Below are 57,671 nucleotides of genomic sequence, written 5' to 3' on the forward strand. Positions count from 1 at the left end.
GGCCGGGCAACATCACGCCGTACCTCGACAAACTGTCGAAGGAAGGCCTGCTTTTCGACCGCTTCTTCTCCAACGGTACCCATACCCACCAGGGCATGTTCGCCACCATGGGTTGCTTTCCGAACCTGCCTGGTTTCGAATACCTGATGCAGACCCCGGAAGGCAGCCACAAACTGTCTGGCCTGCCGCAGTTGCTCAGTGCCCGTCACTTTGACGACGTGTACGTCTACAACGGCGATTTCGCCTGGGACAACCAGTCGGGCTTCTTCAGCAACCAGGGCATGACCAACTTCATCGGCCGTAACGATTTCGTTAACCCGGTGTTCTCCGACCCGACATGGGGCGTGTCCGACCAGGATATGTTCGACCGCAGCCTGCAAGAGCTCAAGGCTCGGGAAAACGGCAAACCGTTCTACGCCTTGCTGCAAACCCTGTCCAACCACACGCCTTACGCCTTGCCGACGCCATTACCGGTCGAGCGCGTGACCAATCGCGGCAGCCTGAACGAGCACTTGACCGCCATGCGTTATGCGGACTGGGCGCTGGGCCAGTTCTTTGAAAAGGCCCGCAAGGAGCCGTACTTCAAGGAAACCCTGTTCGTCATCGTCGGTGACCACGGTTTCGGCAACGAACAGCAGATCACTGAAATGGACCTGGGCCGCTTCAACGTGCCGATGTTGATGATCGCGCCGGGCATCCAGGAGAAGTTCGGTCAGCGTGACCATACCGTGGGCACCCAGATCGACATCGTGCCGACCATCATGGGCCGCCTGGGCGGCGAAACTCGCCAGCAATGCTGGGGCCGCGACCTGCTCAACCTGCCTGAAGGCGATAAGGGTTTTGGTGTGATCAAACCTTCGGGTAACGAGCAGACCACGGCCATCCTCAGCGACGACCGGATCCTTGTACTGCCGAAGGAAAAGGACATGGCGCCAAAGTTGTACCAGTACGAAATGGGCGCTACACCGCATGCCGAGATCATTGCGGATGCACCGGGTACCGCTGAGTTGAAACTCAAGCTCGAAGCGTTCCTGCAAACCGCGACCAAGAGTCTGCTGGACAACACTGCCGGTGTAGTTCACGGCACGCCGCAGTAAGTTGTGACGCAATAGAAAAAGAGGCTCTTCAAGAGCCTCTTTTTTTTGCCTGGCGGGTCTCTATCTTTTTTTTGCTGCATTGGTTACTTCAAAGGCTCCCGCGGTTTGCTCGGGCCATTCAGCAATCTGATGGAGCGTGGGTCGGGCAATATCCTTCGCTACACTCGGTGCATCTTCCGAGAACAACAAGGCTGTTCGCTATGCAAAATCGCATGATGATCACTGGTGCAGGCTCTGGCCTGGGTCGCGAAATCGCGTTGCGCTGGGCGCGTGAAGGCTGGCAACTGGCGTTGTCGGACGTCAGCGAGCCCGGTTTGCAGGAAACCCTGAAGCTGGTCCGCGAAGCCGGTGGCGACGGATTCATCCAGCGCTGCGACGTGCGCGACTACAGCCAGTTGACGGCGTTCGCCCAGGCCTGCGAAGTCAAACTCGGCGGCATCGATGTCATCGTCAATAACGCGGGTGTGGCGTCTGGCGGGTTCTTCAGTGAGTTGTCCCTGGAGGACTGGGATTGGCAGATCGCGATCAACCTGATGGGCGTGGTCAAGGGCTGCAAGGCTTTCCTGCCGCTGCTGGAAAAAAGCAAAGGCAAGATCATCAACATCGCGTCCATGGCCGCGTTGATGCAAGGCCCGGCGATGAGCAACTACAACGTGGCCAAGGCGGGCGTGGTGGCGTTGTCCGAAAGCCTGTTGATCGAACTGGCGCATCAGGAAGTCGGCGTGCATGTGGTGTGTCCATCGTTCTTCCAGACCAACCTGCTGGACTCCTTTCGCGGTCCGACCCCGGCCATGAAAGCCCAGGTCGGCAAGTTGCTGGAAAGCTCGCCGATCAGCGCCGCTGACATCGCCGACTACATCTACCGGCAGGTCGCCGCCGGCGAGTTCATGATCCTGCCCCACGAACAGGGCCGCATGGCCTGGGCGCTCAAGCAGAAGAACCCGCAACTGCTCTACAACGAAATGACCGTCATGGCCGACAAAATGCGCGCCAAGGCCAGGCAATCCGCAAGCTGATCTTGCTCGCAGGCATCGCTGTGGTTAGGGTGGCCGCCATCGGCCATCCTCGCGAGACGCTTGCATGCTCAATTACCTGTGGTTTTTTCTCGCCGCGCTGTTCGAAATTGCCGGTTGCTTCGCCTTCTGGATGTGGCTGCGCCAGGGTAAAAGCATGTGGTGGGTGGTGCCGGCGCTCCTCAGCCTGACCCTGTTCGCCCTGCTGCTGACCCGAATCGAAGCCACCTACGCCGGCCGCGCCTACGCCGCTTACGGCGGCATCTACATCATTGCGTCAATCGGCTGGTTGGCCGTGGTCGAGCGGATTCGTCCGCTGGGTTCGGACTGGCTTGGCGTGGCGTTGTGTGTGATCGGCGCGAGCATCATCCTGTTCGGGCCGCGATTCTCCGCGTCCTGACAGATCGGTCCTACAATCAGCCGGATTGTCAGACCTTTCCGTAAGCTTGGTGCGTCATGGCTGTCAGTCCGGTCTGGTTTGCTGTCGGAGCATTGTAGGCATACCGCGGGCCGGGCATCTTCAAGGGCCAGTAACCCCTGAAGGACACTCCTCATGCTCGTACTCACTCGCATTGTGGGCGAAACCATTTCCATCGGTGACAACATTTCCGTGTGTGTTCTCGCGATCAACGGAAGCAGCATTCGCTTTGGTGTCGAAGCGCCGCAGGACGTCAAAGTGCACCGTTCGGAAATCTACGAACGCATCCAGAACAAACTGGCGAAAACCAAGGAGCGCTGAAGGCCTCAGTCAAACAGGTGCTTGGGCACGTCGTGCTTGAGCATCAGTTGGCATTGCTCGCTTTCCGGGTCGAAGACAATCAGCGCCTGGCCCTTGGTCAGCGCTTGGCGCACGCGCAGTACGCGGGTTTCCAGTGGCGTGTCGTCACCATTGTCCGTGCCGTCGCGGGTCACGAAATCCTCGATCAGGCGGGTGAGGGTGTCGACTTGAAGTTGGTCGTAGGGAATCAGCATAGGCACCTCGGTTGGATCAATGTCGGGATGCTACGGCGATTGGGCTGTTGCGGCTAGCCTTGGGCTAATGTGTTGTCTGGTCCGGCGTCTTCGCGGGCAAGCCCGCTCCTACAGGTGACCCGGTTCTTCCATAAGAATGCGGGCGAATGTGAGAGCGAGCCTGCTCGCGAAGGCGGTTTACCTGGTGAAGAAGAACCCGGATCAGTTCTCAGACCGCTGCCCCACCAGGCTGTCCACCGAAGGCACCCGCGTATCGCTTTCCATCTGGGTGTCATGTTCAAGCTGATGGCTGAATCGGTCCAGTGAGCCCTTGGCCGGTTGCGCATCGCTGGCAAACACGGGCGGGCTGAGGATGTATGCACCGAGCAGGCGGCTCAGGGCGGCGAGGCTGTCGATGTGGGTGCGTTCGTAACCGTGGGTGGCGTCGCAGCCGAAGGCGAGCAGGGCGGTGCGAATGTCGTGGCCGGCGGTCACCGCCGAATGGGCGTCGCTGAAGTAGTAGCGGAACAGGTCCCGGCGGGCGGGCAATTCGTTGTCGCTGGCCAGGCGCAGGAGGTGGCGCGACAGGTGATAGTCATACGGCCCGCCGGAATCCTGCATCGCGATGCTCACCGCATGCTCGCTGGAGTGTTGGCCTGGCGCGACCGGTGCGATGTCGATGCCGACGAATTCACTGACGTCCCAGGGTAACGCCGCCGCGGCGCCGCTGCCGGTTTCCTCAGTGATGGTGAACAGCGGATGGCAGTCGATCATCAACTCTTCGCCACTGTCGACAATGGCTTTGAGCGCCGCCAGCAGCGCGGCCACCCCGGCCTTGTCGTCGAGGTGGCGGGCGCTGATGTGGCCGGTTTCGGTGAACTCCGGCAGCGGGTCGAAGGCGACGAAATCGCCGACGCTGATGCCCAGCGACTCGCAGTCGGCACGGGTGGCGCAGTAGGCATCCAGGCGCAACTCGATGTGATCCCAACTGATCGGCATCTCATCCACGGCAGTATTGAACGCGTGCCCGGACGCCATCAGCGGCAAGACACTGCCGCGAATCACGCCGTTGTCGGTAAACAGGCTGACCCGGCTGCCTTCGGCAAAGCGGCTGGACCAGCAGCCGAGCGGTGCGAGGGCCAGGCGGCCGTTGTCCTTCACCGCCCGCACCGCCGCGCCGATGGTGTCCAGGTGGGCGGATACGGCTCGGTCGGGGCTGTTCTTCTTGCCCTTGAGCGTGGCGCGAATGGTGCCGCGACGGGTCAGCTCGAAGGGAATGCCCATTTCTTCAAGGCGCTCGGCGACGTAGCGCACGATGGTGTCGGTGAACCCGGTGGGGCTGGGAATGGCGAGCATTTCCAGCAGGACTTTCTGCAGGTAACCGAGGTCCGGTTCGGGGATTTTGCTGGTCATGGAAACTCCTGATGTATTGAGGCCATCGACGGTTTCGATGAGGGGATTTTTGTTGCCTGGGCTGGCCCATTCGCTGTAGGAGCGAGCTTGCTCGCGAATGGGCCAGCCCAGGCAACACATCACTAAGAGATCACCGGCTGGCTGTACGGAAACAACAGATCCACAAACCGCTCCGCCGTGGGTTGCGGTTCGTGATTGGCCAGGCCGGCCCGTTCGTTGGCTTCGATAAATACATACTCCGGCTGGTCAGCGGCGGACACCATCAGGTCGAGGCCGACCATGGGAATGTCCAGCGCCCGCGCGGCCCGCACGGCGGCGCCCACCAGCGTTGGATGCAGGATCGCCGTTACATCCTCAAGAACACCGCCTGTATGAAGATTCGCCGTGCGTCGTACGAACAGGTGCTCACCGGCCGGCAGAATGCTGTTGTAGTCGTAACCGGCGGCACGCAAGGTACGCAGGGTTTCCCGGTCCTGCGGGATCTTGCTTTCGCCACCTGTGGCCGCTTGTCGCCGCCGGCTCTGGGCTTCGATCAATGCACCGATGGAGTGCTGGCCGTCGCCGACCACTTCGGCCGGCCGGCGAATGGCGGCGGCGACCACTTCAAAACCGATCACCACAATGCGCAGGTCCAGGCCTTCGTGGAAACTTTCCAGCAGCACGCGGCTGTCGAAGTGGCGAGCGGCTTCTATGGCTTGCTGCACTTCCTCAAGGGTGCGCAAATCCACCGCAACCCCTTGCCCCTGTTCACCATCCAGTGGCTTGACCACCACGCGCTGGTGTTCATCGAGGAATGCCAGATTGTCATCGGCGTTACCCGCCAATTGCTGCGCCGGCAGGTTCAACCCGGCTGCCTTGAGCACTTTGTGGGTCAGGCTTTTGTCCTGGCACAGGGTCATGCTGACGGCGCTGGTCAGGTCGCTCAGGGATTCACGGCAGCGTACCCGGCGCCCGCCATGGCTGAGGGTGAACATCCCGGCGTCGGCGTCATCGACGTGCACATCAATGCCACGACGATGTGCTTCCTCGACGATGATCCGCGCGTACGGGTTGAACGCGGCTTCCGGACCGGGCCCGAGAAACAGCGGCTGATTGATGCCGTTCTTGCGCTTGATGGCGAAGGTCGTCAGGTTGCGAAAACCGAGCTTGGCGTAAAGGTTTTTCGCCTGTCGGTTAGTGTGCAGCACGGACAGGTCGAGGTAGGCGAGCCCGCGACTCATGAAGTGCTCGATCAGATGCCGCACCAGCACCTCTCCGACACCCGGTCGCGCACAGTGCGGGTCGACCGCCAGGCACCACAGGCTGCTGCCGTGTTCGGGATCGTTGAAGGCCTTGTGGTGGTTGAGGCCCATGACGCTACCGATGACTGCGCCGCTGTCCTCGTCTTCGGCCAGCCAGTACATCGGGCCGCCCAGGTGACGCGGAGTGAGCAGGGTGGCGTCGATCGGCAGCATGCCGCGCGCCTGATACAGCTGATTGATCGCCTGCCAGTCGGCATCGCTTTGCGCGCGGCGAATGCGGAAACCGCGAAACACCCGGGTCGCCTGACGGTAATCGCTGAACCACAGGCGCAAGGTATCGGACGGGTCGAGGAACAGCTGCGTCGGCACCAGCCCCAGCACTTGTTGGGGCGCGGCGACGTACAGGGCAATATCCCGTTCGCCGGGCCGCTCGTTGAGCAACTCTCCGGCGAGGCTCGCGGCATCGGCGAAGGTGTGCCCGATCAGCAAGCGGCCCCAGCCGCAATGCACGGCAATCGGTGCCGCGCCGAGCGCACTGCCGTCTTCGGCCAGGCGTGCCTGCAGGCGTTCGTAGGAGGGCGACTGGCCGCGCAACAGGCGTTGGCTGATCGCTGTGGCATGAGGTTTCATCGGTCAGATTCCTTGTTCGCTGAGCCACAGGTTGAGGGCCGCCAGTTGCCATAGCTTCGAGCCGCGCAACGGCGTCAGTTGTCCCTGTGGGTCAGTCAGCAGAAGGTCGAGCATCGCGGGATTGAACAGGCCGCGATCCTGGCTGGGATCGAGCAGCAACTCGCGCACCCACTCCAGCGTATCGCCCTGCAAATGCTTGAGGCCCGGCACCGGGAAGTAACCTTTCTTGCGGTCGATCACTTCACTGGGAATCACTTGTCGCGCGGCTTCTTTCAAGACTTGCTTGCCGCCGTCCGGCAGTTTGAAACGCCCCGGAATTCGTGCCGACAGCTCCACCAGGCGATAGTCGAGAAACGGCGTGCGGGCTTCCAGGCCCCAGGCCATGGTCATGTTGTCGACGCGTTTGACCGGGTCGTCCACCAGCATCACCGTGCTGTCCAGGCGCAAGGCCTTGTCCACCGCCGCATCGGCACCGGGTTGGGCGAAATGGGTTTTGACGAAGTCACCGGCGGCGTCATTCGCGGTCAGCCATTTCGGTTGCACGGTGGCGGCGTAGTCGTCGTAGCTGCGGTCGAAAAACGCTTCGCGGTACGCAGCATACGGATCACTCGCGCCGTCCACTTGCGGATACCAGTGGTAACCGGCGAACAGTTCGTCGGCGCCCTGGCCGCTCTGTACCACCTTGCAATGTTTGGCCACTTCCCGGGACAACAGGTAGAAAGCGATGCAGTCGTGGCTGACCATCGGCTCACTCATGGCGCGGAAGGCGGCGGGCAGTTGTTCGATGATTTCTTTTTCGTCGATGCGCAGTTGATGGTGCTGTGTGCCGTAGTGTTGGGCGATCAGGTCGGAATACTGGAACTCGTCGCCGCGTTCGCCGCCGGCATCCTGGAAGCCGATGGAGAAGGTCGACAGATTGTCCACGCCGACTTCCCGCAACAGGCCCACCAGCAGGCTTGAATCGACACCACCGGACAGCAGCACGCCGACATCGACCGCCGCGCGCTGACGAATCGCTACCGCTTCGCGGGTGCTGTCGAGCACACGGTCACGCCAGTCTTCGAGGGTCAGGTTCTGCTCATCGGCGTGAGGGCCGTAGGGCAGGGTCCACCAGGTTTTCTGCTCGGTGCGGCCGTCGGCTTCGATGCGCATCCAGGTGGCCGGCGGCAATTTTTCAATGCCCGCCAGCAAGGTGCGCGGTGCCGGGACCACGGCGTGGAAATTCAGATAGTGATTGAGCGCCACCGGATCGAGGAGCGGGTTGATGTCGCCGCCCTTGAGCAATGCCGGCAGCGCCGAGGCGAAGCGCAGGCGCTGGCCGGTGCGCGACAGGTACAGCGGTTTCACGCCGAGTCGGTCGCGAGCGATGAACAGGCGTTGGGCATCGCGCTCCCAAACGGCAAAGGCAAACATGCCGTTGAGTTTCGGCAGCAAGGCTTCACCCCAGGCGTGATAGCCCTTGAGCAGCACTTCGGTGTCGCCACCGGAGTAGAAGGCGTAACCCAGGCTTTCCAGTTCCGCGCGCAATTCCGGAAAGTTGTAGATCGCCCCGTTGAAGGCCAGGGACAAGCCCAGTTGCGGGTCGATCATCGGCTGCGCCGAGCCGTCCGACAGGTCCATGATTTTCAGGCGCCGATGGCCCAGGGCAACCGGCCCCTGGCTATGAAAACCCCAAGCGTCGGGGCCGCGAGGGGCCAGGTGATGGGTGATTCGTTCAACGGCTGCAAGGTCTGCAGGTTGATGATCAAAACGTAACTCGCCAGCTAATCCGCACATAAATTCCTTACCGGTTTTTCCGTTGGGGAGGGTCAATCGATACCGCGCCAAAACGGCGGGTACTCAGAAAGTGACCCTCCTCGGTAAGGGGAGTTTTAGACCGATGAGTTATATGTGTGACAGACCACGGCCGAATCGCCCCGTAAGTGCGACTTCGACTACTTGCCCCGGATCAGGCGTCGCAAGGCAAACCGGTTGGGATGGCAGGCTTCGGCCACGCTTCTGGGCAATGGCAGGGGTTCGTTGTCCAGCCAGGCCGCCAGCAGTTCCCCGGACAGCGGCGCGGTGATCAGGCCGCGCGAGCCGTGGCCGCTGTTGATGTACAAACCGTCAAGCCATGGGCATTCGACGTCCGGCACTTGTCGGGCATCCTTGCCCAGCGCTGCATACGCCTGAGCGAACGCCTGGGTGTCGGCCAAAGGTCCGACGATTGGCAAGTAGTCAGGGCTGGTGCAGCGAAAAGCGGCGCGCCCCTGGAGGCTTTCAGGCGCAAGTTTGTCGGCCCGTAGACGCTCGACCAGATCGTGGGAAATCTCTTCGAGCATGGTCAGGTTGCCCAGGTGTTCGGCCGTGGTCGGCGTCAGGTCATCGCTCTTGAAATCGAAACTGGCCCCCAGCGTGTGTTCGCCCAAACGTGCAGGGGCGACATAGCCTTCGGCACACACCACGGTGCTCAGGGCCTGGCTTTGCGGGGTTTGCGCCAGGCGGGTGATTTGCCCGCGAATGCGTTTGAGCGGTAACTCGGCACTCTCGGGGAATCGCCGGATTTCAGCTGCGCCGGCGAGCACCACCACGGGGGCGCTGGCGAGCAGGCGTTCGCCGTTCCAGGCTTGCCACTGATCGTCAACCTTGCGTAGTTCCAGCGCATCGCGATGGGTGAGCAATTGAATTCGCGGGTGTGCGGCCTGCCACTGGCACAGCGCCGGTGGGTGAACCCAGCCGCCTTCGGGATAGAACAGGCCCCCCTGTGCCAACCCGATACCGGCCACGGCCTGTGCCTCGGGTTGATCCAGCAGGTGCAGCAAGTCCGCTGGAAACGCCGCGGCCAATTGCACTTGGCGTTCGGCTTCCTTGGCATCGAAGGCCAGTTGCAACACGCCGCAATCGTCCCAGTCGCGACCCCGTTGCAAATGTTCGAGCAGCCGTCGGGTGTAGCCGAATCCGCTGACGATCATTTGCGACAGCGCCGTGCCATGGGCCGATAACTTCAGGTACAGCACGCCCTGTGGGTTGCCCGAGGCTTCCTGGGCGATATCGTCGTGGCGCTCCAGCAATGTCACTTGCCAGCCCCGCGCGGCGAGGCTGGCGGCGCTGGCGCAACCGGCCAGCCCGGCCCCGATCACCAGTGCCTGGCGTTCGCCGGTCAGTGGAGCCGGGCGGGCAAACCAGGGTTTATCGGGCGCTGGGGCGGGCACGTCCTGGGGCCAGCCGAGGAACTCGCCGCGCAGGATTTCCCATTTGTGGCCGATGCCTGGGGTGCGTTTCATCTTGAAACCGGCGGCGTTGAGCAAGCGCCGCACCCAACCGGTGCTGGTGAAGGTGCTGATGGATGCACCGGGAGCGGCCAGGCGCGCCAGTTCGGCAAACAGTTCGGCGGTCCACATGTCGGGGTTCTTCGCCGGAGCGAAACCGTCGAGGAACCAGGCGTCGATTCGGGCATCGAGTTGAGGCAGTTGCTCCAGTGCATCGCCGATCAGCAGCGTCAGGGTCACGCGACCGTTATCCAGCGTCAGGCGCTGAAAACCCTGATGGATCGCCACGTACTGCGTCAGCAATTGATCGGCAAACACCTTGAGTTCCGGCCACAGCGCCAGGGCTCGTTGCAAGTCGGCCGGGCTCAACGGGTACTTTTCGACGCTGACAAAATGCAGCCGCGCTCCGGCCGCCGCGTGTTGTTCGAACACCTGCCAGGCACACAGAAAATTCAGCCCGGTGCCGAACCCCGTTTCACCGATGACCAGGCGTCCGCCCTCCGGCAAGGCAGCGAAGCGTTCCGCCAAGCGGTTCTGCTCGATAAACACATAGCGGGTTTCGTCCAGCCCCGACTGGTCGGAGAAATACACGTCGTCGAATACTCGCGAATACGGACGACCTTGGTCATCCCAGTCGAGCTGGGCGTGGGGCAATTCAGGTTTCATGGCAGGCTCGGCAACGGCAAGGCCGTCATTCTATCCGATCGATGGCGTGGTGCTTGATCCGTGGCAAGGCATGCACTGACCATGTCATCGAAAATCGATGACATGGTGAGGCTTTTTGTGGCGAGGGAGCTTGCTCCCGCTGGACAGCGAAGCTGTCCCAACGTTTGCAAATCTGCGTTGGGAACAGATCTGCCAGTTTGCGGCTGCTTCGCAGCCGAGCGGGAGCAAGCTCCCTCGCCACAGGTTTCGTATCTGCTCCATGAATGGATTTCTTTCCCGCAGAATAGGTCCGTCCGCTAGTCTTGCTCACATCCGGAAGGGAGCCGCTCATGTTTGAATCCGCTGAAATCGGTCACGCCATCGACAAAGACACCTATGACGCCGAAGTCCCGGCCCTGCGCGAAGCGTTGCTCGAAGCGCAATTCGAATTGCAGCAGCAACGCCGCTTTCCGGTGATCATTTTGATCAATGGCATCGAAGGTGCGGGCAAGGGCGAGACGATCAAGGTGCTCAACGAATGGATGGATCCGCGTCTGATCGAGGTTCGCACCTTCGATCAGCAAACTGACGAAGAGCTGGTGCGGCCACCGGCCTGGCGGTACTGGCGGATGCTGCCGGCCAAGGGGCGCATGGGGATTTTCTTCGGCAACTGGTACAGCCAGATGCTGCAGGGGCGGGTCCATGGCGAGTTCAAGGATCCGCGCCTCGACCAGGCGATCAACGGCGCCGAGCGCCTGGAAAAGATGCTCTGCGATGAAGGTGCGCTGATCTTCAAGTTCTGGTTTCACCTCTCCAAGAAGCAAATGAAGGCGCGACTCAAGGCGCTGGCCGACGACCCGCTGCACAGCTGGCGCATCAGCCCGCTGGACTGGCAGCAGTCGCAAACCTACGACAGGTTCGTGAAGTATGGTGAGCGGGTGCTGCGGCGCACCAGCCGTGACTATGCGCCGTGGCATGTGATCGCCGGGGCGGATGCGCATTATCGCAGTCTGGCCGTGGGGCGGATTCTGCTGGCGGGCCTGCAGGGCGCATTGCAGCGGCCGACGATCCACCCGGAAAAGGTCAGCGCCGCGCCAGTGTTCCCCAGCGTCGATCAAGTGAACCTGCTCGACAGCCTGGACCTGACCCTGAACCTGGACAAGGATGATTACGAAGAACAGCTGATCACCGAGCAGGCGCGGTTTTCCGGGTTGATGCGCGACAAGCGCATGCGCCGCCATGCACTGGTGGCGGTGTTCGAGGGCAACGACGCGGCGGGCAAGGGCGGGGCGATCCGTCGGGTGGCGGCAGCGCTTGATCCGCGCCAGTACAGCATCGTGCCGATTGCCGCGCCCACCGAAGAAGAACGGGCACAGCCCTATCTGTGGCGCTTCTGGCGGCACCTGCCGGCCCGGGGCAAGTTCACTGTGTTCGACCGCTCCTGGTATGGCCGGGTGTTGGTGGAGCGCATTGAAGGTTTTTGCAGCCCGGCGGACTGGCTGCGGGCCTATGGTGAAATCAACGATTTCGAAGAGCAGCTCACCGACGCCGGGGTGATCGTGGTCAAGTTCTGGCTGTCCATCGACAAACAGACGCAACTGGAGCGCTTCGAGGAGCGCGAAAAGATTCCCTTCAAACGCTTCAAGATCACTGACGATGACTGGCGCAACCGTGAAAAGTGGGATGATTATCGCGCGGCGGTTGGCGACATGGTCGACCGTACCAGCACCGAGATTGCGCCATGGACCTTGGTGGAAGCCAACGACAAGCGCTGGGCACGGGTCAAAGTCTTGCGCACCATCAATCGCGCACTGGAGGAGGCTTTCGAAAAATCCGACCGGCGTGAGAACAAGAAGCGTAAGGACAAGGATTGAAGCGATGGTTACGCATACGCGAGGTGAATGATTGTCGCGGTCGGTGAAGAGCTGGACTTATGCTCGGTCCACTCTCAACCGATAACAACAATGAGGTATGTCATGCGTGAAGTGGTGATCGTCGACAGCGTGCGGACCGGCCTGGCCAAATCCTTTCGCGGTAAATTCAACATGACCCGCCCGGACGACATGGCGGCACACTGTGTCGATGCACTGTTGGCGCGTTCCGGTATCGATCCGGCGAGCGTCGAGGACTGCATCGTTGGCGCCGGTTCCAACGAAGGCGCCCAGGGTTTCAATATCGGTCGCAATGTCGCGGTGCTGTCGCGCCTGGGCATCGGCACGGCCGGCATGACCCTCAACCGCTTCTGTTCCTCGGGCTTGCAGGCGATCGCCATTGCCGCCAACCAGATCGCTTCGGGTTGCAGCGACATCATCGTCGCTGGCGGTGTCGAGTCCATCAGCCTGACCATGAAGAGCGTCAACACCGACAACCTGATCAACCCGCTGCTCAAGGAGCAGGTGCCGGGCATCTACTTCCCGATGGGCCAGACCGCTGAAATTGTCGCGCGTCGGTACAGCGTCAGCCGTGAAGAGCAGGACCTGTATGCGCTGCAAAGCCAGCAGCGTACCGCAGTGGCGCAAGCCGCCGGGCTGTTCTCTGATGAAATCGTGCCGATGGCGGTGAAGTATCGCGTCGAAGACAAAAGCACCGGTCAGGTGCAGATCGTCGACGGTGTCGTTGATCGTGATGACTGCAACCGCCCGGACACCACCCTGGAAAGTCTGTCCGGGTTGAAACCGGTGTTCGCCGAAGATGGCTCGGTCACGGCCGGCAACTCGTCGCAACTGTCTGACGGCGCGTCAATGACCCTGGTAATGAGTCTGGAAAAAGCGCTGGAACTGGGGCTCAAGCCGAAAGCGTCCTTCCGCGGTTTTACCGTGGCCGGTTGCGCACCGGACGAGATGGGCATCGGCCCGGTGTTTTCGGTACCGAAACTGCTCAAGGCCAAAGGCTTGCGGATTGACGACATCGACCTGTGGGAACTCAACGAAGCCTTCGCCTCGCAGTGCCTGTACAGCCGCAACCGACTGGAAATCGACAACGCCCGGTACAACGTCAATGGTGGCTCGATTTCCATCGGTCACCCGTTCGGCATGACCGGTTCGCGTCAGGTCGGGCATCTGGTTCGTGAATTGCAGCGACGCAATCTGCGTTACGGCATCGTCACCATGTGCGTGGGGGGCGGGATGGGGGCTACGGGGTTGTTTGAGGCGGTGCGTTAAGCCTCGATATTTTTCGTTGTCAGTTAGATAGCCATCGCGAGCAGGCTCGCTCCCACAGTGTTCAGCTGCGATCACAAATGTTGTGTACGCCACAAAACCTGTGGGAGCGAGCCTGCTCGCGATGGGCGCGCCGCGGTCAAAAACATCCCCCAAACATTACGACCCGCACAGTTTCATTCGCGGCCAGACCCAAACTGTGCCTGTGTACGCCACCGCTGCGGGCCTAGAATGGCGACTCCTGTCAGTTGGCGTTGGGGTTCACATGCACATTTCATCGGGTCGCTGGGGTTACGGTCTGTTCCTGGCCTTGTTGACCGCGTTGTTGTGGGGAGTCCTGCCGATCAAGCTCAAGCAAGTGCTGCTGGTGATGGACCCGGTGACGGTGACCTGGTTTCGCCTGTTGGTGTCTGGCGGCTGCCTGTTCATTTATCTGGCGGCCACCAGGCGTCTGCCCAGCCGCAAAGTGCTCGGTCCTCGCGGTGGCTGGCTGGTACTGATGGCGGTGCTCGGCCTGGTCGGTAACTATGTGCTGTATCTGATGGGCCTGAACCTGCTCAGCCCCGGCACGGCGCAACTGGTGGTGCAGATGGGGCCGATCATGCTGCTGATCGCCAGTCTGTTTGTGTTCAAGGAGCGTTTCAGCCTGGGGCAGGGGATTGGCCTGCTGGTGCTGCTGATCGGTTTTGCGCTGTTTTTCAACCAGCGCTTGAGTGAATTGCTCACGTCGCTGACCGACTACACCGCCGGCGTGCTGTTGGTGCTGTTGGCGTCCACGGTCTGGACCTTCTATGCCCTGGGGCAGAAGCAATTGCTGACGGTGTGGAATTCGTTGCAGGTGATGATGGTGATCTACCTGTTTTGCGCGCTGCTGTTGACGCCGTGGGTGCATCCGCTCGAAGCGTTGCAATTGAACCCGTTGCAGGGTTGGTTGCTGCTGGCGTGCTGCCTCAACACCCTGATTGCCTATGGCGCGTTTGCCGAGGCCCTGGCCCATTGGGAAGCCTCCCGGGTCAGCGCGACGCTGGCCATCACGCCGCTGGTGACCTTTGTGGCGGTTGCCATGGCTGCGTGGCTGTGGCCCGACTACGTGCATGCCGAGACGATCAATGGTCTGGGATATGGCGGCGCGGTGCTGGTGGTGCTGGGGTCGGCGCTGGTGGCGTTGGGGCCTTCGTTGATTGCCGGGTTGAAGGCCAGAAAAGCCAAAATGGTCGTTGGCTGAAAATCTTCATCGCGCCCTTCGCGAGCAGGCTCGCTCCCACAGAGATCCAGTGTGGGAGCGAGCCTGCTCGCGAAGACGGACTTTCAATCACCGCAAAACTCAGCCCTTGGCCCCAGCCTCCAGCATGTTCTCCGGCCTCACCCACGCATCGAACTCTTCGTCAGTCAGATACCCGAGCTGCAACGCCGCCTCGCGCAAGGTCAGCCCTTCGCTGTAGGCCTTCTTGGCGATCTGCGCCGATTTGTCATAGCCAATGTGCGGGTTGAGCGCCGTCACCAGCATCAGGCCTCGCTCCAGGTGTTCAGCCATCTTTTGCGCATCAGGCTCCAGACCGGCCACGCAGTGCTGCTGGAAGTTGCTGCAGCCATCACCCAGCAAACGGATCGATTGCAGCAGGTTATGGATGATCACCGGTTTGAACACGTTCAGCTGCAAGTGGCCCTGACTGGCGGCAAAGCCGATGGCGACGTCGTTGCCCAACACCTGGCAGGCCAGCATCGACAAGGCTTCGCACTGGGTCGGGTTGACCTTGCCCGGCATGATCGAACTACCCGGTTCATTGGCCGGCAGCCTGACTTCGGCGAAGCCGGCGCGCGGACCGGAACCCAGCAGGCGCAGATCGTTGGCGATCTTCATCAGGGTCACGGCGAGGGTTTTCAGCGCGCCCGACAGCGTGGTCAGCGGCTCATGGCCGGCCAGTGCGGCGAACTTGTTCGGTGCGGTGATAAACGGCAAGCCGGAGAGGGCGGCCAATTCTGCGGCGATGGCCTCACCGAAGCCGTGGGGTGAATTGAGCCCGGTGCCGACGGCCGTTCCGCCCTGGGCCAGCTCGCAGACCGCGGGCAGTGCGCTGCGGATCGCCCGCTCGGCGTAATCGAGTTGCGCGATGAACGCCGAGATTTCCTGACCGAAGCTGATCGGAGTCGCATCCATCATGTGGGTGCGGCCGGTCTTGACCAGTTTCATATGGCGGGCGGACAGCTCGGCCAGCCCGCCGGACAGTTCGCTGATCGCCGGCAGCAAGTGCTGTTGCACCGCCTGGACGGCGGCGATGTGCATGGCAGTGGGGAAGCAGTCGTTGGAACTCTGGGAGCGATTGACGTGATCGTTGGGGTGCACCGGGGACTTGCCGCCGCGCGGGTTGCCCGCCAGCTCGTTGGCGCGACCGGCGATCACTTCGTTGACGTTCATGTTGCTCTGGGTGCCACTGCCGGTTTGCCATACCACCAGCGGAAACTGGTCGTCGTGGTCGCCGCCGAGCACTTCGTCGGCTGCCTGCTCGATCAGGCGGGCGATGTCGGCGGGCACGTCGCCGTTGCGATCGTTGACCCGTGCCGCGGCTTTCTTGATCAGCGCCAGGGCATGCAACACCGCCAGCGGCATGCGTTCGTTGCCAATGGCGAAGTTGATCAGCGAGCGTTGCGTCTGAGCGCCCCAGTAGGCTTCATCCGGGACTTCAACCTCGCCGAGGCTGTCGGTTTCGATACGGCTCATCTTGCTCACTCCTGTAGGTCCGATTGCGCAGTTTAGGCCGTGATCGACGGCCGTGGTTCCATTAGTCTGAATTTGACCATTCAACCCCTCTAAATCAGGTGCGACAAGGCTTGGGGTTGAGCGACAGACTTTTTTAGGCGCAGAATGGACGCCCTTGGGGTCTTACCTCGCCAGCTAGATAAGGAAACTCGATGACTCGTCTTCGTGCCATCTGTACCGCCGTTGCTTTGGTCTGCGCCAGCGGCCAGGTTCTTGCCGACACCGCCAGCCATAACGCCAGTGCCGAGGCTTTCCTGACCATGGCGCACGCTGACAAACTGGGCACCCCGGTGTACATGCAAGTACAGCAGATGTTTGCCCAGCGTTTCGAACAGACCAAAGCCCCTGAGTCGAAAAAAGCCGTGCTGGAAACTTACCAGGCCAAGGCCAACGCCGCTCTGGACCAGGCCATTGGCTGGAACAAGCTCAAGCCGGACATGATCAAGCTCTACACCACCAACTTCACCGAGTCCGAGCTCAAGGACCTGGTTGCGTTCTACCAGTCGCCACTGGGCAAGAAAGTCCTGGAAAAAATGCCCCAGCTGACCCAGCAATCGGCCCAGATGACCCAGGCCAAGCTGGAAAGCGCGGTGCCGGTGGTCAACAAGCTGTTGGCTGACATGACCGCCGAACTGACGCCGAAAGACGCGGCTGCGCCAGCCAAGAAAAAGCCTTAAGCGGAGTTCGGTATGACCATGCAACAACGCATCGAATCGACACTGGCCCTGCTTCAGCCCGAGCATCTGCAAGTGCTGGATGAGAGCCATATGCACAGCCGTGGGCTTTCGACCCATTTCAAGGCTGTGGTGGTCAGCGCGCAGTTCGAAGGCCTGAACCGGGTCAAGCGCCACCAGAAGGTCTACGGCACGCTCGGCGAGCTGATGGGCGAGTTCCATGCGTTGGCGCTGCATACCTACACGCCAGACGAATGGGCACAGATCGACGCGGCCCCGGCCTCGCCGACCTGTGCCGGCGGCAGCAAGCACTAACGCTGCCCTGTAGGAGCTGGCTTGCCAGCGAAAGCGATCTCGAGGACGCCTTCGCTGCGATGCGGCGACCCGACAAGCCAGCTCCTACAAATATTTGTTAGACTACGCAACGCGCCGCTCCCTCGGCGCGTTTTTTTTCGCATCCGGTTCACCCCTTACGAGGGTAGCCACCTGGAGATTTACCCATGACACAACAGATTGTCGTGGCGGCACTGTATAAGTTCGTCACCCTGGAAGATTACGTCGCCCTGCGCGAGCCCCTGCTGCAGGCGATGGTCGACAACGGCATCAAAGGCACGCTGCTGATCGCCGAAGAAGGCATCAACGGCACCGTGTCCGGCAGCCGCGAAGGCATCGACGGGCTGATGGCCTGGCTCAAGAACGACCCGCGAATGGACGACATCGATCACAAAGAGTCGTACTGCGACGATCAGCCGTTCTATCGCACCAAAGTCAAACTCAAGAAAGAAATCGTCACCCTCGGCGTGGATGGCGTGGACCCGAACAAAAAGGTCGGCACCTACGTCGATCCGCAGGACTGGAACGCGCTGATCAGCGATCCCGAAGTGCTGTTGATCGACACCCGTAACGATTACGAAGTCTCGATCGGTACCTTCGAAGGCGCCATCGACCCGAAAACCACCAGTTTTCGCGAATTTCCCGATTACATCAAAGCCAACTTCGACCCGGCCGTGCACAAGAAGGTCGCGATGTTCTGCACCGGCGGCATCCGCTGCGAGAAGGCCTCGAGCTACATGCTCAGCGAGGGCTACGGTGAGGTCTTTCACCTCAAGGGCGGCATCCTGAAGTACCTCGAAGAGGTGCCGCAGGAAGAAACCAAGTGGCAGGGCGACTGCTTCGTGTTCGACAACCGCGTGACCGTTCGTCACGACCTCAGCGAAGGCGACTACGATCAATGTCATGCCTGCCGCACGCCGGTCAGCGTGGAAGACCGCGCGTCCGAGCATTACGTGGCCGGCATCAGCTGCCCGCATTGCTGGGATAAGCTGAGTGAGAAGACCCGTCGCAGTGCGATCGACCGGCAGAAGCAGATCGAGCTGGCCAAGGCTCGAAACCAGCCTCACCCGATCGGCTACAACTACAAGCAAGCATCTTCCGAGGCCTGAACCATGTCTGCGCGCCTGCTCTATGTGATGGACCCGATGTGTTCCTGGTGCTGGGGGTTTGCCCCGGTGGCCAACGCACTGGTCGAGCAGGCGCAAGCCGCAGGCGTGGACGTGCACCTGATTGTGGGCGGTCTGCGCACTGGCAGTGGTGCCGCGCTGGAGCCGAGTACCCGGCGCTATATCCTTGAGCACTGGCAGGCGGTCACCGAGGCCACCGGCCAGCCCTTCAAGCTTGAAGGCGCATTACCCGATGGCTTTGTCTACGATACCGAGCCTGCCTGCCGGGCACTGGTGACGGCGCGCACACTGGCGCCGGATTGTGCCTGGAAACTGCTCGGGCTGATTCAGCACGCATTTTATGCCGAAGGACGCGACGTCACCCGCGCCAGCGTTCTGGTGGAACTGGCCGAACAGGCCGGTCTGCCGCGCATCGAATTCGCCGCCGCGTTTGACCGCGCCGATATGCACACCGCGACGGCAGCTGATTTCACCTGGGTCCAGGACCTGGGCATTGCCGGTTTCCCCACCCTGCTGGCTGAGCGTAACGGCCAACTGGCGCTGTTGACCAACGGCTATCAGCCATTGAGCGAGTTGTCTGCGCTGCTCGGCCGCTGGCTGGAGCGTGCTGCCTGTGCATGACCTGCCCGATGATGTTGCACCCGCTAAACGTGTCGACCGTCTGAGCTGGGCGGAAATCCGTCGCCTGGCCCTGCATCACAAGAAATCCCTGTGGATCGCCAACGGCGTGGCCGTGCTGGCGACCTTGTGCAGCGTGCCGATTCCCTTGCTCCTGCCATTGCTGGTGGACGAGGTGTTGCTGGGGCACGGTGATGCGGCGCTGAAGATCATGAACCTCGCGCTGCCTGAAGGCTGGCAGAAAGCCACGGGCTACATCGGCCTGATGCTGCTGGTGACTCTGACCCTGCGCTGCGCGGCGTTGATGTTCAACGTAGTGCAGGCGAAATTGTTCGCCGGACTGGCCAAGGACATCGTCTATCGCATTCGCATACGCCTGATCGAACGGCTCAAGCGTATCTCGCTGGGTGAATACGAAAGCCTGGGCAGCGGCTCGGTGACCACGCATCTGGTCACCGACCTGGACACCCTGGACAAGTTCGTCGGTGAAACCCTCAGCCGTTTCCTCGTGGCCATGCTGACCCTGGTGGGCACCGCCTCCATCCTGATGTGGATGCACTGGAAACTCGCGCTGCTGATCCTGCTGTTCAACCCCCTGGTGATCTACGCCACGGTGCAGTTGGGCAAGCGGGTCAAACACCTGAAGAAACTCGAGAACGACAGCACTTCGCGCTTCACCCAGGCGCTGACCGAAACGCTGGATGCGATCCAGGAAGTTCGCGCCGGTAACCGCCAGGGGTTTTTCCTTGGTCGCTTGGGGCAGCGCGCCCGGGACGTGCGCGACTATGCGGTGAACTCGCAATGGAAAACCGATGCGTCGAACCGCGCCAGCGGCTTGCTGTTCCAGTTCGGCATCGATATTTTCCGTGCCGCGGCGATGCTTACCGTACTGTTTTCCGACCTTTCAATCGGCCAGATGCTCGCGGTGTTCAGCTACCTGTGGTTCATGATCGGTCCGGTGGAACAACTGCTGAACCTGCAATATGCCTACTACGCAGCCGATGGTGCGCTGTCGCGGATCAACGAACTGCTGTCCCGTGACGATGAGCCCGAGTACTCGGGTGGAGTCGACCCGTTCAGTGGTCGCGAGACGGTCGGGCTGGAAGTACAGGGGTTGAGTTTCGGCTACGGTGATGAACTGGTGTTGAACCGGATGAACCTGTCCATCGCCCCCGGCGAAAAGGTCGCGATCGTCGGTGCCAGTGGCGGTGGCAAGAGCACGCTGGTGCAACTGCTGCTGGGCTTGTATACGCCGTTGGCCGGCACCATTCGCTTCGGTGGTTCAACCCAGCAAGAGATCGGCCTGGAAACCGTGCGGGAAAATGTTGCCGTGGTCCTGCAACATCCGGCGCTGTTCAACGACACCATCCGCGCCAACCTGACCATGGGCCGCGAACGCAGTGACGAGGCCTGCTGGCAGGCACTGGAAATCGCCCAGTTGCACGCTACGGTCCGGGATTTGCCCAATGGCCTGGACAGCATCGTCGGTCGCTCCGGCGTGCGTTTGTCCGGCGGGCAGCGCCAACGCCTGGCCATCGCCCGGATGGTCCTGGCCGAGCCCAAGGTGGTGATCCTCGACGAAGCCACCTCCGCGCTCGATGCCGCCACCGAATACAACCTGCACCAGGCACTGGCGCGGTTCCTGAGCAACCGCACCACGTTGATCATTGCGCACCGGTTGTCGGCCGTGAAGCAGGCCGACCGGGTGCTGGTGTTCGATGGTGGGCAGGTTGCCGAGGATGGCGACCATCAGCAGTTGATTGCCGATGGTGGGTTATACGCCAAGCTGTATGGGCATTTGCAGCAGTTGTAGCGAGCCGCCGATTCACTACGATAAAAAAACATGATCGCGACCGAATACAGCGGCCGCGATGTTCCCCCCAGGCAAAGCTTGTCGCTTGCCGGGACCGGGATCGCAACCTAGTCTAGCTGTAGCGATTTCGTCCGGAAGACGAGCAAGCAGTGCTAATACAAGGGACCTCATGAATCAAAAGCGGACTCTCGGAACGCCACGGCTGTTGGGCATCGTCTGGCCATTTATCGCCGTTGTGGTGTTTCAGGCCCTCTTGGGCGGTGTCAGCCTTTATGTACTGTCGGCTGTTCGCGGTTATGTCGCCGGTGAGAGCCTGTGGTCCAAGGGCCAGAAAGACGCCATCTACTACCTCAATCTCTACGCCGACAACGGCGACGAAGCGATTTTTCATAAATACCAGAACGCCATTTCCGTGCCTCAGGGTGGGCATGAATTGCGTGTGGCGCTGGATCATCGGCCGCCGAACATCGAGGCGGCACGTGTGGCGATCCTCAAGGGCGGCAACCATCCGGATGACATCACCAGTGTGATCTGGCTGTACCTGAATTTCCGGCACTTCAGTTACCACGAGAAAGCCATCGACCTTTGGATGGTGGGCGACGCGTATCTGGTGCAACTCGATGCCATTGCGCGGGAGATGCATCAGCGCATCACCACCAGACAGGCCACCGATGCCGATATCAAACGCTGGAAGGATCAGATTTTCGTCATCAACGAAAGTGTGACACCGGCGGCGAAGGCCTTCAGCGATGCCTTGGGCGAAGGCTCGCGGATGATCCTGCGACTGTTGCTGGTGATCAACCTTGCCACCGCCCTGGGCTTGATTGTATTGGCCTTGATGCGTACCCATAAACTGCTCAAACAGCGCCATGCCTTCGCCGATGCGCTGCAACTGGAGAAAGAGCGGGCGCAGATCACTCTGCAATCGATTGGCGACGGCGTGATCACCACGGATGTTTCCGGTGCGATTGCCTACATGAATCCGGCGGCCGAGGCATTGACCCACTGGAAGGCCGAGCAGGCGACAGGGTTGCCGCTGGCGGCGCTGTTCAACCTGCTGGATGAAAATGCACAGACCGACGGTTTCACCCTGATCGAGCATATTCTGAGCGGCCAACTCAGTGGCGGCAGTGAGCACTCCAAGTTGATTCAACGCCTGGACGGCAGCACGGTGTCGGTCACGCTGGTGGGGGCGCCGATCCGCAATGCCGGCAAAGTCAGCGGAACGGTGCTGGTGCTGCATGACATGACCCAGGAGCGGCAATACATCGCCAATCTGTCGTGGCAGGCGACCCACGACGCCTTGACCGGGCTTGCCAACCGCCGCGAATTCGAATATCGCCTGGAACAGGCGCTGCACAACCTGACCCGCCATTCGGGTCGCCATGCCCTGATGTTCCTCGATCTGGATCAGTTCAAGCTGGTCAACGATACCTGCGGTCACGCGGCGGGCGACGAACTGTTGCGGCATATCTGTGCCTTGTTGCAATCCGGGTTGCGCGAAGGCGATACCCTGGCGCGCCTTGGCGGCGACGAGTTCGGTATCCTGCTGGAAAACTGCGCACTGGAAGCGGCGGAGAAAATTGCCGAGAGCCTGCGTCAGACGGTGCAGAATCTGCATTTTGTCTGGAAGGGCCGGCCTTTCGTGACCACTGTCAGTATCGGGCTGGTCCATGTTGCGCAGAATCCGACGACGCTCGAAGCCTCGCTGCGTGCTGCCGACATGGCGTGCTACATGGCCAAGGAAAAGGGCCGGAACCGGGTCCAGGTCTATCATCCGGATGACTCGGAATTGTCCCTGCGCTTCGGTGAAATGGCCTGGGTGCAGCGTTTGCACATGGCGCTGGAGGAGGACCGCTTCTGCCTGTACGCCCAGGAAATTGCCCCCTTGGGTCATGTCGAACGGGGCGGCGGGCACATTGAGATTCTGCTGCGATTGCATGACGAAGCCGGGCGGATGATCTTGCCCGACAGCTTCATTCCGGCAGCTGAACGCTATGGCCTGATGAGTTCGCTGGATCGTTGGGTTGTGCAGAATGTGTTCAAGATCATTGCCCAATGCCGGGCCGAGCCACACCGTGGGCCGCTGGCCATGTGTGCGATCAATCTGTCAGGCACGACGATCGGGGATGAGGCGTTCCTGGACTTCCTGCGCGAACAGTTTGTGACGTATTCGATTCCGCCTGAAATGATTTGTTTTGAAATTACTGAAACCAGTGCTATTTCAAATCTTGGCAGCGCCATTCGATTCATTAATGAACTCAAAGGCTTAGGATGCTATTTTTCACTGGATGATTTTTGTGCCGGAATGTCCTCATTCGCGTACCTGAAACATTTGCCTGTAGACTTCCTGAAGATCGATGGGAGTTTCGTAAAGGATATGCTGGACGACCCGATCAACCGCGCCATGGTCGAAGTGATCAATCACATCGGTCATGTCATGGGTAAGCGCACGATTGCCGAGTTTGTCGAAACGCCCCAGATCGAGCAGGCATTGCTGGAGATTGGGGTGGATTACGCTCAAGGGTATGTGATTGAACGCCCGCATTTGTTTACCTTTGATAGCCTGCTAAGTCGTCCCGCCAGGCCTCAGCCGCTGTTGTTCAAGGCCCCTGGCACGTTCCGTTGAAACTCCTGCCGGTCTTACAATCACAATCAAAAGGAGCTCGACAGTGATCGACACATTCAACCGAACCGGACCGCTCATGGAAGCTGCAAGTTACCCTGCCTGGGCTCAACGCCTGATCCAGGATTGCAGCGAGAGCAAGCGCCGGGTTGTCGAACACGAACTGTACCAACGCATGCGAGACAACAAACTCAGTGCAAAGACCATGCGCCAATACCTGATCGGTGGCTGGCCGGTGGTCGAACAGTTCGCGTTGTATATGGCACAAAACCTCACCAAGACACGCTTTGCCCGTCATCCCGGCGAAGACATGGCCCGTCGCTGGCTGATGCGTAATATCCGCGTCGAATTGAACCACGCCGATTACTGGGTGCACTGGAGCCGCGCGCACGGTGTCAGCCTGGAAGACCTTCAGGCGCAGCAGGTTGCACCGGAGCTTCATGCCTTGAGTCATTGGTGCTGGCATACCAGTTCAGCCGACTCGCTGATCGTTGCGATTGCCGCCACCAACTACGCCATCGAAGGGGCGACCGGGGAATGGTCGGCGGTAGTCTGTTCCAACGGCATCTACGCCACCTCGTTCCCCGAGGAGGATCGCAAGCGGGCGATGAAGTGGCTGAAGATGCATGCCCAGTACGACGATGCCCATCCTTGGGAAGCCCTGGAAATCATCTGCACATTGGCAGGCACCAACCCGAGCAAGTCCCTGCAGGTGGAGTTGCGCCAGGCTGTGTGCAAGAGCTACGACTACATGTACCTGTTTCTCGAACGTTGCATGCAGTTGGAGCACGCAGAAAGAGCGCCGGTCGCGCGTGAGCGGATGGCACTGGCTGAAGGCTGATTCAATCGCTGCTTGAAAAAACTGTGGGAGCGAGCCTGCTCGCGAATTCGGACTGTCAGTCAACATCATCGTTGAAGGTCAGATCCCATTCGCGAGCAGGCTCGCTCCCACATTGTCTTGTGTCGCGGCTAATGACTCAGCCCGCCATCTTCAGTCGGTTACGACCTTCGCGCTTGGCTACATACAATGCGCTGTCTGCCCGTCGCAACAGGCTTTCGGCAGACTCGCCGGGTAACAGTGTCGAACAGCCGAGGCTGACTGTCAGTACGATCATATGACTATCGGCCAGGTACTCTTGCGACTGCACTGCAAAACGCAGCCGCTCGCCGACCATGGCCGCCGCCTCACGGCTGGTGTTCGACAGCAGGATCAGGAACTCTTCACCGCCATAGCGAAACACCATGTCCACGTTGCGCAGCTGGTTTTTGATCGAGGCAGCGACCGCCTTGAGCACGTCATCGCCTGTGCTGTGGCCGTGGGTGTCATTGACCTGCTTGAAATGATCGATGTCCAGCATCAACACCGATAACGGTTGCAGATGGCGCCTGGATAGCTCGATTTCCCTTTGCAACGTCTGGTCCATGGCGATTCGGTTGCCGGTGCCCGTCAGCGGGTCGCGCAGTGCGCATTGGGTGGCGGTACGGTAAAGCAGCGCGTTGCGCATCGGGAAAAGCAGCGCGGCCAGCAGTGATTCGAGATTGCCCTGTTCCTGTTCGCTGAAACGCTGATTGCGGCGGAAAATCAGCTCACCCAGGTGTTCGCCTTCGTGGCTGAGGCTGTAACTGATGGAATGGTGGCCGCGTTGGCCGAACTCCAGACGCAAGTCACTGCTCTTGTGCAGGTAGCACAAAGCGTCCAGCGGCACCAATCGCTGAATCTCGCGATAGAACGTCCCAAGAATGCGTTGCGGTTCCAGACTGGTTTGCAGCTGCAGGCTCAGTTGCTGGCGCAATTGTGCAAGACTGACAGGCCTTGTCAGAGGAGGCGGCTGCTGACCAAAGCCCAGGCGCTGCAATTTGGCGCTATCGAAGTCAATTGCGTTGGTCTGGGAAGGTGGTTTCATAAGGTGTGCGCCCCTAAGCGGTAAGGCTGTCTTACAAGCAGGGTGAGAGCGGCTTAGGCTGCGCGTCGTACTGGTCCGTCAGTCCCGTAGGACATTTCGTACAAGTTTAATCTGCTTTGTAGGAGATAAGTAATCGCCGCACTCAAGCTTCGTCCCGTCTGCTTTCACGTTTCGTGTCTGAGCAAACTTGGAGCGAAAGTCGTGCCATTTGGTTCATCTGAGTAAAAGCTGTGTTAAATCAACGGATTGTTGTTTTTTTGTTGCCTGTGTAGCACAGCGTGTGACGTTTGTTTGACAGGTGCCTGGCTCGAGTCCGGGAGCCTTCGAGTGCCGCGACAGTAAGCTGGCGCGGCACTTAAAAGCGACGTACGGTCGCTACTGGGCGTTGAACGCCTGGCCGTTGATACCGGTGCTGTCCGGGCCCATCAGGTAAAGGTAGACCGGCATGATCTCCTCGGGCGTCGGGTTGTTCAGCGGATTTTCGCCCGGGTAAGCCTGGGCGCGCATGCTGGTGCGGGTAGCGCCCGGGTTGATGCTGTTGGAGCGTACCGGGGCCACGGTATCGACTTCGTCGGCCAGGGTTTGCATCAGGCCTTCAGTGGCGAATTTTGAGACGCCGTAAGCGCCCCAGTACGCACGTCCCTTGCGGCCGACGCTGCTGGACGTGAACACCACCGAAGCATCTTGCGACAGCTTGAGCAGCGGCAGCAGAGTGCTGGTGAGCATGAACATGGCATTGACGTTGACTTGCATGACCCGCATGAAGTTTTCGCCGGACAACTGCTCGATCGGCGTGCGCGGGCCGATGATCGAAGCATTGTGCAGCAGGCCGTCGAGATGCCCGAATTCGCTTTCGATCATCGCCGCTAGCTCATCGTATTGATGGGGCAGGGCGGTTTCGAGGTTGAAGGGGATGACTGCCGGTTGTGGATGGCCGGCGGCTTCGATTTCGTCGTAGACCTGGGTCAGATTAGCTTCGGTCTTGCCCAGCAGCAGCACGGTTGCGCCGTGGGCCGCGTAGGTTTTTGCCGCTGCGGCGCCAATACCACGTCCTGCACCGGTGACCAGAATGACCCGATCCTTGAGCAGTTCGGGGCGGGCGGAATAATCAAACATAAAAAAACCTCAACAAATCAGAAGACAGGCGCTGCCCTTGTAGGAGCGAGCTTGCTCCGGGCGGCGTTCCGACGATGGTCGTCAACGATTACGCGTAAAGCCTGACACCCAGCGGCGTTCTCAGGTTTTTCGCGAGCAAGCTCGCTCCTACAAAAAAGCGATTCGACTTAGCAGCTGCACAGCGCGCTATCGAGCACCTTGCGCAACTCCAGCGGATGATCGACCACCACATCTGCACCCCAATGCCGCGGGTTGTCATCCGGGTGGATATAGCCGAAGGTCACCGCAGCAGTCTTGGTGCCGGCATCGCGGCCCGATTCGATGTCGCGCAAGTCATCACCTACGAACAGCACGCTGGCCGGGTCCAGGTCGAGCATCTTGCAGGCCAGAATCAGCGGCTCGGGATCCGGTTTGCTGTTTTTCACGTGATCGGGGCAGATCAGCAGTGCCGATCGCTCGGCCAGCCCCAGCTGTTGCATGATCCGCTCGGCGAATCGCAGTGGCTTGTTGGTGACCACGCCCCAGACCAGGTTGGCTTTTTCGATGTCGGCGAGCAATTGAGCCATGCCGTCGAACAGCTTGCTATGAACGGCGCAACCCACGAGGTAGCGCTCCAGGAACTCCAGGCGCAACGCTTCGAACCCCGGCGATTCCGGGTCCATGGCGAAGGTCACTGCGACCATTGCGCGGGCGCCGCCGGAAATCTCGTCGCGGATATGCTTGTCGTTCATGGGTGGCAAGCCGCGGTCGGCACGCATCGCCTGGCAGATCGCAATGAAGTCCGGCGCGGTGTCGAGCAGGGTGCCGTCCATGTCGAAAAGAACTGCTCTGATTGGCATCGGCTTACTCCTCGCGCAGGGTCTGGATCATGTAGTTGACGTCCACGTCGGCCGCCAGTTTGTAGTGCTTGGTCAGCGGGTTGTAGGTCAGGCCGATGATGTCCTTGACGGTCAGGCCGGCCATGCGGCTCCAGGCGCCGAGTTCGGACGGGCGGATGAATTTCTTGAAGTCGTGGGTGCCGCGCGGCAGCAACTTCATGATGTATTCGGCGCCGACGATGGCGAACAGATACGCTTTCGGGTTGCGGTTGATGGTGGAGAAGAACACCTGGCCGCCGGGCTTGACCATGCGGAAGCAGGCGCGGATGACCGACGAAGGGTCCGGCACGTGCTCGAGCATTTCCAGGCAGGTGACCACGTCGAACTGCTCGGGCATTTCCTCGGCCAGGGCTTCGGCGGTGATCTGCCGGTATTCGACGTTGACGCCCGACTCCAGCTGATGCAACTGCGCGACCGCCAACGGCGCTTCACCCATGTCGATACCCATCACGGTCGCGCCGCGCTGAGCCATGGCTTCGCTGAGGATGCCGCCGCCGCAACCGACGTCGAGGGCCTTCTTGCCGGCCAGGTTGACGCGTTCGTCGATCCAGTTGACTCGCAGCGGGTTGATATCGTGCAGCGGTTTGAATTCGCTTTCGCGGTCCCACCAGCGATGGGCCAGGGCCTCGAATTTGGCGATTTCGGCGTAGTCGACGTTGCTCATGGTCTAGTCCTCTAAAACTTGAAAAATCCTGTTGCCCCGGGTTGTGCTCCAGGGGGCTTACGATTCGGTACGGCCGCTGATGCGCTGGCCCCAGGCCCTCGCGACAGTGCCAAGCTGTTGTTCATCCAGGCGTGTCAGGCGACGGTCGTCGAGTAGCTGCTTGCCGGCAACCCAAAGGTGTTTCACGCAGTCCCGCCCGGTGGCGTATATAAGCTGCGAAACCGGATCGTAGACCGGTTGCTGGGCCAGGCCGGAGAGGTCGAACGCGACCATGTCCGCGGCTTTGCCGATTTCCAGTGAGCCGGTTTCGGCCTCGATACCCAGTGCCCGGGCTCCGTTGAGGGTGGCCATGCGCAAGGCACGATGGGCGTCCAGCGCGGTAGCCGAGCCAGCGACAGCCTTGGCCAGCAAGGCCGCGGTGCGGGTTTCGCCGAGCAGGTCCAGGTCATTGTTGCTGGCTGCGCCATCGGTGCCGACCGCGACATTGACCCCAGCCTGCCACAAACGCTCGACCGGGCAGAACCCGCTGGCCAGCTTCAGGTTCGACTCCGGGCAATGAATCACACTGCTGTTGCTTTCTACCAGCAGTGCCAGGTCTTCCTCGCTGATCTGGGTCATGTGAACCGCCTGGAAGCGCGGCCCCAGCAAACCCAGGCGCGCCAGTCGGGCCAGTGGTCGTTCACCGCGCTGTTCGACTGATTGTTGTACTTCGAAGGCGGTTTCATGCACGTGCATGTGGATCGAAGCGTCCAGTTCCTCGGCGATCATCCGGATTTTTTCCAGGTTTTCGTCGCCTACGGTGTAGGGGGCATGGGGGCCGAAGGTGATTTTGATGCGTTCGTGGTGCTTGAAATCGCCAAACAGCTCAACGCCCTGACGGATGGCTTCGTCCGCCGTACCAGCGCCAGGAATCGGGAAATCGAGGATCGGAATCGCGATTTGTGCGCGAATGCCACTGTTGTGCACGCGCTCGCTGGCAATCTTCGGGAAGAAGTACATGTCAGAGAAACAGGTGATGCCGCCTTTGATTTGCTCGGCGATGGCAAGGTCGGTGCCGTCGCGCACGAAATCTTCATCGACCCATTTGGCCTCGGCGGGCCAGATATGGTTTTCCAGCCAGGTCATCAATGGCAGGTCATCGGCCAGGCCACGGAACAGTGTCATCGCCGCGTGCCCGTGGGCATTGATCAGACCGGGGCTGAGCAACATGTCGGGCAATTCACGGATTTCGGTTGCGTTAAGCTTCAGTGCGGCAGAACGTGGGCCGATAAACACGATGCGTCCATCACGGATGCCCACGCCATGTTCCTTGAGGACAACACCAGCGGGTTCGACGGGTACCAGCCAGGTCGGCAGCAATAACAGGTCGAGCGCAGCGGCAGTGTTCGGCATCGAAGGTGGGTTCCAGTGCTTTTGTATAGGATGGCGAAGTATACCCGAGCGTCTTCGCGGGGGGATCGCTATAATCGGCGGCTTTTGTTCATGAGTGCGGGGTGAGGGATGCGCGATCGACTGTTGGCTGCGGAAAAGGTAAAGGCCATCGATTGGCGTGATGGCGCTCTTCATCTGCTGGATCAGCGTATTTTGCCGTTCGAGGAAACCTGGATTGCCTACACCAGTGCTGCTGGCGTAGCCGAGGCCATTCGCTCGATGGTGGTGCGCGGTGCGCCGGCGATTGGTATCAGTGCGGCTTATGGCATCGTACTGGCGGCTCGTGCCCGGATTGCCGAAGGTGGCGACTGGTACGCTGCGCTGGAAGAAGATTTCATGCTGTTGGCCGATTCCCGTCCTACCGCCGTCAACCTGTTCTGGGCGCTGGGTCGCATGCACGACCGGCTCGATCGCCTGAAAGACAATGCCGATCCGCTGGCGGCGCTGGAGGCCGAGGCCATCGCCATTCATGAAAGTGATCGCGAAGCCAACCTGACCATGGCGCAACTGGGTGTGGACCTGATCCGCAAGCATCAGGGCAACGCCCAGGCGATCCTGACCCACTGCAACACCGGCGCGCTGGCCACGGGCGGCTTTGGCACCGCGCTGGGGGTGATTCGTGGCGCATTCATCGAGGGCATGGTCGAGCAGGTCTATGTCGACGAAACCCGCCCATGGTTGCAGGGCTCGCGGCTGACCGCGTGGGAACTGGCCAATGAAGGCATTCCCGTGACCCTCAATGTCGATTCCGCCGCTGCGCATATCATGAAGACCAAAGGCCCTACCTGGGTCATCGTCGGCGCTGACCGGATCACCGCCAATGGCGACGTGGCCAACAAGATCGGCACCTATCAACTGGCCGTCAACGCCATGCACCACGGCGTGCGCTTCATGGTGGTGGCGCCGAGTTCAACCATCGACATGAACCTGGCCAGCGGCGATGACATCCCGATTGAAGAGCGTGATGGTCGCGAGTTGCTGGAGGTTGGCGGCAAGCGCGTCGGGGCCGACGTCCATGCCTTTAACCCGGTGTTCGACGTGACGCCGGCGGACCTGATCGATGCGATCGTCACCGAAAAAGGCATCGTCGAGCGCCCGGATACCGCGAAAATGGCGCAGTTGATGTGCCGCAAGCGTCTGCATTAAATCATTCGGGGTGCACGAAATCCCTGTAGGAGCTGCCGAAGGCTGCGATCTTTTGATCTTCCCGGCATAAGTCGGTAACGGTCCCGAAAAGATCGCAGCCTTCGGCAGCTCCTACAGGTCGGTGTTTGCAAGTGAAAAATACCGTTGAATGCCGGTTGATCACACCTCTAAGCCCCTCTCGTCCCCTTCAAGCCTGTCACCGGTCAACTAACTACTCTCCATGCGCATCTGGGGGATAGGTGCGTGGCGGCTCTTGTGATAACATCCCGCGGTTTCCAGGGTTGCCCGAAGTGGCGGCCCGTACTGCGCAGATCCATGGCATAACTCGTTGATTTGTCGTAAGTCGGTGCATGGCACTCAGTCTGCATCGGCGAGCTTCGTTCGTCCCATATGGATGTGACGAAGTTTCACCAGAAAAAGGAATCAGGCTTCTCATGGGCGAACTGGCCAAAGAAATCCTCCCGGTCAATATCGAAGACGAGCTGAAGCAGTCCTACCTCGACTACGCGATGAGCGTAATTGTCGGGCGGGCACTGCCGGATGCGCGCGATGGCTTGAAGCCCGTGCACCGGCGCGTGCTGTTCGCAATGAGCGAGCTGGGCAACGACTTCAACAAGCCGTACAAGAAATCTGCCCGTGTTGTCGGTGACGTGATCGGTAAGTATCACCCGCACGGTGATACCGCGGTGTACGACACCATCGTTCGGATGGCGCAGCCATTCTCCCTGCGCTACCTGCTGGTAGACGGCCAGGGCAACTTCGGTTCGGTGGACGGCGACAACGCCGCGGCCATGCGATACACCGAAGTGCGCATGACCAAGCTGGCGCACGAGCTGCTGGCTGACCTGCATAAAGAAACCGTGGACTGGGTGCCGAACTACGACGGCACCGAAATGATCCCGGCGGTCATGCCGACCCGTATTCCCAACCTGTTGGTCAACGGCTCCAGCGGTATTGCCGTGGGCATGGCGACCAACATTCCGCCGCACAACCTCGGTGAAGTCATCGACGGTTGCCTGGCGCTCATCGACAACCCCGAGCTGACCGTCGATGAACTGATGCAATACATCCCTGGTCCGGACTTCCCGACCGCTGCGATCATCAACGGTCGCGCCGGTATCATCGAAGCCTACCGCACCGGTCGCGGCCGCATTTACATGCGCGCCCGCTCGATGATCGAAGACATCGACAAGGTCGGTGGTCGTCAGCAGATCGTCATCACCGAGCTCCCTTACCAGCTGAACAAGGCGCGTCTGATCGAGAAGATCGCCGAGCTGGTCAAAGAGAAGAAGCTTGAAGGCATCACCGAGCTGCGCGACGAGTCCGACAAGGACGGTATGCGCGTCGTGATCGAATTGCGTCGCGGTGAAGTACCTGAGGTGATCCTCAACAACCTCTACGCCCAGACCCAGCTGCAAGCGGTGTTCGGTATCAACATCGTCGCGCTGATCGACGGCCGTCCGCGGATCCTGAACCTCAAGGACCTGCTGGAAGCGTTCGTTCGTCACCGTCGCGAAGTGGTGACCCGTCGTACCGTGTTCGAACTGCGTAAAGCGCGCGAACGTGGCCACATTCTGGAAGGTCAAGCGGTTGCCCTGTCGAACATCGACCCGGTCATCGCCCTGATCAAGGCATCGCCAACGCCGTCGGAAGCCAAGGAAGCGCTGATCAGCACCCCTTGGGAATCCTCGGCGGTGGTGGCGATGGTGGAACGTGCCGGTGCCGATTCGTGCCGTCCGGAAAACCTTGATCCGCAATACGGTCTGCGCGACGGCAAGTACTTCCTGTCGCCAGAACAGGCGCAAGCCATTCTGGAATTGCGTCTGCACCGTCTGACCGGCCTGGAACACGAAAAACTGCTGGCCGAGTATCAAGAGATCCTCAACCAGATCGGCGAGCTGATCCGCATCCTCAACAGCGCCACGCGCCTGATGGAAGTGATCCGCGAAGAGCTGGAAGTGATTCGCGCCGAGTACGGCGACGTACGTCGTACTGAAATCCTCGACGCTCGTCTCGACCTGACCCTGGGTGACATGATCCCGGAAGAAGAACGCGTCGTGACGATTTCCCACGGTGGCTACGCCAAGACCCAGCCGCTGGCTGCGTACCAGGCCCAGCGTCGTGGCGGTAAAGGCAAGTCGGCAACCGGCGTCAAGGATGAGGACTACATCGCTCACCTGCTGGTTGCCAACAGTCACACTACGCTGCTGCTGTTCTCCAGCAAGGGCAAGGTGTACTGGCTGAAAACCTACGAAATACCTGAAGCGTCCCGTGCTGCCCGTGGTCGTCCGCTGGTCAACCTGCTGCCGCTGGACAGTGATGAATACATCACCACCATGCTGCCCGTCGAGGAATACACCGAAGGCCATTTCATCTTCATGGCGACTGCCAAAGGCACCGTGAAGAAGACCCCGCTGGAATCCTTCAGCCGTCAACGCAGCGTCGGCCTGATCGCGTTGGAACTGGATGAAGGCGACGTATTGATCTCCGCCGCCATCACCGATGGCGAGCGTGAAGTCATGCTGTTCTCCGACGGTGGCAAGGTCACTCGCTTCAAGGAAACCGACGTTCGCGCCATGGGCCGTACCGCTCGCGGTGTCCGCGGTATGCGTCTGCCGGAAGGCCAGAAGCTGATTTCCATGCTGATCCCGGAAGAAGGCAGCCAGATCCTCACCGCTTCGGCGCGTGGTTTCGGCAAGCGCACCGCGATCACCGAGTTCCCTGAGTACAAGCGTGGCGGTCAGGGCGTTATCGCCATGGTCAGCAACGAGCGTAACGGCCGTCTGGTCGGCGCGGTCCAGGTGCTTGATGGCGAAGAAATCATGCTGATTTCCGACCAGGGTACTTTGGTTCGTACCCGTGTCGACGAAGTCTCCAGCCTGGGTCGTAACACCCAGGGCGTGACCCTGATCAAACTGGCCAACGATGAAACGCTGGTCGGTCTGGAGCGGGTTCAGGAGCCGTCGGAAGTCGAGGGCGAAGAGCTGGAAGGTGAAGAGGGTGAAGGATTTGTCGGTGAAGTCGTGATCGACGACGTTGCCGAAGACCAGCAACTCGACGCCGCCGCTGACGAAGAACCACAGGAATAAGCGGGTAAGCAGGGGGCGGATGAAAATTCGCCCCCTTGTTGTTTGTCCCTTTGAATAATTTTGTCCCTTCTGTAGGAGCGAGCTCGCTCGCGATGGACGTTAACGATTACGCGGGAGGCCTGGCATCCCGCGGCGTTCTCAGGTTTTTCGCGAGCAAGCTCGCTCCTACAGGGTGTCGATTGATGTTGCGATTTATTGCGTGATACCACCAAATCAGAGCGAGATTGGATGTGAGCAAGAGAGCCTATAACTTCTGTGCCGGTCCCGCGGCGCTTCCCGAAGCTGTCCTGCAGCGCGCCCAGGGTGAACTCCTCGACTGGCACGGCAAGGGCTTGTCGGTCATGGAAATGAGCCATCGCAGTGATGAGTTCGTGTCCATTGCCACCAAGGCCGAGCAGGATCTGCGTGATCTGCTGAATATCCCCTCGAACTATAAAGTGCTGTTCCTGCAAGGTGGCGCCAGCCAGCAATTTGCTCAGATTCCTCTGAACCTGTTGCCGGAAAACGGCTCGGCCGACTATATCGACACCGGTATCTGGTCGCAGAAAGCCATCGAAGAAGCTTCGCGCTACGGCCACGTCAATGTTGCCGGCACCGCCAAGCCTTATGACTATTTCGCCATTCCCGGCCAGAACGAATGGAAGCTGTCGAAAGACGCGGCCTACGTTCACTACGCGCCGAACGAAACCATCGGCGGCCTGGAATTCCAATGGATTCCGGAAACCGGTGATGTACCGCTGGTCGCCGACATGTCTTCGGACATCCTGTCGCGTCCGGTGGATGTTTCACGTTTCGGCATGATCTACGCCGGCGCCCAGAAAAACATCGGTCCGAGCGGTATCGTCGTGAACATCGTTCGCGAAGACCTGCTGGGCCACGCCCGTTCCCTGTGCCCGACTATGCTCAACTACAAGGTCGCGGCCGATAACGGTTCGATGTACAACACCCCGCCGACCCTGGCCTGGTACCTGTCCGGCCTGGTGTTCGAGTGGCTGAAAGAGCAGGGCGGCGTCGAGGCCATCGGCAAGCTCAACGAAGTCAAGCAGCGCACGCTGTACAGCTTCATCGATGCCAGCGGCCTGTACAGCAACCCGATCAACAAATCGGACCGCTCGTGGATGAATGTGCCGTTCCGCCTGGCGGATGATCGTCTGGACAAGCCGTTCCTGGCGGGTGCCGATGAGCGTGGCCTGTTGAACCTCAAGGGGCACCGTTCCGTGGGTGGCATGCGCGCCTCCATCTATAACGCCGTCGACATCAACGCCGTCAATGCGCTGATTTCGTATATGGCAGAGTTCGAGAAGGAACACGGCTAATGTCTGAGCAAGAACTCAAGGCACTGCGCCTGCGCATTGATGCCCTGGACGAAAAGGTCCTGGAGCTGATCAGTGAGCGTGCGCGCTGCGCCCAGGAAGTCGCGCGAGTAAAGATGGCCTCGCTGGCCGAAGGCGAAGTGCCGGTGTTCTATCGTCCTGAGCGCGAAGCTCAGGTGCTCAAGCGTGTCATGGAGCGTAACCAGGGGCCGCTGGGCAACGAAGAGATGGCGCGGTTGTTCCGTGAAATCATGTCTTCGTGCCTGGCGCTCGAGCAGCCGCTGAAAGTGGCTTACCTCGGGCCTGAAGGCACCTTCACCCAGGCTGCGGCCATTAAGCACTTTGGTCACGCAGTGATCAGCAAGCCGATGGCGGCGATCGACGAAGTGTTCCGTGAAGTGGCGGCCGGTGCGGTGAATTTTGGCGTGGTCCCGGTGGAGAACTCCACCGAAGGCGCGGTCAATCACACCCTCGACAGCTTCCTTGAACACGACATGGTGATCTGCGGCGAAGTCGAACTGCGTATCCACCATCACCTGTTGGTCGGTGAAAACACCAAGACCGACAGCATTAGTCGTATCTACTCCCACGCCCAGTCACTGGCCCAGTGCCGCAAGTGGCTGGACGCCCACTACCCGAATGTCGAGCGCGTGGCGGTGTCGAGCAACGCCGAAGCGGCCAAACGGGTCAAGGGTGAGTGGAACTCGGCGGCGATTGCTGGTGACATGGCGGCCGATTTGTACGGGCTGACCCGTTTGGCCGATAAGATCGAGGATCGCCCGGACAACTCCACGCGCTTCCTGATGATCGGTAATCAGGAAGTGCCACCGACTGGCGACGACAAGACCTCGATCATCGTTTCCATGAGCAACAAGCCGGGTGCGCTGCACGAGTTGCTGGTGCCGTTCCACGACAATGGCATCGACCTGACGCGAATCGAGACTCGTCCGTCGCGCAGCGGCAAGTGGACCTACGTGTTCTTCATCGACTTCGTCGGCCACCACCGCGACCCGCTGGTCAAAAGTGTGCTGGAAAAGATCAGTCAGGAAGCAGTGGCACTCAAAGTGCTGGGTTCCTACCCGAAAGCAGTTCTCTAAGGGGCGGTAGCAAATGAGTGGCAATTTCCTCGCTCTGGCGCAGCCGGGCGTGCAACAACTTTCGCCTTACGTTCCGGGCAAGCCCGTGGACGAACTGGCTCGCGAGCTCAATCTCGATCCCGCCAGCATCGTCAAACTGGCGAGCAACGAAAACCCGCTGGGCGCCGGACCAAAGGCGCTGGCGGCCATCCGCGATGCGCTGGTCGAGCTGACCCGCTATCCGGACGGCAACGGTTTTGCGCTCAAGACCCTGCTGGCCGAGCAGTGCCGTGTCGAGCTGAGTCAAGTGACGCTGGGTAATGGCTCCAACGACATTCTTGAGCTGGTGGCGCGCGCCTATCTGGCGCCGGGCCTGAATGCCGTATTCAGCGAGCATGCGTTCGCTGTCTACCCGATTGCCACTCAGGCGGTCGGCGCGCAGGCCAAGGTGATTCCGGCCAAGGATTGGGGACATGACCTGCCCGCCATGCTGGCGGCGATCGATGCCAATACCCGCGTGGTCTTCATCGCCAACCCGAACAACCCGACCGGGACCTGGTTCGACGCCGAGGCGCTGGACGAATTCCTGCAGGATGTTCCGGAGCACGTGCTGGTGGTGCTGGACGAGGCCTACATCGAGTACGCCGAAGGCAGCGACTTGCCGGATGGCCTGGACTTCCTGGCGGCTTATCCGAACCTGCTGGTTTCCCGCACCTTCTCCAAGGCCTATGGCCTGGCGGCGCTGCGCGTGGGTTATGGCTTGTCCACGGCGGTGGTCGCGGACGTGCTGAACCGCGTACGCCAGCCGTTCAACGTCAACAGTCTGGCTCTGGCCGCGGCCTGTGCGGCGTTGAAGGACGAAGAGTATCTGGCGCAAAGCCGTCATTTGAATGAAGCCGGCATGCTGCAACTGGAGACGGGTTTTCGTGAATTGGGATTGAGCTGGATTGCGTCCAGGGGCAACTTCATTTGCGTGGACCTGGGTCAGGTTGCAGCGCCAGTGTTCCAGGGCTTGCTTCGTGAAGGCGTGATCGTGCGTCCGGTAGCGAATTACGGCATGCCGAATCACCTGCGCATCACCATTGGTCTGCCGGCGGAGAACAGCCGCTTCCTCGAGGCGCTGACCAAGGTTCTGGCTCGTGGTTGATGTCACTGCGCTGCAATCTGCTGAACCTATGATCGGTCGCCTGGTGGTGGTCGGTCTTGGGTTGATCGGCGGTTCGTTTGCCAAGGGCTTGCGTGAGAGCGGCATATGCCGCGAAGTGGTCGGGGTCGATCTCGATCCGCAATCGCGCAAACTCGCGGTCGAATTGGGTGTGGTGGATCGCTGCGAGGAAGACCTGGGCGTTGCTTGTCAGGGTGCTGATGTGATTCAGCTGGCAGTGCCGATTCTGGCCATGGAAAAAGTGCTCGCGCGTTTGGCGAGCATGGATCTGGGGCAAGCGATCCTGACCGATGTCGGCAGCGCCAAAGGCAATGTGGTGCGTGCGGCAACCGAGGCGTTCGGCGGCATGCCGGTGCGGTTCGTGCCGGGCCATCCGATTGCCGGTTCCGAGCAGAGCGGAGTGGAAGCCTCCAACGCCGAGCTGTTTCGTCGCCACAAAGTGATCCTCACGCCGCTGGATCAGACCGATCCGGCAGCCCTGGCGGTAGTCGACCGTTTGTGGCGCGAATTGGGCGCCGACGTCGAGCACATGCAGGTCGAACGTCACGACGAAGTCTTGGCGGCGACCAGTCATCTGCCGCATTTGCTGGCGTTCGGCTTGGTCGATTCGTTGGCCAAGCGCAATGAAAATCTTGAGATCTTCCGTTACGCTGCGGGCGGTTTCCGCGATTTCACGAGAATCGCCGGAAGCGACCCGGTCATGTGGCACGACATCTTCCTCGCCAACCGCGAAGCTGTCCTGCGCACACTCGATACATTTCGCAGCGATCTCGACGCCTTGCGCGACGCGGTCGATGCAGGGGATGGGCACCAATTGTTGGGCGTATTCACTCGCGCCCGGGTTGCCCGCGAGCATTTCAGTAAAATCCTGGCCCGCAGGGCCTATGTGGACGCTATGAATTCCAACGATCTGATTTTCCTGGCTCAACCTGGTGGCCGCTTGTCCGGTCGGATTCGCGTACCAGGTGACAAATCGATTTCCCACCGTTCGATCATGCTCGGTTCCCTGGCTGAAGGCGTCACCGAAGTCGAAGGTTTCCTCGAGGGCGAAGATGCCCTGGCGACCTTGCAGGCATTCCGTGACATGGGCGTCGTCATCGAAGGCCCGCACCACGGTCGCGTGACCATTCACGGTGTCGGCCTGCATGGCCTGAAGCCGGCACCGGGCCCGATCTATCTGGGCAACTCCGGTACTTCGATGCGTCTGCTGTCCGGCCTGCTGGCCGCGCAGAACTTCGACAGCACCCTGACCGGCGACGCTTCGCTGTCCAAGCGCCCGATGAATCGCGTGGCCAATCCACTGCGTGAAATGGGCGCCGTGATCGAAACCGCCGCCGAAGGTCGTCCACCGATGACCATTCGTGGGGGCAACAAGCTCAAGGGCCTGACCTACACCATGCCGATGGCCAGTGCCCAGGTTAAGTCCTGCCTGCTGCTGGCCGGCCTGTATGCCGAAGGCAAGACCACGGTTACCGAGCCTGCTCCGACCCGCGACCATACCGAGCGCATGCTGCGTGGCTTCGGCTATCCGGTAACGGTCAACGGTGCGACCGCATCGGTCGATTCCGGCAACAAGCTGACCGCGACCCACATTGAAGTCCCGGGTGATATTTCGTCCTCGGCATTTTTCCTGGTGGCGGCATCGATCGCCGAAGGTTCGGAACTGGTGCTCGAACACGTCGGCATCAACCCGACCCGTACCGGTGTGATCGACATCCTGCGCCTGATGGGCGCCGACATCACCCTGGAAAACCAGCGTGAAGTGGGCGGCGAACCGGTAGCTGATTTGCGCGTACGTGCAGCTAAACTCAAGGGTATCGAGATTCCCGAGGCGCTGGTTCCGCTGGCGATCGACGAGTTCCCGGTGCTGTTCGTCGCCGCCGCATGCGCTGAAGGGCGCACCGTGTTGCGTGGCGCCGAAGAGCTGCGGGTCAAGGAGTCGGATCGTATCCAGGTCATGGCCGATGGCTTGCTGGCATTGGGCGTCAAGTGCGAGCCAACCCCGGATGGCATCATCATCGACGGCGGCCAGATCGGCGGCGGTGAAGTGCACGGCCATGGTGATCATCGTATTGCCATGGCGTTCAGCGTTGCTTCGCTACGCGCCAGTGCTCCGATCCGCATTCATGATTGCGCCAACGTCGCGACGTCGTTCCCGAATTTCCTGGCGCTGTGCGCACAGGTCGGTATTCGCGTGGCACAAGAGGCACAGTCGTGATCAGCATTGCACCGGTCATCACCATCGATGGACCAAGCGGTTCGGGCAAGGGCACGGTAGCCGGGATTCTGGCCAAGCGCCTGGGCTGGAACCTGCTGGACTCCGGTGCGTTGTACCGATTGCTGGCCTTCGCCGCGCATAACCATGGTGTCGACCTGACCAATGAAGAGCTGTTGAAGAAACTCGCCGCTCATCTGGATGTGCAGTTCATCGCGGCGACGGACGGTCAGTTGCAACGCATCATTCTGGAAGGTGATGAAGTCAGCGATGTCATTCGCACCGAAAGCGTCGGTTCCGGCGCGTCCCAGGTCGCTGCGCTGCCTGCTGTACGCGAGGCGCTGCTGCAGCGCCAGCGAGCTTTTCAGGAAGCGCCGGGTCTTGTGGCGGATGGTCGCGACATGGGCACCGTGGTTTTTCCCGACGCGCCGCTGAAGATTTTTCTGACCGCCAGCGCCGAGGAGCGGGCACGCCGTCGATATTTGCAGTTGAAGGGCAAAGTCGAGGGTGTTAGTCTGTCGAGTCTGCTAGATGAGATACGTGCACGCGATGAGCGTGACACCCAGCGAGCGGTAGCCCCGCTCAAACCGGCGGCTGACGCCATACAGCTGGATTCCACGGAATTATCCATCGACCAGGTGCTGGAACGCATCATGAGCGAGATCGCCATTCGCGATATCGCCGGGTGACCAAGAAGGCCGCAGGGGACCAGTCATAGTCCTGCGGTGGCTTCTTTTAAATGAAACTAACCCACACCGTCTGGGGTGTGGAGATGGGCGTATTCTTCGCCCTCATCAACAGGAATTAAAATGAGCGAAAGCTTTGCGGAACTCTTTGAAGAAAGCCTAAAAACCCTGAACCTTCAGGCAGGCTCCATCATCACCGGTGTTATCGTTGATATCGATTACCAGGCTCGCTGGGTAACCGTTCACGCTGGCCTGAAGTCTGAAGCACTCATCCCGCTTGAGCAGTTCTACAACGACGCTGGCGAACTGAACATCAACGTCGGTGACGAAGTTCACGTTGCTCTGGACTCGGTTGAAGACGGCTTTGGTGAAACCAAGCTGTCCCGTGAAAAAGCCAAGCGCGCTGAATGCTGGATTGTTCTGGAAGCAGCCTTCGCAGCCGAAGAAGTGGTCAAGGGCGTTATCAACGGTAAGGTTAAAGGCGGCTTCACTGTCGACGTTAACGGCATCCGTGCGTTCCTGCCAGGTTCTCTGGTTGACGTCCGTCCAGTGCGTGACACCACGCACCTGGAAGGCAAAGAGCTGGAATTCAAGGTCATCAAGCTGGACCAGAAGCGCAACAACGTTGTCGTTTCCCGTCGCAGTGTCCTGGAAGCCGAGAACTCCGCCGAGCGCGAAGCTCTGCTGGAATCCCTGCAGGAAGGCCAACAAGTCAAAGGTATCGTCAAGAACCTCACCGATTACGGCGCATTCGTCGATCTGGGTGGCGTCGATGGCCTGCTGCACATTACCGACATGGCTTGGAAGCGTATCAAGCATCCTTCCGAAATCGTCAACGTTGGCGACGAGATCGATGTCAAGGTTCTGAAGTACGATCGCGAGCGCAATCGTGTTTCCCTGGGCCTGAAGCAGCTGGGCGAAGATCCATGGGTTGCTATCAAAGCCCGTTACCCGGAAAGCACTCGCGTTACCGCGCGTGTAACCAACCTGACCGACTACGGCTGCTTCGCTGAGCTGGAAGAAGGCGTTGAAGGTCTGGTGCACGTTTCTGAAATGGACTGGACCAACAAGAACATCCACCCTTCGAAAGTCGTACAAGTCGGCGACGAAGTGGAAGTTATGGTTCTGGACATCGACGAAGAGCGTCGTCGTATCTCCCTCGGCATCAAGCAGTGCAAATCCAACCCATGGGAAGATTTCTCTGGCCAGTTCAACAAGGGCGATAAAATCTCCGGCACCATCAAGTCGATCACCGATTTCGGTATCTTCATTGGTCTGGACGGTGGCATCGACGGTCTGGTTCACCTGTCCGACATCTCCTGGAGCGAAGTGGGCGAAGAAGCCGTTCGCCGCTTCAAGAAGGGCGACGAGCTGGACACCGTTATCCTGTCGGTTGACCCAGAGCGCGAGCGCATCTCCCTGGGTATCAAGCAACTGGAAAGCGATCCGTTCTCCGAGTACGTTCAAGAGAACGACAAAGGCGCCATCGTTAAAGGCATCGTGAAGGAAGTTGACGCTAAAGGCGCCATCATCACTCTGGCCGACGATATCGAAGCGACTCTGAAAGCCTCCGAAATCAGCCGTGACCGCGTTGAAGACGCGCGCAACGTTCTGAAAGAAGGCGAAGAAGTAGAAGCCAAGATCATCAGCGTTGACCGTAAGAGCCGTGTAATTCAGCTCTCGATCAAGTCGAAAGACGTTGAAGACGAGAAAGAAGCAATTCAGAGCCTGCGCGACAAGCCAGTAGCTACTGATGCTCCTGTGGCCACCACTCTGGGTGACCTGCTGCGTGCACAAATGGAAAAACAGAACTAAGTTCTGACTTTCTGTAAAAAAGGGCGACTTCGGTCGCCCTTTTTTGTGCCTGGAGTTTGGTGAATTTCGCTCGGCTGTAGCTACTCGAGTCGTGAACCAAAGGTGCTGAAAAAATGTCTGATTGTTTAGTCGGATCAAGCACTTATTTGCAGCTAGTCTTTAGCCTGAGACTAATGATCGCCCGGTGGGCGTTCTGGCAAAAGGACGTGAATGAACAAGCTAATTGTCGCAGTAGCAGTGCTGGCGCTAGCGGGTTGTACCACCAGTGCCAAAACTCACGTGGTGCGCGGGGTCAGCGGCATAGAGGTCGATTGTTCGGGGCTCGGTTCGAGATGGGAGAGGTGTTACAAACGCGCGGCCAAGGAGTGCAGAGGGGCAGGCTACAAAGTCGTCGCGAGATCTGATGATGTCAAGGAAGAGGAAGAAAGCTTCCTCTTTGGATTCAACCCCGCAGGTTTCCTGACGCGCACTATGTTGGTGATTTGCCGATGAGCTGGTAACCGTTCAGAGGTCTTGCGTCTTTCAGGAATCAAGCATTTTGGGGTTGGGGAATGTATGGCAAAACTCGGGCTGTTCAAAATCATGCCGGCGTACTAGAACCTCTAAAGCGCTGATCTAGGTGCTTGAAAAAGAAGGGAAAAATATGACGAAGTCGGAGTTGATCGAGCGAATTGTCACCCATCAAGGGCTACTCTCATCCAAGGATGTGGAGCTGGCCATCAAGACCATGCTTGAGCAAATGTCCCAATGTCTGGCTACCGGGGATCGTATCGAAATCCGGGGGTTTGGCAGCTTCTCTCTGCACTATCGCGCACCACGGGTAGGCCGTAATCCGAAAACCGGGCAGTCTGTCAGTCTTGACGGAAAATTCACTCCGCATTTCAAGCCAGGGAAAGAGCTTAGAGATCGGGTGAATGAGGATGAGGAAGGTTGCCGTGATGATTAGTTGGCGAGACAGCAGTCGTTTCAAGCGATTCGTGATCACAGGGATTGTGTTGTTTGTATCAATTCCATGCCTGCTCTTCGTGCTGGAAAATCAGCAGTTTGTTGCTGTCTCCTTTTCAGGTTTTTCTTCACCGCAGCTTCAGTTGTCGATTTTTGGCGTTGTTTCATTCCTGGTCGGAATGATTGTGTGGGGAGGCAGTGTTGTGTCTGCTTGTACCTTGAGGGTCGGGACTAGGGGATGGTAAGTTGAGCATTGATTTTATTGAAAATTTTTCTGGTGTTCAGCCGGTGCAATGATGCGGTATCCTGCGCGCGTTCGTTGAGACGGGAATTCATTGTTGTTTTGGCTTTAGTTGTCGAGGTTTTCTGGCGCAAATGTAGTCGCAATGGCAACCTACAGGCAATGTGGTGCTGGGTATTGACGGTCAAGATCAGGGCGGCGTCTCTTGGGGGTCGATGGACGATTACATCGAAGAAATGCACCGATGGGATGTTTCTCAGTACTTGCCGGATGATCTGCTGGTAAGGGTCGACCGTGGTGCCATGAGCGCGAGCCTCGAAACCCGGGCACCCTTGCTCGATCATCGAGTCGCGTAACCGGCGTTTTTTTGTCTTCAGAGCAGTTGATCAAAAATGGCGGCGGGAAATGGCTGCTTCGCGAACTGCTTAAGAGATATGTACCTACCTCGTTCTTCGATAGACCCAAGGCGGGCTTCTCTATTCTACTGGCGCAACGGTGCGTGGACTATTGAGAGAGGTGGGTAGAGGGCTTGCTAGCTGAGGAGCGAATCAGGAGAGAGGGGTATTTCGATTGTCAGAAAACTCGCCCAGCGTGGTTCCAGCATCAAAACGGAACGTACGATCGTAGTCTTCATTTGTGGAATATTCTTATGTTCCAATCCTAGCTTGATAAAAATAGTCGCTAATTCAGATTGAGCAAAAGGTTTTCCATGAAGATAGTTTTCAGTGCGCTCTCTGCCCATCTAGGTGGAGGTCAGACATATCTGATTAACCTTTTTCAGTTCCTACCCTTCGGCAAGGATCTTGAGATTCGCGTGTTCGCCCCTTCATCACTCAAGCTGCGGGATCACCCAAGGATCCGTCGAGACGAACCTGCCTGGCCGACAAAAAATTCGATTGTCAGAGCCTTGTGGGAAAAGTGGGTGCTGCCCGGTATCTTGAAGGCTGAAAAGGCTGACGTACCATTTTGTCCCGGGGGAGTAGTGGGCACTCGCGCACCGGCAGCTTGCAAGGTAGCGAAGATGTTTTGGAGCATGAATCCACTTGATTTGCGCGTACAAAAAAGTTTATCGCTGGGGTTGCAACAACTCAGAAACTGGTTGTTGAACCGCATTATGCTCAAGAGCATATCTGAAGCTGATCTGGCGATATTTATTTCAAACTATGCACGAAGTATCATCGAGTCGCTGACCAAAGCTAAAGAACTCGTTACTATCCATCATGGAATTGGCTCTGTGTTTTGGGCGCTCGGTAAAAGTGCTGTTTGTCCGGACTTCTTGCCCGGGAAAAAGTGCATTTCATATGTGTTGAGATCTGACGATTACAAACACCATTTTAAAGTGGTCAGTGCTTGTGGGGAGCTATCCAGGGAACTTTGCGAAAGGTTTTCGCTGATTCTTGTCGGGGAAACAAATCTGCCGGAAGCGGAGCGTGTAAAGGCTCTGATTGCAACGCTAGGCCTGGAAGATCGGGCCCTGCTACTGGGCGCTACTCCTTGTCAGGGGCTTCTCCTGCTGTATCACCACGCTCATCTGAATCTCTTTGCCTCGTCGTGCGACAACTGCCCAAACATCCTTCTTGATGTGCTCGCTTCAGGTCGGCCGATGATTTGTTCTAATGTTATGCCTATGCCGGAATTTGGATCGGACGCAGCAGTTTGTTTTTCGCCGTTTGATTCCCAAGACATAGGTCAGGTACTGACAGAGGTTTTAACTAATCCCAAACTTTTGAAAAAGCTGGCCGTTGCGACGGTCGCGCAAAGTGATAAGTTTGAATGGGAAGATACCTCAAGAAAAAAGTGCTCCGAACTGCTGGCGTTGGCTAAGTTACACAAAGTGGGTGTTTGATAAATGAGAGTTCTCGTGGTATCGCAGTATTTCTGGCCGGAATCTTTTATTATCAACGACCTGGTCAAGAGCTTATCTGCCCAGGGGCACGTCGTAAAAGTTCTTACCGGCAAGCCGAATTATCCGGATGGTGCTGTGTTCGACGGCTACCAAGCTTGCGGATATCAGGAAGAAAGTTACGAAACGACAGTTAGAGTATGCCGTGCACCGCTTAGACCTCGCGGCTCTTCGGGCGCAAAAAACCTGATACTGAACTATTTGTCCTATATCGTAAATGGACTGAGATTTTACCCGAACGCTGTAAAGGGTGAGAGTTATGACGCAATCTTTGTGTTTGCACCTTCCCCGATTACGTCAGTCATTCCTGCCATCTATTTGAAATGGAAACTCAAGAGTCATCTGGCAGTATGGGTCCAGGATCTCTGGCCAGAGAGCTTGAGTGCGACGGGATTTATCCGGAATAAATCGCTCTTGCGCGTGGTAGGGTGGGGAGTCAGAGGCATTTACGCCTGCGTTGACACTTTACTCGTCCAGTCGAGGGCATTCCGGGAGCCGGTTGCTCGCTATGCTGATCCTGGTAAGGTCGTATATTACCCAAATTGCTATCAGGATACTCCGTCAGGCTCGGAAGAGACTCTGATTCCTGCATCGCTGCTTGCGGAGCTCGAAAACCATTTCTGTCTCGTTTTTGCTGGCAATCTGGGGACCGCACAATCGGTCGAAACCTTGGTTGAGGTAGCAGACAGGCTTCGCCATCTATCCAAACTCCGAATTGTGCTGGTCGGCAGCGGTAGCATGCTGAGCTGGATCGAAAGCCAGAAAAAATCCCGATCATTGGACAACCTTGTCCTCGCCGGTCGGTTTCCGGTAAGTGAAATGCCACATTTTTTCAGTCGTGCCACTGGATTGTTGGTGACGTTGAAGCAAGATGAGGCGTTCTCCTATACCATTCCCAGTAAAGTCCAGGCTTACCTGGCAGCGGGAAGGCCGATTGTCGCCGCGCTGGATGGTGAAGGGGCTCGGATCATTCAAGAGGCCAATGCAGGCCTGACGAGCCCGGCGCAAGATGCCGAAGGCATGGCCAGGTGCATTGAGCAACTTTTCCACATGAGTTCGGATGAACGGGAATCATTGGGGCAGTCGGGCAGGGCGTACTACCTCGAGCATTTCGAAATGGAGCGTCAAAGCCAGCGTCTCGTCGAAATCCTCTGTACCAGGATCAATGAATTGAAAGGTAGCTCAAAATGAAAGTTCTAGTGTTAGGGGTCACCGGGATGCTGGGTAGCACGGTGTTCAGGCAATTCCATGGAAACCCACGTTTTGAGGTGTGGGGCACTTTACGTAACCCGGGTGGCGCAAAATACTTTTCAGACGAAACTCGCGGTTCGTTAATCAGCAATGTTGACGTGCTGGACCAGGACTCGCTGGTTTCGGTGCTGGCAAAGGTCAAGCCTGATGTCGTCATCAACTGCGTCGGCTTGATCAAGCAACTGGCCGATGCCAAGGATCCCCTTTCAGCGCTTCCCATCAATGCCATGTTGCCGCATCGCATTGCCAAGTTGTGCGAACTGTCTGGCGCTCGCTTGATTCACATCAGTACCGACTGCGTGTTTTCCGGGCGTAAAGGGCTTTACACTGAAGAGGATATCTCCGATGCGGAGGATCTCTACGGCAAGTCCAAGTACATTGGCGAGCTTCATGCCCAGCCGAATGCAGTCACCCTCCGGACTTCAATCATCGGTCACGAACTCGGAAGCCAATACTCGCTGGTGGATTGGTTTCTATCCCAGAACGGGGTCGTCAAGGGCTACGAAAAGGCCATTTTTTCGGGGCTTCCTACCGTGGAGCTGGCGCGTGTCATTCGAGATTATGTGATCCCGAACCCGGAGCTTAAGGGCCTTTATCATGTATCGGTGGCACCCATTGATAAATTGTCTCTGCTGAAATTGGTGGCAGAAGTTTATGAGAAGGAAATCGATATCGTCGCTGACAGTGATCTTTCTATCAATCGTTCGCTGGACTCATCAAAATTCCAATCCGCGACCGGTTATGCTCCACCTTCATGGTTGGAATTGGTCAAATCAATGCGCGCATCGCGTTGATCATTAAATACAATCAAGTTTTGGACGGTAGTTATGTTTGATAATAAAATTTTGATGATCACGGGCGGCACAGGGTCATTTGGTCATACAGTGTTGAAGCGTTTTCTTGATACTGACGTAAAAGAAATTCGCGTATTCAGCCGCGATGAAAAAAAACAGGAAGATATGCGCATTGCCCTGTCGAACGACAAGGTGAAGTTCTATATCGGTGATGTTCGCGATCGCGATAGCCTTGATCAGGCGATGGTCGGCGTGGATTACATTTTTCACGCGGCCGCATTGAAGCAGGTGCCTTCCTGTGAGTTCTACCCTATGGAAGCCGTGCGTACTAACATTATCGGTACCGAAAACGTTCTGAATTCGGCGATTGCTTCGGGTGTTAAGCGCGTTGTCGTGCTAAGTACCGACAAGGCTGTTTATCCAATCAATGCCATGGGTATTTCCAAGGCCATGGCTGAAAAACTGATGGTGGCCAGGTCGCGTATGATTCCGGCATCGGGACCTGTGATCTGCGCGACTCGTTACGGCAATGTCATGGCCTCACGCGGGTCAGTGATCCCGTTGTTTATCAACCAATTGCAAAATGAAGAGCCGCTGACCGTCACCGATCCGAACATGACCCGCTTTCTGATGTCGCTGGAGGACTCTGTCGACCTGGTGCTGCACGCTTTCGAGCATGCCGAGCAAGGCGATATTTTCGTCCAGAAAGCACCTGCCTCAACAGTCGCGGACCTGGCGCAAGCGCTCAAGGAGCTGTTCTCTCGTGACAATACTGTCAAGGTCATTGGCACCCGTCATGGCGAAAAACTCTATGAGTCGCTGATTTCCCGTGAAGAAATGGCCAAAGCCGAAGACATGGGGCGTTACTATCGAATCCCGGCTGACAATCGCGACCTGAACTACAAGAAGTTCTTTGTTGAGGGTGAGCAGGAGATTTCCGATCTTGAAGATTACACCTCGCATAATACGGAACGTCTCGATGTTGAAGGCGTGAAGAAAGTTCTTTTGAATCTGGAATACATTCAGGAGAAACTTGATGCTTAAGGTCATGACGCTGGTCGGCACGCGACCAGAACTTATCAAGATGAGTCGTGTTATTGCAGAGCTGGATAAGCAAGTCAATCATGTGTTGGTCCACTCCGGCCAAAACTATGACTTCGAATTGAATCAGGTATTTTTCGATGATCTTGAAATTCGAAAGCCTGATTACTTTCTGGGCGCCGCCGGTGATACGGCTGCCAAGACCATCGCCGAGGTGATTTCGAAGGCGGATGAAGTATTTGAAGTTGAAAAGCCGGACGCGCTTCTGCTCTATGGCGATACCAATACCTGTCTAGCAGTCATTGCCGCCAAGCGCCGCAAGATACCGGTATTCCATATGGAAGCCGGCAATCGCTGTTTTGATCAGCGAGTTCCCGAGGAACTGAATCGCAAGGTGCTCGATCACCTGAGCGATATCAATATGGTTCTGACCGAGCATGCGCGGCGTTATCTGATCGCTGAAGGGATTCGTCCTGAAACCATCATCAAGACCGGTTCGCATATGGAGGAAGTGCTCGACTACTACATGCCGAAAATTCTCACCTCCGACGTGCTGGTTCGAGAAGGGCTGGAGCAGGATAAATTCTTCATCATCAGCGCTCACCGAGAGGAAAACGTCGATACGCCGGAAAACCTCCGGGATTTGCTCAAGACGCTGCGAGCCTTGGCTGACGAGTATAAGTTTCCGATCATCGTCTCCACTCACCCCCGCACCCGCAAGCGTCTGGAGGCGATAGGCGAATCGCTGGATCACCCGTTGATCCGCTTTTCCAAGCCGTTCGGTCTGCTTGACTACATCAAGCTACAGATGTCGGCATTTTGCGTCCTGTCCGATAGTGGCACCATCACAGAAGAAGCCTCTCTGCTGAACTTGCCTGCCATTACCATCCGTAATGCACATGAGCGTCCGGAGGGGATGGACGAAGGGACACTCATTATGAGTGGCCTGAAAGTGGATGGCGTTCTTAATGCCGTACGTGTGGTGACCAGTCAGCATGATCGTGATCAGCGTGTCATCCCTGTGGTCAGGGATTACCAGGCGGGTCCAGTGTCCAAGCAGGTGGTTCGGGTCGTATTGAGTTATACCGACTACATCAACCGTACGGTCTGGTCGAAACCCTGAGCGGCGTCGAGGTTTGAAAATGCGTGTTTTGTTGACAGGTGCCACCGGTTTCGTAGGTCGTGCAGTCCTGGGCCGATTAGCGGCTTCTGAAGATCTGGAGCCGGTGGCCGCCATTCGCGGGCATGCCCTGCCTGACTGTCCGGCGCGCGTTACAACTATTCAAACCGTCGGGCTCGAAAGTGATGCCGATTGGTCCCAAGCGCTGGATCGGGTGGAGGTCGTCATTCACAGCGCGGCGCGTGTCCATGTGATGAATGACACCGAGTCCGATCCGCTTGTGGCGTTTCGCAAAGTAAATGTCGAAGGCACACTCAATCTTGCCCGGCAGGCAGCTGACCAGGGGGTTCGACGTTTTGTGTTCATCAGCTCGATCAAGGTGAATGGTGAGGGTACGCCCCTCAATGAACCCTATCTTGCAGATGCTCCACCCGCACCAGCGGACCCCTATGGCGTTTCAAAAATGGAGGCCGAGCAAGGGTTGTTCGAAATCGCGAACGATTCAGGGATGGAGGTCGTTATTATTCGTCCCGTGCTCGTTTACGGCGCGGGTGTAAGGGCTAATTTCCTGAACATGATGCGCTGGCTGGACAAAGGGGTGCCGCTGCCATTCGGGGCTATCCATAATCGACGCAGTCTGGTCGCGCTCGACAATCTTGTTGATTTAATAGCGACCTGTATTCGCCACCCGGCTGCAGCTAATCAGATTTTCCTTGTTAGTGATGGGGAAGATCTGTCCACTACGCAGCTGTTGAGGCGCATGGGGCAAGCGCTGGGCAAGCCTGCACGGTTGTTGCCTGTTCCGAGTGTGCTGCTTGAGCGTGGGGCGCAGCTTTTAGGCAAGCAGGCTTTATCGCAACGGCTTTGCGGGTCGTTGCAGGTCGATATAAGCAAAACTCGAAAACTGCTGGGCTGGTCTCCTCCCGTCAGCGTCGATGAAGCTCTGGTGTCGGCTGCGAACTACTACAAGGATAGGCAGCGATAAGCTGGCTAACGGCAGTGCTGGTTCAATTGCAAAATTGATTTTGGCTGTTTCAGGAAGTTGATCTTTGAACACAATTTGGTTGTTGACTGCTGTGGTTGGTGTTTCATTTTTGGCCACGGGTGCATTGCGCAAATATGCCTTGGCACGCAGTTTGATAGATATTCCGAATTCACGAAGTTCACATTCGGTCCCGACACCGCGTGGTGGAGGTGTGGCCATCGTCCTGAGTTTTCTGATTGCGTTACCGGCGCTTGTCTGGGTAGATGACATGGCTTGGCCCATGGCGTTGGCTCTACTTGGAGCCGGTGGATGGATTGCAGTCATAGGGTTTCTTGACGACCACGGACACATTGCTGCCCGGTGGCGCCTGCTGGCGCATTTCGCTGGTGCCATCTGGGCATTGTTCTGGATTGGCGGCATGGCCCCGATCAATGTGTTCGGTTACGAAATAAGCTTGGGATGGTTTGGTTATGTCATCGGGGCGTTGTTTCTGGTCTGGATGCTCAACCTCTATAACTTTATGGATGGTATTGATGGTCTGGCGAGTGTCGAAGCGATTTGCGCCTGTGTCGGCGCTTGTCTGGTGTATTGGATTGGTGGCCATCCGAGTCTCTCCATTCCCCCGTTTGTGCTGACAATGGCCGTACTCGGTTTCCTTGTCTGGAATTTCCCGCCTGCGCGTATTTTCATGGGCGATGCAGGGAGTGGTTTTCTAGGCATGGTACTGGCGGTGTTGGCCCTGCATGCCGCATGGACTGCCCCGGTGTTTCTGTGGGCATGGCTTATCCTGTTGGGAGTCTTCATTGTTGACGCTACCTTTACCTTGCTGCGCCGCCTGTTGCGTGGTGACAAGGTCTATGAGGCTCATCGCAGCCATGGATACCAGTACGCTTCACGGAAATTCGGCAGCCATCGTGTGGTCACGGTTGCAATAGCCGCTATCAATTTGTTGTGGTTATTGCCGGTCGCTATATTGGTCGTCATGCGGTACCTGGATGGTTCGACGGGATTGATTCTGGCCTATGTGCCGTTGGTGGCACTGGCTTTCAAATTCCACGCTGGCGAGTTGGAAGTCGCGAGTAATGCGTGATGGTTGCTCTGGCTATCACGCAATGCCTGGTCCACAAGCGATACCAAAAGCTGTAGTTGTTGTATCAATGCTAGGGGCTTCGAGAGGTGTTTAGAGGGGTTATGGATAAGATTCGGGCAAATTTATTAAGTCTGCCAAGACGACATAAGCGCATTTTGCAGGTATTGACTGATATTTTTCTGGTCTGGTTTGCCTTGTGGATGGCGTTTGTTGTGCGTCTGGGGCTGGACGAGATGATCAATCCCCTCACTCAGCATGTTTGGCTTTTTGTCAGCGCGCCTGTCGTGGCAATTCCTTTATTCATCCGCTTTGGCATGTACCGCGCGGTGATGCGGTATTTCGGCAATGATGCACTTATTGCCATTATCAAGGCTGTCACATTATCGTCCCTGATCCTCGGCGTCTTGGTGTACTGGTACAGCAATCATCAGAACGTCGTTCCCCGCTCGATCATATTCAACTACTGGTGGTTGAGTCTGATCATGATCGGGGGATTACGCTTGGCCATGCGCCAGTATTTTATGGGTGATTGGTTCAGCGCGGCTCAGCATGTCCCGTTCACGAACAGGGATGACGGATTGCCAAAAGTTGCGATTTACGGTGCCGGGGCCGCAGGCAATCAACTCGTTACCGCCTTGCGAATGGGGAGGGTCATGCGACCTGTTGCCTTTATCGATGATGATAGCGGTATTGCCGACAGGGTTATTTCAGGGCTGCAAGTCTATAAGCCTAAACATATCCAGCAAATGATCGACAATACGGGCGCTCAGGAAATTCTCCTTGCCATCCCGTCGTCCAATCGTGGTCGCCGCCGCGAGATTCTTGGTTTTCTCGAAGGTTTCCCTCTGCATGTTCGGAGTATTCCGGGGTTCATGGATCTGGCCAGTGGCAGGGTCAAGGTGGACGACATCCAGGAGGTAGACATTGCTGACCTGCTCGGCCGTGACGCTGTTCCGGCCCAGGGGGAGTTACTTGAGCACTGCATCAAGGGGCAGTGCGTTCTGGTCACGGGTGCCGGAGGCTCCATCGGCTCCGAACTCTGCCGTCAGATTCTGGAGCTCGGGCCCACGACACTTTTATTGTTTGAACATAGCGAATTCAATCTCTACAGCATATTGTCCGAGCTGGAACAGAGAGTTGCACGAGAGTCATTATCGATCCGTCTTTTGCCAATCCTGGGGTCCGTGCGCAACCAGGAAAAACTTCTCGATGTGATGAAATCCTGGCGCGTGGATACGGTGTATCACGCCGCAGCCTACAAGCACGTGCCAATGGTCGAGCATAATATTGCCGAAGGTCTGCTCAACAATGTGATTGGCACGCTCAATACAGCCCAGGCCGCACTTCAGGCAGGTGTCTCCAACTTTGTATTGATTTCGACCGACAAGGCCGTGAGGCCTACCAATGTAATGGGCAGTACCAAGCGTCTTTCCGAGATGACGCTGCAGGCGCTCAGTCGAGAGTTGGCGCCGGTATTGTTTGGTGACACGACCAACGTTTCTCGGGTGAACAAGACGCGCTTCACGATGGTTCGGTTTGGAAATGTTCTGGGATCGTCCGGTTCGGTTATTCCGTTATTTCACAAACAGATCAAGTCGGGGGGGCCGCTGACGGTCACCCACCCAAAGATCACTCGATACTTCATGACCATTCCCGAAGCCGCACAACTGGTTATTCAAGCGGGTTCCATGGGGCAGGGTGGTGATGTCTTCGTTTTGGATATGGGGGAGCCTGTCAGGATTGTCGAGCTCGCCGAGAAGATGATCCATTTATCCGGTTTGAGTGTCCGTTCGGAAAAAAACCCGCATGGCGACATCTCAATCGAGTTCACGGGGCTGCGTCCGGGTGAAAAGCTTTATGAGGAATTGTTGATCGGTGACAACGTGGCTGCCACTCAGCACCCGATGATCATGACTGCCAACGAGGATTACCTGTCCTGGGATGTGCTGAAGGTCAAGCTGAGCGAATTGCTCCGCGCTGTTGATCAAGACGATTATGCACGTGTTCGCCAGTTGTTGCGCGACACGGTTAGCGGCTACTCCCCGGATGGTGAAATCGTCGACTGGATCTACCAGCAGCGGCGCCTCGAGCCCTGATTGTTTAATATTTTGCAATGTACATATTTTTGACAGTGCCATTACATAGCCTAAGTTTGAGGAGCAGCTTCGGAAAAGCTGCTTTCTCAAACGCCGTCATGGAGCTTCAATCATGCGTACAGGCTACTTTTACTCTCTGGTCTTTGCCCTTCTCACCAGTGTTCCCGCCGTTACTTTCGCTGCTCCAGCGAGCAGTCCCGAGATGCTCAAAGCACCTCGGGTACTGGATGTGGCCGCCAAGGAGCAAGTGGGCAAAATCGATCTTAATAGTGCCGATTCAGCAACGCTGCAGCGTGAACTGTCGGGTATAGGCGAGGCCAAAGCCAAAGCGATTGTTGCATATCGTGAAAGTAATGGACCATTTGCGTCGGTAGATGAATTGCTGGAAGTGAAGGGGATCGGTAAAGCGCTTCTGGACAGGAATCGCGAGAGGATCGAATTGAACTAAGTGTGTGATTGAACGAAAAAGGCCGATCATTGCAGGCTGTGTGAAAACCTGGCAATCTGCTGGCTAGTTAAAGAAAATGCCCGAATCGCAAGATGAGGGCATTTTTCTTATGCGCTATATCCAAGGTGCGTATTTCGGTACGCGTCCGGGCATCCCGTCTTGCGCAACTAAACCGGTTGCCGCTGCCCATACCCTTCTCCAGGCATAAAAAAACCCGCCGTAGCGGGTTATGTTGAGATTGAAGTTGTTATGAAGTCATAACGTTTAAGTAACGCTGATTCGTTTCTTCACGTTAACTCCAGCTAATACCGGGCAACAAATGAACAGTGTGAACGCGTAAGGCATCCAGACAATTGGTCGCTGATATATACTAAACAGGAACAGCGCGAAAAACAGTAATGCCCATTTCGGAAAATCAGCTCTACGCAGAAGTGCGATAGCAAGCAAAATCATAGAGCCGGCAAAAAGGATCATTCCGATGATCCCAAAGTCCGTGAATATTCTCGTTACTACTTGAGAGACTCCACCAAACGTTACGCTAGCGTCAGAGCTTACCCCGAACATAAGAGTCTTAAAACCTGAAGACCAATAGTCATTGATCAGTTTTTGCATTTCAGGAAGCGATCTATTGTTTATATATTGAGTCGGACGCAAGGTTGAGGCTGGTAATACAGTGGTGTTTTTCACTACCGAAGCGTCCGATGCCTGCGTCTCTGGAAGGCCAGCAACTAGCTCCGGAGGAGAAGACAATGGTCCTGTCAAGCTAGGCGCCGATGCTGATGTAGTGACTTCAACTCCAGGGCCTTTCGCATTCGTTTCTGTGTGAAAAGAATCTGGCTTGATGACTCCTGCGGTAAGCAGCCCCGCAACTACGCTCAGAGCGAGAGGCGCCAAGGTTCTGGCAGATCGGGTCAGCACCAGCCGAGCAGCAAAACCAGCGGCTGTCAGCACTGCAAACGCCAAAGAAAACGAGAGCAACCCGCCTACGAAAAGTAGGGTGGTGGCTGTGGACCTGATCCGGAACCTATGGGCTGCGAGCAGAAATGCTGAAACGGTACCCACCATCCCCGGCTCATCATAAACCGCACACAAACGGAAGAGCGCTCCGCCCCATGGTAGAGACATCACGTTATTCCCAAGCAATAGCACACCGGGCACATTGAGATAATAGCCCCCCGCTGTGGCCATTACAGGGTTTAGAAGCGGCTTGTGATCGAAGCTGATTTGAAGCCCGAGAATGGAGCCAATCGATACCAAAATACCTGGCAGCAAGCTCAACCCGAAGATAATCGAAAATGCTTTTATAAGCTCGGCTCTCCGACTGTCTTCGAATACGAAGAGCGCTAGCATAGTCGGCAGAACGAAATACCAACGTGTAAAGCTTCCGTCCGTTTTGGGGAGCAAGCTTATGTAGACTATAAAAATTGCCATCATGGCAAAGCCGATCATTTCACTTTTACGTGGCCGATCACCAGCGATAAACGCGAGCACCGCAATGACGCCAGCCGTTAGTCCGGCAAGTACAATATGCCTACTGGAGCCCCATAAAAAGTACGGATTCAAAGATATCCATGAACACAGCGCTAAAGCAGGGGCAAGCAAGAGATGGCCCCGATTGATGAATGATGAATACATTCTTGATTTCCTTGAAATGCTAAGCCGATAGCCGGCAAGTGTATTGGGCCCTCGGGATCTACTTGGCGCTTGCCACAATCGAGTCTCGCTTAGCTCGGGTGAGCTCCACGATGCATACCCTGTCGTAACTTTCCTGCTTGATCACCCCCACTATATCCAGAGAAGCTATCGCACAGGACATGTCAGATTGGATTTGCTGGGTCCAAGAACGCGAGCCTGCTTTGATTTGGCATCCCTCTTGATCTCTTACGGATTTTGGGACCGCATCAGTCAGGTCCATATCCGGGATACTACAATCTCTCGCTTCCTGATCTGCCGTTTTCCAAGCTGCAGCTGCTTACTCTACCAAAGACGAGCCCAGCGCAGAGGAAGAAATCTAAACCAGGGCCAACCCCGCCAACGTAATCCGTTTCGGCGATGCACAGCGTATTACCTTGGCCAAAGTCATTGCCTGTCGTCCTTTGGGTGAACATATACTCATAAGGCCGGCATGCTATCAGCTTTGAGACTGGTCTGCGACAACACACCAGCCGTCCCTGGCATAGGATCGCTTGGGCTGCTTCTGCGCTTCAGCCTTCTTGGCTGCAGCCAAAGCTACCTTTTCCGTATCGCAAGGAGGACCGACCTTATAGGTACCGTCGGTGTAGACGAGTTCCGCGTTGATCTTTCCGCTGCGCGGCCATTGTCTGTGCTGAATTTTCATCCTGCGAGAGCCTGCGCTACAACCTTACCGGAATAGGCCAAAGCCGCTCCGTTGTAGTAGGTCTGATACTTGTCGAGGTACACCACCGCGCCTGCCAGCCCATTTGTTCGCATGATACAAACTTGTGGCCCCGCGCTCCGCGCAGTAGCTCTGCGAGTCGCTCGCGCAAGCGACCCAGACTCATCGTCGCCACTCTCAGCCTTGGCTGTTGATGCCGGCTCATCCCGTAGCTCAAGTAGTCACACATCCCTGACCCGGCAACCCCGCTTTTTTTCCCGGTTCAGCGTCAGTTTCAGACGCTGCCTCAAGAACCGCTCGACGCCGGCGATCACTCGCTCACCGGCACGACGTCTGCGCACATAAATGTTCGCATCATCGGCGTAGCGTACGAAACGATGGCCTCGCCGCTCCAAAAGTAATCCAGAACCTGCGCGACAAGCCATTAGCTACTGATTCTCCTGTGCTATCACTCGGGTTGAACAGGATATTGGTTCCCAGGGAGGGTTGCAGAAACCCAAGGCTCTTCAGATTGTCTCTTTCTTTAATCGGATCAGTCGTTTATTTGCAGCTAGTCTTATGCCTGAAGGCGAACGACGGTCAGGCGAAGGTTCTGGCATGAATATGTGAATGAAAAGGCTCATCGTCGTGATTGTCGTACTGATATTGGCGGGTTGTGCGACTAGTGCAAGGACCCTTGGGGGACGCGGAGTCAGTCACGTCGAGATTGATTGCTCGGGGCTGGGATCGGGGTGGGAGAGGTGTCAAAAGCGTGCCGACAGGGAATGTAAGGGGGAAGGTTACAAGGTGGTGGCAAGGTCCGACGATGCCAAGCATGAAGAAGAATACTTTTTTGGCTTCAATCCTGCGGGTTTATTGACACGGACCATGTTGGTTATCTGTAGCCGAGCAGGGTGCCGGGGCGCGGCCGCTTCTGTATCGGACGTTCATGCGGAGAGAGAATGGGGTAAATACAATGGGCTGTTCAAAATCGTCCGGGCGTGCTAAAACCTTTGAAGCGCTGATCTAGCTGCTTGAAAAAGAAGGGAAAAATATGACGAAGTCGGAGTTGATCGAACGAATTGTCACCCATCAAGGACTGCTCTCATCTAAGGATGTGGAGCTGGCCATCAAGACCATGCTTGAGCAAATGTCTCAATGCCTGGCCACCGGCGATCGCATCGAGATCCGTGGCTTCGGCAGTTTTTCACTGCACTATCGCGCGCCGCGCGTGGGGCGTAATCCGAAAACAGGTCAGTCTGTCAGTCTCGATGGCAAGTTCGTTCCGCATTTCAAGCCCGGCAAGGAGTTGCGTGATCGGGTGAATGAGGATGAGGAGGAAGTGTCGTGATAGTAAATGGAGTTTGGGTTGTTACCAATGCCTAATATCAAACGCGTAATTCTTGCGGTTTTGTTGTTGCTATTGATTTTAGTGGTCTTGGTGTTCGTCCTGGAAAATCAACAAGCCATTTCGATGGTGTTTCTTGGATGGACGGGGCCTGCATTGCCCGTGTCGGTAATTGTAGTGCTGTCGCTGTTGGTAGGGATGGTATTGGGACCTCTATTGTATTGGCTATTG

At 57.9% G+C, this 57,671-nt stretch carries 48 protein-coding genes and 3 pseudogenes; 37 read left to right on the forward strand and 14 right to left on the reverse strand.

Annotated features, from left to right (window positions below; all coding sequences use genetic code 11):
• The 4 genes from KGA83_RS13975 to csrA all read left to right on the forward strand — a co-directional run.
• The coding region (locus tag KGA83_RS13975; protein WP_223529923.1) for an LTA synthase family protein at positions 1 to 1,097 on the forward strand (1,097 nt) is incomplete at its 5' end.
• 200 nt (positions 1,098 to 1,297) lie between these two features.
• Entirely contained in the window at positions 1,298 to 2,113 is an 816-nt protein-coding gene (locus KGA83_RS13980) for an SDR family oxidoreductase (protein WP_115947244.1), read from the forward strand.
• Between the two features lie 64 nt (positions 2,114 to 2,177).
• Entirely contained in the window at positions 2,178 to 2,510 is a 333-nt protein-coding gene (locus tag KGA83_RS13985; RefSeq protein ID WP_008004345.1) for a YnfA family protein, read from the forward strand.
• 153 nt (positions 2,511 to 2,663) lie between these two features.
• On the forward strand, positions 2,664 to 2,849 hold the full coding sequence (gene csrA, locus KGA83_RS13990) for a carbon storage regulator CsrA (RefSeq protein WP_115947243.1): 186 nt from the start codon (positions 2,664 to 2,666) through the stop codon (positions 2,847 to 2,849).
• A gap of 5 nt (positions 2,850 to 2,854) precedes the next feature.
• Here the strand turns inward: csrA and KGA83_RS13995 are convergent, their stop codons facing one another.
• The 5 genes from KGA83_RS13995 to mnmC form a co-directional block, all read right to left on the reverse strand.
• The gene (locus tag KGA83_RS13995) at positions 2,855 to 3,082 is read right to left on the reverse strand and encodes a YheU family protein (RefSeq protein WP_008017754.1); all 228 of its coding nucleotides are present in this window, start codon (positions 3,080 to 3,082) and stop codon (positions 2,855 to 2,857) included.
• 201 nt (positions 3,083 to 3,283) lie between these two features.
• Complete coding sequence (locus KGA83_RS14000) at positions 3,284 to 4,474, reverse strand: osmoprotectant NAGGN system M42 family peptidase (RefSeq protein WP_115947242.1); 1,191 nt, start codon at positions 4,472 to 4,474, stop codon at positions 3,284 to 3,286.
• Positions 4,475 to 4,596: 122 nt separating this feature from the next.
• Positions 4,597 to 6,345 carry an N-acetylglutaminylglutamine synthetase gene (gene ngg / locus KGA83_RS14005; protein WP_223529924.1) on the reverse strand — a complete coding sequence of 583 codons (1,749 nt, stop codon included), beginning with the start codon at positions 6,343 to 6,345 and terminating at the stop codon, positions 4,597 to 4,599.
• Positions 6,346 to 6,348: 3 nt separating this feature from the next.
• Positions 6,349 to 8,121, reverse strand: a complete 1,773-nt coding sequence (locus KGA83_RS14010) for an N-acetylglutaminylglutamine amidotransferase (RefSeq protein WP_115947240.1) — start codon at positions 8,119 to 8,121, stop codon at positions 6,349 to 6,351.
• Between the two features lie 158 nt (positions 8,122 to 8,279).
• Positions 8,280 to 10,259: a bifunctional tRNA (5-methylaminomethyl-2-thiouridine)(34)-methyltransferase MnmD/FAD-dependent 5-carboxymethylaminomethyl-2-thiouridine(34) oxidoreductase MnmC gene (gene mnmC, locus KGA83_RS14015; RefSeq protein WP_223529925.1), complete on the reverse strand. Its 1,980-nt coding sequence runs from the start codon at positions 10,257 to 10,259 to the stop codon at positions 8,280 to 8,282.
• Positions 10,260 to 10,588: 329 nt separating this feature from the next.
• On the opposite strand from mnmC, the gene pap reads away from it, so the two are divergent.
• The 3 genes from pap (at position 10,589) to KGA83_RS14030 (ending at position 14,621) form a co-directional block, all read left to right on the forward strand.
• A complete protein-coding gene (pap, locus tag KGA83_RS14020) occupies positions 10,589 to 12,112 on the forward strand; it encodes a polyphosphate:AMP phosphotransferase (protein ID WP_223529927.1) in 1,524 nt (507 codons plus the stop codon).
• Positions 12,113 to 12,214: 102 nt separating this feature from the next.
• Positions 12,215 to 13,399 (forward strand): thiolase family protein, encoded by a 1,185-nt coding sequence (locus tag KGA83_RS14025; protein WP_223529928.1) that lies wholly within the window; start codon positions 12,215 to 12,217, stop codon positions 13,397 to 13,399.
• 262 nt (positions 13,400 to 13,661) lie between these two features.
• A complete protein-coding gene (locus KGA83_RS14030; protein ID WP_223529929.1) occupies positions 13,662 to 14,621 on the forward strand; it encodes a DMT family transporter in 960 nt (319 codons plus the stop codon).
• 99 nt (positions 14,622 to 14,720) lie between these two features.
• Here the strand turns inward: KGA83_RS14030 and KGA83_RS14035 are convergent, their stop codons facing one another.
• The gene (locus KGA83_RS14035; RefSeq protein ID WP_108215399.1) at positions 14,721 to 16,115 is read right to left on the reverse strand and encodes a class II fumarate hydratase; all 1,395 of its coding nucleotides are present in this window, start codon (positions 16,113 to 16,115) and stop codon (positions 14,721 to 14,723) included.
• A 191-nt stretch (positions 16,116 to 16,306) separates the two neighbouring features.
• On the opposite strand from KGA83_RS14035, the gene KGA83_RS14040 reads away from it, so the two are divergent.
• The 7 genes from KGA83_RS14040 to KGA83_RS14070 all read left to right on the forward strand — a co-directional run bounded on the left by KGA83_RS14040 (position 16,307) and on the right by KGA83_RS14070 (position 24,186).
• Positions 16,307 to 16,831, forward strand: coding sequence for a DUF2059 domain-containing protein (locus KGA83_RS14040; RefSeq protein WP_108215400.1), 525 nt, complete (start codon positions 16,307 to 16,309; stop codon positions 16,829 to 16,831).
• Between the two features lie 12 nt (positions 16,832 to 16,843).
• Positions 16,844 to 17,143: a BolA family protein gene (locus tag KGA83_RS14045; protein WP_108215401.1), complete on the forward strand. Its 300-nt coding sequence runs from the start codon at positions 16,844 to 16,846 to the stop codon at positions 17,141 to 17,143.
• Between the two features lie 185 nt (positions 17,144 to 17,328).
• Positions 17,329 to 18,270, forward strand: coding sequence for a rhodanese-related sulfurtransferase (locus KGA83_RS14050; RefSeq protein WP_108215402.1), 942 nt, complete (start codon positions 17,329 to 17,331; stop codon positions 18,268 to 18,270).
• Positions 18,271 to 18,306: 36 nt separating this feature from the next.
• Positions 18,307 to 18,909 (forward strand): DsbA family protein, encoded by a 603-nt coding sequence (locus tag KGA83_RS14055; protein ID WP_177413213.1) that lies wholly within the window; start codon positions 18,307 to 18,309, stop codon positions 18,907 to 18,909.
• Positions 18,902 to 20,719: an ABC transporter ATP-binding protein gene (locus tag KGA83_RS14060; protein ID WP_108215404.1), complete on the forward strand. Its 1,818-nt coding sequence runs from the start codon at positions 18,902 to 18,904 to the stop codon at positions 20,717 to 20,719. The genes KGA83_RS14055 and KGA83_RS14060 overlap by 8 nt, the downstream gene beginning before the upstream one ends.
• 169 nt (positions 20,720 to 20,888) lie before the next feature.
• Complete coding sequence (locus KGA83_RS14065) at positions 20,889 to 23,348, forward strand: EAL domain-containing protein (protein WP_108215405.1); 2,460 nt, start codon at positions 20,889 to 20,891, stop codon at positions 23,346 to 23,348.
• A gap of 76 nt (positions 23,349 to 23,424) precedes the next feature.
• Entirely contained in the window at positions 23,425 to 24,186 is a 762-nt protein-coding gene (locus tag KGA83_RS14070; RefSeq protein WP_263292617.1) for a TenA family transcriptional regulator, read from the forward strand.
• Positions 24,187 to 24,322: 136 nt separating this feature from the next.
• On the opposite strand, the gene KGA83_RS14075 is transcribed toward KGA83_RS14070, so the two are convergent.
• The 5 genes from KGA83_RS14075 to KGA83_RS14095 all read right to left on the reverse strand — a co-directional run bounded on the left by KGA83_RS14075 (position 24,323) and on the right by KGA83_RS14095 (position 29,299).
• Positions 24,323 to 25,249 (reverse strand): GGDEF domain-containing protein, encoded by a 927-nt coding sequence (locus tag KGA83_RS14075; RefSeq protein ID WP_108215407.1) that lies wholly within the window; start codon positions 25,247 to 25,249, stop codon positions 24,323 to 24,325.
• A gap of 375 nt (positions 25,250 to 25,624) precedes the next feature.
• Positions 25,625 to 26,365: a YciK family oxidoreductase gene (locus KGA83_RS14080; protein ID WP_007999919.1), complete on the reverse strand. Its 741-nt coding sequence runs from the start codon at positions 26,363 to 26,365 to the stop codon at positions 25,625 to 25,627.
• A 167-nt stretch (positions 26,366 to 26,532) separates the two neighbouring features.
• Positions 26,533 to 27,204: an N-acetylmuramic acid 6-phosphate phosphatase MupP gene (mupP, locus tag KGA83_RS14085; protein WP_223529930.1), complete on the reverse strand. Its 672-nt coding sequence runs from the start codon at positions 27,202 to 27,204 to the stop codon at positions 26,533 to 26,535.
• Between the two features lie 4 nt (positions 27,205 to 27,208).
• Entirely contained in the window at positions 27,209 to 27,907 is a 699-nt protein-coding gene (gene ubiG / locus KGA83_RS14090) for a bifunctional 2-polyprenyl-6-hydroxyphenol methylase/3-demethylubiquinol 3-O-methyltransferase UbiG (protein WP_204934178.1), read from the reverse strand.
• A gap of 57 nt (positions 27,908 to 27,964) precedes the next feature.
• Positions 27,965 to 29,299, reverse strand: a complete 1,335-nt coding sequence (locus KGA83_RS14095) for a TRZ/ATZ family hydrolase (protein ID WP_108215409.1) — start codon at positions 29,297 to 29,299, stop codon at positions 27,965 to 27,967.
• Positions 29,300 to 29,407: 108 nt separating this feature from the next.
• On the opposite strand from KGA83_RS14095, the gene mtnA reads away from it, so the two are divergent.
• From mtnA to KGA83_RS14195, 21 genes and pseudogenes are all read left to right on the forward strand, one after another.
• Positions 29,408 to 30,484 (forward strand): S-methyl-5-thioribose-1-phosphate isomerase, encoded by a 1,077-nt coding sequence (gene mtnA, locus KGA83_RS14100; RefSeq protein WP_108215410.1) that lies wholly within the window; start codon positions 29,408 to 29,410, stop codon positions 30,482 to 30,484.
• A 434-nt stretch (positions 30,485 to 30,918) separates the two neighbouring features.
• On the forward strand, positions 30,919 to 33,573 hold the full coding sequence (gene gyrA, locus KGA83_RS14105; protein WP_108215411.1) for a DNA gyrase subunit A: 2,655 nt from the start codon (positions 30,919 to 30,921) through the stop codon (positions 33,571 to 33,573).
• Positions 33,574 to 33,803: 230 nt separating this feature from the next.
• Positions 33,804 to 34,889 carry a 3-phosphoserine/phosphohydroxythreonine transaminase gene (gene serC / locus KGA83_RS14110; protein ID WP_223529931.1) on the forward strand — a complete coding sequence of 362 codons (1,086 nt, stop codon included), beginning with the start codon at positions 33,804 to 33,806 and terminating at the stop codon, positions 34,887 to 34,889.
• Positions 34,889 to 35,983: a prephenate dehydratase gene (gene pheA, locus KGA83_RS14115; protein ID WP_108215413.1), complete on the forward strand. Its 1,095-nt coding sequence runs from the start codon at positions 34,889 to 34,891 to the stop codon at positions 35,981 to 35,983. The genes serC and pheA overlap by 1 nt, the downstream gene beginning before the upstream one ends.
• A gap of 13 nt (positions 35,984 to 35,996) precedes the next feature.
• The gene (hisC, locus tag KGA83_RS14120) at positions 35,997 to 37,109 is read left to right on the forward strand and encodes a histidinol-phosphate transaminase (protein ID WP_223529932.1); all 1,113 of its coding nucleotides are present in this window, start codon (positions 35,997 to 35,999) and stop codon (positions 37,107 to 37,109) included.
• Between the two features lie 28 nt (positions 37,110 to 37,137).
• Positions 37,138 to 39,345: a bifunctional prephenate dehydrogenase/3-phosphoshikimate 1-carboxyvinyltransferase gene (locus KGA83_RS14125; RefSeq protein ID WP_263292621.1), complete on the forward strand. Its 2,208-nt coding sequence runs from the start codon at positions 37,138 to 37,140 to the stop codon at positions 39,343 to 39,345.
• On the forward strand, positions 39,342 to 40,031 hold the full coding sequence (gene cmk, locus KGA83_RS14130; RefSeq protein WP_008049002.1) for a (d)CMP kinase: 690 nt from the start codon (positions 39,342 to 39,344) through the stop codon (positions 40,029 to 40,031). Before KGA83_RS14125 ends, cmk begins: the two co-directional genes overlap by 4 nt.
• Before the next feature lie 120 nt (positions 40,032 to 40,151).
• Positions 40,152 to 41,843: a 30S ribosomal protein S1 gene (rpsA, locus tag KGA83_RS14135; RefSeq protein WP_108229835.1), complete on the forward strand. Its 1,692-nt coding sequence runs from the start codon at positions 40,152 to 40,154 to the stop codon at positions 41,841 to 41,843.
• A gap of 210 nt (positions 41,844 to 42,053) precedes the next feature.
• The gene (locus KGA83_RS14140; RefSeq protein ID WP_108215416.1) at positions 42,054 to 42,335 is read left to right on the forward strand and encodes a hypothetical protein; all 282 of its coding nucleotides are present in this window, start codon (positions 42,054 to 42,056) and stop codon (positions 42,333 to 42,335) included.
• 151 nt (positions 42,336 to 42,486) lie between these two features.
• Positions 42,487 to 42,789, forward strand: coding sequence for an integration host factor subunit beta (gene ihfB, locus KGA83_RS14145; protein ID WP_223529958.1), 303 nt, complete (start codon positions 42,487 to 42,489; stop codon positions 42,787 to 42,789).
• 455 nt (positions 42,790 to 43,244) lie between these two features.
• Positions 43,245 to 43,385 carry an asparagine synthase-related protein gene (locus KGA83_RS29840; RefSeq protein ID WP_146176366.1) on the forward strand — a complete coding sequence of 47 codons (141 nt, stop codon included), beginning with the start codon at positions 43,245 to 43,247 and terminating at the stop codon, positions 43,383 to 43,385.
• A gap of 26 nt (positions 43,386 to 43,411) precedes the next feature.
• Positions 43,412 to 43,693 (forward strand): annotated as a pseudogene (locus tag KGA83_RS30060) (asparagine synthase-related protein).
• 45 nt (positions 43,694 to 43,738) lie between these two features.
• Entirely contained in the window at positions 43,739 to 44,875 is a 1,137-nt protein-coding gene (locus tag KGA83_RS14155; RefSeq protein WP_223529935.1) for a glycosyltransferase, read from the forward strand.
• A 3-nt stretch (positions 44,876 to 44,878) separates the two neighbouring features.
• The gene (locus KGA83_RS14160) at positions 44,879 to 46,123 is read left to right on the forward strand and encodes a glycosyltransferase family 4 protein (protein ID WP_223529937.1); all 1,245 of its coding nucleotides are present in this window, start codon (positions 44,879 to 44,881) and stop codon (positions 46,121 to 46,123) included.
• A complete protein-coding gene (locus KGA83_RS14165; RefSeq protein WP_223529939.1) occupies positions 46,120 to 46,977 on the forward strand; it encodes a dTDP-4-dehydrorhamnose reductase family protein in 858 nt (285 codons plus the stop codon). Before KGA83_RS14160 ends, KGA83_RS14165 begins: the two co-directional genes overlap by 4 nt.
• Positions 46,978 to 47,010: 33 nt before the next feature.
• Positions 47,011 to 48,021: a polysaccharide biosynthesis protein gene (locus KGA83_RS14170; protein ID WP_108215424.1), complete on the forward strand. Its 1,011-nt coding sequence runs from the start codon at positions 47,011 to 47,013 to the stop codon at positions 48,019 to 48,021.
• Complete coding sequence (gene wecB, locus KGA83_RS14175) at positions 48,014 to 49,141, forward strand: non-hydrolyzing UDP-N-acetylglucosamine 2-epimerase (protein WP_108215425.1); 1,128 nt, start codon at positions 48,014 to 48,016, stop codon at positions 49,139 to 49,141. Before KGA83_RS14170 ends, wecB begins: the two co-directional genes overlap by 8 nt.
• A gap of 19 nt (positions 49,142 to 49,160) precedes the next feature.
• Entirely contained in the window at positions 49,161 to 50,123 is a 963-nt protein-coding gene (locus KGA83_RS14180; protein WP_108215426.1) for a UDP-glucose 4-epimerase family protein, read from the forward strand.
• A 64-nt stretch (positions 50,124 to 50,187) separates the two neighbouring features.
• Entirely contained in the window at positions 50,188 to 51,213 is a 1,026-nt protein-coding gene (locus KGA83_RS14185; RefSeq protein ID WP_108215427.1) for an MraY family glycosyltransferase, read from the forward strand.
• Between the two features lie 101 nt (positions 51,214 to 51,314).
• Positions 51,315 to 53,309 carry a polysaccharide biosynthesis protein gene (locus KGA83_RS14190; protein ID WP_108215428.1) on the forward strand — a complete coding sequence of 665 codons (1,995 nt, stop codon included), beginning with the start codon at positions 51,315 to 51,317 and terminating at the stop codon, positions 53,307 to 53,309.
• 112 nt (positions 53,310 to 53,421) lie between these two features.
• The gene (locus KGA83_RS14195) at positions 53,422 to 53,757 is read left to right on the forward strand and encodes a ComEA family DNA-binding protein (RefSeq protein WP_108215429.1); all 336 of its coding nucleotides are present in this window, start codon (positions 53,422 to 53,424) and stop codon (positions 53,755 to 53,757) included.
• Between the two features lie 264 nt (positions 53,758 to 54,021).
• On the opposite strand, the gene KGA83_RS14200 is transcribed toward KGA83_RS14195, so the two are convergent.
• From KGA83_RS14200 to KGA83_RS14210, 3 genes and pseudogenes are all read right to left on the reverse strand, one after another.
• Complete coding sequence (locus tag KGA83_RS14200) at positions 54,022 to 55,392, reverse strand: hypothetical protein (protein ID WP_223529941.1); 1,371 nt, start codon at positions 55,390 to 55,392, stop codon at positions 54,022 to 54,024.
• A 496-nt stretch (positions 55,393 to 55,888) separates the two neighbouring features.
• A complete protein-coding gene (locus tag KGA83_RS14205) occupies positions 55,889 to 56,095 on the reverse strand; it encodes a hypothetical protein (RefSeq protein ID WP_223529943.1) in 207 nt (68 codons plus the stop codon).
• A 58-nt stretch (positions 56,096 to 56,153) separates the two neighbouring features.
• Positions 56,154 to 56,508 (reverse strand): annotated as a pseudogene (locus tag KGA83_RS14210) (group II intron reverse transcriptase/maturase); the annotation flags it as partial.
• A gap of 214 nt (positions 56,509 to 56,722) precedes the next feature.
• Between KGA83_RS14210 and KGA83_RS14215 the strand changes: the two are divergent.
• Together KGA83_RS14215 and ihfB (KGA83_RS14220) are read left to right on the forward strand one after the other, a co-directional pair.
• Positions 56,723 to 56,995, forward strand: a pseudogene (locus tag KGA83_RS14215) (hypothetical protein); the annotation flags it as partial.
• 151 nt (positions 56,996 to 57,146) lie between these two features.
• On the forward strand, positions 57,147 to 57,443 hold the full coding sequence (gene ihfB, locus KGA83_RS14220; protein WP_108215432.1) for an integration host factor subunit beta: 297 nt from the start codon (positions 57,147 to 57,149) through the stop codon (positions 57,441 to 57,443).
• Positions 57,444 to 57,671 lie beyond the last annotated feature (228 nt).

Origin of the sequence: Pseudomonas sp. GL-R-19, from assembly GCF_019956375.1 — a bacterium.
In the GTDB taxonomy this organism is placed as follows: Bacteria; Pseudomonadota; Gammaproteobacteria; order Pseudomonadales; family Pseudomonadaceae; genus Aquipseudomonas.

Coding starts and splice junctions, on each gene's coding strand:
- KGA83_RS13980 (WP_115947244.1), top strand. CDS start 1,298: ATGCAAAATCGCATGATGATCACTGGTGCAGGCTCTGGCCTGGGTCGC.
- KGA83_RS13985 (WP_008004345.1), top strand. CDS start 2,178: ATGCTCAATTACCTGTGGTTTTTTCTCGCCGCGCTGTTCGAAATTGCC.
- csrA (WP_115947243.1), top strand. CDS start 2,664: ATGCTCGTACTCACTCGCATTGTGGGCGAAACCATTTCCATCGGTGAC.
- KGA83_RS13995 (WP_008017754.1), bottom strand. CDS start 3,082: ATGCTGATTCCCTACGACCAACTTCAAGTCGACACCCTCACCCGCCTG.
- KGA83_RS14000 (WP_115947242.1), bottom strand. CDS start 4,474: ATGACCAGCAAAATCCCCGAACCGGACCTCGGTTACCTGCAGAAAGTC.
- ngg (WP_223529924.1), bottom strand. CDS start 6,345: ATGAAACCTCATGCCACAGCGATCAGCCAACGCCTGTTGCGCGGCCAG.
- KGA83_RS14010 (WP_115947240.1), bottom strand. CDS start 8,121: ATGTGCGGATTAGCTGGCGAGTTACGTTTTGATCATCAACCTGCAGAC.
- mnmC (WP_223529925.1), bottom strand. CDS start 10,259: ATGAAACCTGAATTGCCCCACGCCCAGCTCGACTGGGATGACCAAGGT.
- pap (WP_223529927.1), top strand. CDS start 10,589: ATGTTTGAATCCGCTGAAATCGGTCACGCCATCGACAAAGACACCTAT.
- KGA83_RS14025 (WP_223529928.1), top strand. CDS start 12,215: ATGCGTGAAGTGGTGATCGTCGACAGCGTGCGGACCGGCCTGGCCAAA.
- KGA83_RS14030 (WP_223529929.1), top strand. CDS start 13,662: ATGCACATTTCATCGGGTCGCTGGGGTTACGGTCTGTTCCTGGCCTTG.
- KGA83_RS14035 (WP_108215399.1), bottom strand. CDS start 16,115: ATGAGCCGTATCGAAACCGACAGCCTCGGCGAGGTTGAAGTCCCGGAT.
- KGA83_RS14040 (WP_108215400.1), top strand. CDS start 16,307: ATGACTCGTCTTCGTGCCATCTGTACCGCCGTTGCTTTGGTCTGCGCC.
- KGA83_RS14045 (WP_108215401.1), top strand. CDS start 16,844: ATGACCATGCAACAACGCATCGAATCGACACTGGCCCTGCTTCAGCCC.
- KGA83_RS14050 (WP_108215402.1), top strand. CDS start 17,329: ATGACACAACAGATTGTCGTGGCGGCACTGTATAAGTTCGTCACCCTG.
- KGA83_RS14055 (WP_177413213.1), top strand. CDS start 18,307: ATGTGTTCCTGGTGCTGGGGGTTTGCCCCGGTGGCCAACGCACTGGTC.
- KGA83_RS14065 (WP_108215405.1), top strand. CDS start 20,889: ATGAATCAAAAGCGGACTCTCGGAACGCCACGGCTGTTGGGCATCGTC.
- KGA83_RS14070 (WP_263292617.1), top strand. CDS start 23,425: ATGGAAGCTGCAAGTTACCCTGCCTGGGCTCAACGCCTGATCCAGGAT.
- KGA83_RS14075 (WP_108215407.1), bottom strand. CDS start 25,249: ATGAAACCACCTTCCCAGACCAACGCAATTGACTTCGATAGCGCCAAA.
- KGA83_RS14080 (WP_007999919.1), bottom strand. CDS start 26,365: ATGTTTGATTATTCCGCCCGCCCCGAACTGCTCAAGGATCGGGTCATT.
- mupP (WP_223529930.1), bottom strand. CDS start 27,204: ATGCCAATCAGAGCAGTTCTTTTCGACATGGACGGCACCCTGCTCGAC.
- ubiG (WP_204934178.1), bottom strand. CDS start 27,907: ATGAGCAACGTCGACTACGCCGAAATCGCCAAATTCGAGGCCCTGGCC.
- KGA83_RS14095 (WP_108215409.1), bottom strand. CDS start 29,299: ATGCCGAACACTGCCGCTGCGCTCGACCTGTTATTGCTGCCGACCTGG.
- mtnA (WP_108215410.1), top strand. CDS start 29,408: ATGCGCGATCGACTGTTGGCTGCGGAAAAGGTAAAGGCCATCGATTGG.
- gyrA (WP_108215411.1), top strand. CDS start 30,919: ATGGGCGAACTGGCCAAAGAAATCCTCCCGGTCAATATCGAAGACGAG.
- pheA (WP_108215413.1), top strand. CDS start 34,889: ATGTCTGAGCAAGAACTCAAGGCACTGCGCCTGCGCATTGATGCCCTG.
- hisC (WP_223529932.1), top strand. CDS start 35,997: ATGAGTGGCAATTTCCTCGCTCTGGCGCAGCCGGGCGTGCAACAACTT.
- KGA83_RS14125 (WP_263292621.1), top strand. CDS start 37,138: ATGATCGGTCGCCTGGTGGTGGTCGGTCTTGGGTTGATCGGCGGTTCG.
- rpsA (WP_108229835.1), top strand. CDS start 40,152: ATGAGCGAAAGCTTTGCGGAACTCTTTGAAGAAAGCCTAAAAACCCTG.
- KGA83_RS14140 (WP_108215416.1), top strand. CDS start 42,054: ATGAACAAGCTAATTGTCGCAGTAGCAGTGCTGGCGCTAGCGGGTTGT.
- ihfB (WP_223529958.1), top strand. CDS start 42,487: ATGACGAAGTCGGAGTTGATCGAGCGAATTGTCACCCATCAAGGGCTA.
- KGA83_RS29840 (WP_146176366.1), top strand. CDS start 43,245: ATGGACGATTACATCGAAGAAATGCACCGATGGGATGTTTCTCAGTAC.
- KGA83_RS14155 (WP_223529935.1), top strand. CDS start 43,739: ATGAAGATAGTTTTCAGTGCGCTCTCTGCCCATCTAGGTGGAGGTCAG.
- KGA83_RS14160 (WP_223529937.1), top strand. CDS start 44,879: ATGAGAGTTCTCGTGGTATCGCAGTATTTCTGGCCGGAATCTTTTATT.
- KGA83_RS14165 (WP_223529939.1), top strand. CDS start 46,120: ATGAAAGTTCTAGTGTTAGGGGTCACCGGGATGCTGGGTAGCACGGTG.
- KGA83_RS14170 (WP_108215424.1), top strand. CDS start 47,011: ATGTTTGATAATAAAATTTTGATGATCACGGGCGGCACAGGGTCATTT.
- wecB (WP_108215425.1), top strand. CDS start 48,014: ATGCTTAAGGTCATGACGCTGGTCGGCACGCGACCAGAACTTATCAAG.
- KGA83_RS14180 (WP_108215426.1), top strand. CDS start 49,161: ATGCGTGTTTTGTTGACAGGTGCCACCGGTTTCGTAGGTCGTGCAGTC.
- KGA83_RS14190 (WP_108215428.1), top strand. CDS start 51,315: ATGGATAAGATTCGGGCAAATTTATTAAGTCTGCCAAGACGACATAAG.
- KGA83_RS14195 (WP_108215429.1), top strand. CDS start 53,422: ATGCGTACAGGCTACTTTTACTCTCTGGTCTTTGCCCTTCTCACCAGT.
- KGA83_RS14200 (WP_223529941.1), bottom strand. CDS start 55,392: ATGTATTCATCATTCATCAATCGGGGCCATCTCTTGCTTGCCCCTGCT.
- KGA83_RS14205 (WP_223529943.1), bottom strand. CDS start 56,095: ATGAAAATTCAGCACAGACAATGGCCGCGCAGCGGAAAGATCAACGCG.
- ihfB (WP_108215432.1), top strand. CDS start 57,147: ATGACGAAGTCGGAGTTGATCGAACGAATTGTCACCCATCAAGGACTG.